Below are 57671 nucleotides of genomic sequence, written 5' to 3'. Positions count from 1 at the left end.
AGCTGGAGTTGCGGAAACATAGATCACTTGGTTTTGCATTGCTTCAAATTCGTCAAACTTTAAGGGGCGGTTGTCCATTGCTGCAGGGAGTCTAAAGCCATATTCAACTAAATTTTCTTTACGGCTACGGTCACCACCATACATTGCATGTACTTGTGATAAGGTTACGTGACTTTCATCAACAACCATTAAATAATCTTTTGGGAAATAATCCAAAAGGCAAAAGGGCCTTGTTCCAGGGAGTCTTCCGTCTAGATAACGAGAGTAATTTTCGATCCCTGAACAATATCCTAATTCCCGTATCATTTCTAAATCGAAATTTGTTCTTTCCTCTAATCTTTTTGCTTCAAGCGGTTTTCCTATTTCCTTAAAATAATCCACTTGTTTAACTAAATCTTGTTGGATATCCCAGATTGCGCCTTGTAATACATCTGGAGAAGTCACAAACATATTGGCAGGATATATAGTTAGTTTTTCGAATTTTTCAATTACTTCAGCAGTTGTAGCATCAAATGATTCAATTTCTTCAATCTCATCACCAAAAAAGTGAATTCTAAAAGCGTCGTCAGCATAACTAGGGTACACTTCAACAATATCTCCTTTTATTCTAAAATTACCCGGAGTAAAATCAACTTCCGTTCTAGAATACAAACTTTGTACTAATTGGTGCAATAATTTGGTACGTGAAATCACCTGATCCCTTTCAATTTCAATCACATTTTTCTGAAATTCAACAGGATTTCCAATACCATACAAACAAGAAACAGAGGCCACAACCAGAATATCTCGTCTGCCTGAAAGTAGGGAAGAGGTGGTGCTTAAACGCATTTTTTCTAACTCTTCGTTGATAGACAAGTCTTTTTCGATAAAAACCCCAGAGACGGGCATAAAAGCTTCGGGCTGGTAATAGTCGTAATAAGAAACAAAATATTCCACAGCATTATTTGGGAAAAATTGTTTGAATTCAGAGTACAATTGTGCCGCCAACGTCTTGTTATGTGCAAGAACTAAAGTAGGCCTTTGTACTTCCTGAATGACATTAGCAACGGTAAATGTTTTACCAGAACCGGTTACTCCTAATAAAGTTTGGAATTTTTCACCATCTTCAATTCCTTGACTTAATTTATCAATGGCTTGTGGTTGGTCTCCTTTTGGTTGATAATCTGATACTACTTGAAAATTCATTTTTTATAAAGGGCAAAGTTTTAGAAACACAAAGTTACGAAGTTTAAAATCAATCTTATCTTAAGAAATAAACAAAAAAACCACCACGCGAACATGATGGTTTAGATGAAATAAATAATTTTTTATTAGAAACTTAAACTTAATCTGGCAAAAACAAATCTTCCGTTTTGTCCAAATTGAGAAGTGTTTCTAGAGTATGTAAATTGATTTCCATTAGACAAATCGATAGTTGCTGTTGTTGGAGAATAAATAACATTACCATTAGAGTCAACTCCAGATGCTCTTGAAGTAATTGTTTGCGGGCCTAAGTTTCTAGATGGATAAACATCAAAAATGTTATTGGCACCAACTACAACTTTAGTAGAATTGGATATTTTATAACCTACTGATAAATCAGTGATTACTCTTGCAGACCAAATTGGGTGTTCGTTTTCAACTGCTTGATCATTTACTACGATAGCATTGATTATTCCGTCTCCATTTGCGTCTGCAATGTTTGGATCAGTAACTTGACCAAAATAAACGTTTCTCAAGAAGAAATCGAATTTTTTAACTGTTAACGAGTTTGTTAGGTTTGCTTTTGCTCTTGGTACAGCTTCTTCAAGATATACTCTACTAGATTCTGAGAAGTATCTGTTGGTTTGTCCATTGTCTTCCAAGATTTGTGAACCGTGAATATCGCCAACTTTTCTTGTGTTTGATATTGTTCCTGATAAATCTGTTTTTAATGTTAATCCATTTCCAACAGAAGCTTTATGACTAATTACAATATCGATACCTTTTGATTCTGTGTCAATTGCATTAGCAAAAAATGTTGCTGCTGTTGCGTTTGCTGTATCAAAAAGATTTTGCAAATCTCTTTGTGTAGTTCCAGTAGGATAAAAATAATTTGGTGCAACACCACCATTAGCAGTTGATAAACTAGGCCTAGAAAATTGATCAGTTAAGACTACTCTGTCGTTAATTTTTACGAAATAAGCATCAGCAGTTATAGTAAGTTTCGCTTCAGGAATTTTAGCAGTAAAACCAATACTTGCACTTTGAGACTCTTCTTGTTTTAATTGTGGAATTCCTAATAATTTTGCAGCTGGAGAGTCGTTACTAAATGTTCCAACTTCAAATGGCACACCTCCTACAAATTGTGTAGCAGTTGAATTAAAATAAATCTGGTGTAAAGAAGGCGCTCTAAATCCTGTAGAAACCGCTCCACGCAAATTAATATTATCTGTTAACTTATAACGAGTTGCTAGTTTATAGTTAGTCGTTCCTCCAAAATCAGAATAGTTTTCATAACGTAAAGCACCGTTTAATAACCATTTGTCTGTTACATCATATTCTAAGTCAGCATATACTGCACCACTACTACGGCTTTTGTCAACGGCATTAGCAGGTTTAAATCCTGGAAATACTTGAGCTCCTCCAGCTCTTTGTCCGTTGTAGGCAGTAGTTGCTGATCCGTAAATGGCTCCAGCGTAACCACCTAATACACCGTTGTAAAAATCTGTTACTTTTAAATTAGTAGCTGTTGTTCCGGTTACAACATCACCATTAATATCGTATTGATTGTATGAGTCAGGTTCTCCAGCTTTAATTTGAAAATTCTCATGTCTGAATTCCGCTCCAAAAGCCACATTTAATTTGTCAATTTTTCTTGAAATATCAAAATTAGTTGTGTTTTGAGAGAAAGCCAATCCACCAGCATCAAATTCTGTAGGAGAGCTTTCTCTCATTGAAGAGTTTAATGTGTTTTCGATATTATAATCAAATCCGTTTCTACCAAAAGTATTACTTAAATCAAATTTCCAATCTTTAAAAATGTTACCTCTAAGACCAGCTGCTGCAGAAATATCGTTGATTGTAGAATGAATTTCAGGTAAAAAACCATTAGCATATAAAGCCGTGTATGTTCTAGATTGATTAGGTTTTCTATAAAAACCTGCCGCTTCACCTGTTCTATGACTAGTGCCTCCAAAAGCGTATAACTCTAGGTTGTCATTGATAGGGTAAGCAGCATTAACGAAAAATTGTGCACTTTGTAATGACGATTGTCCTACTTTCATATTGAATGCACTTCTTTCTAGTTTTCTATAAGCTAACTCTCCTGTGGTAGCATCAAAGTTTAATGCCGTTTGCATGGCTCCAATTGTTGTAGCATTATTGATATCCGATAATTGTGTCGGTGTAAAATAACTGAAGTTGGCTGGTGTAGCGAATGTTTTTATTGTCGTTAGGATTTGATCTGAATTCGGGGTATTATTGATATTGCCCCATAAAGCATTGATATTGGTACCAGCTTCAGAAGCTCTTTGCTCAATGGCATTGAACGCACTAAATAAATTACCTGTTGCATCTTTTGCTCTACTGGTTTGTCCTCTTAATTGAAAACTTCCTGTTGCGTTGATAAAACTTTTTTCTTTACCAAGACCTGTACCATAATTCAAATCTATTTGAAGGTTGTTTCCGTCATTACCACCTCTGTGGTCGTTAGCGCCACTTGATAGTTGGGTTCCTCCTAATATATTTATATCAAATTTATTAGTTGCTTTTTTTGCATTTATGTTAATTACACCAGCTATAGCATCAGATCCGTATTGTGCAGAAGCACCATCTCTTAAAACTTCAATTTTATCAATTGCAAAAGCAGGAATCGCATTTAAATCTGTTCCTACAGATCCTCTTCCTGGTGACCCATTAATATTTACAAGTGATGAAGTATGTCTTCTTTTTCCGTTTACCAAAACTAATACTTGATCAGGACCTAATCCTCTTAATTGAGCTGGGTCAATATGATCTGTTCCATCAGCTACTGTAGTGGTATTTGATGTAAACGAAGGTGCAACCATATTCAAAATTTGGTTTAAATTGGCTTGCGGTCCTTGAGAGGCAATATCTTTCATATTAATTACATCAATGGGTACCGTAGACTCTGTTACTGTTCTCGCAGTACTACGAGATCCTAATACTACAACATCTTGTAATGTTTCTCCACTTCCTGTCAAAGAAACATTTACTGTTGGTCCAGTAACTTTTATGAGTTTAGTTTCTAAACCTACGTAAGAAAATTGAAGTAAATCGCCCACTTTTGCCGTGATGGTATATTTTCCATCAAAGTCGGTTGAGGTGCCTTTTGTGGTTCCTTTTACCAGAACAGAAGTGCCTGGTAACGGACCGTTAGTATCGTCACTAACTACTCCTGATATTTTAATTTCCTGAGCGGTCAGTACGCTGCTGAAAATTAAGGTTAACATTAATAATAAATTTTTCATGGTTTTTGTTTTTTGCTTTGTACTCAAAAATACAAAATTAACCTCGAAATGTTATTTATATGTTAAAAAATAGTAAATGTTGTATTTATGATGTTTTTTTAATTTATTTGATGATGTATTGTTTGTTTTTAGTGTTTTTTATTGCAGTTTATTTATTATTAACATCTCTTTAATATGTTTTAAAATTATAAATATTTTTAGATTTATTTAAGAAACGTATAAAAAACGTCAGTTTCTTTAAGTTTACAATTATTAAGACACAAAAAAAACGGTACAACCATTACTGGTGACCGTTTAATTTGTAGCTATTTTAGCTTAATTTACTTTAAATCAAAAAGATACTAGTGTACTTCTTCTTCAAATTTCCATTCCTTTTGTTGTGCTTCGCTTAAAAATGTCCATGCTATTATGCGACTCGTTTTTTGGCCTTGAGCCATATCGATTGTCTTTATAGTTGCCGCATTCACTTTATTCAAGGTTTTATAAATACTACTAAGGTGTGATTGTTTAGCTACTAATGTAGTAAACCATAAGCATTGCATAGGGTATTTAGCACTTTCATAAATCATCTGTGTTATAAATCCTAGCTCACCACCTTCACACCATAATTCGGCGTTATGACCACCAAAGTTCAAAATAGGCTTTGTTGTTTTCTTATCTTGTAAATTATTTACTTTTCTTAGCGAACCTTTTTCTGCTTCCATTTGTGATGAATGAAAAGGAGGGTTGCATATAGTAAAAGCAAATCTATCTTCGGGAGTAATAATATCTTTAAATATAAAACGCGAAGATACTTGTTGTTGCAAGCTTATGGCGTCAATTAGTTTGGGATTGTTTTCGATAATAGCGCTACAGCTTTCAAGTGCTTTTTCATCAATATCTGTTCCTACAAAGCTCCATCCATAAGTTGCATTACCTAATAAAGGATAAATGCAATTGGCTCCAAGACCTATATCCAGTCCTTCAACAGCAAGTCCTCTGGGGATTATACCATTGTTGTTTTCTGCAAGTAAATCAGCGATGTAATGAATATAATCTACTCTACCTGGAATGGGAGGGCAAAGATAATCTTTAGGGATGTCCCAGTTTTTAATATCGTAATAAGTGGCTAATAATGCTTTGTTTAGCGTTTTTACAGCATCCGGATTGCTAAAATCTATAGTTTCAATATTGTGTTCATTAATGGCAACAAACGTTTTTAATTCGGGACAATTTTTTATTAAAATATTGAAATCGTATCTTGACCGGTGTAGATTTCTGGCGTGTAAGTTCGTTTTCTCGGTAATTTGCTTTGACATTATTGGTATGTTACTGAAAGATGGGAATTGTTCTCCATCAAAATCGGGGGCAAGTTATGTAAAAATCAGCACTTTTATAACTTTTAAAGCGTAGTTTTTGTTTTTCTTAATCCATACATTCCATTAGTAGTAAATCACCATGTTCATGGACAATAGTGACAATGCCATCTTTAATAACATGATTACTGCTTCCTGTTCGGTACCCTATTGTTAATTGGTCGTTTTTCAAAGGGTAAAATAAATTTTCAGAATGTATGCCTGAAACCTGCCCAATCGGGATTAAAGATATAGGTGTGTCCGCTGTGTACCATTTTTCAAAACGTCTTGGTAGTAAAAAAACCTTGGAGTGATCATCAAGAATTACTATTTTTAACTGCTCTCTATATTGAACAATTGTAGTTAAATTTGTAATAGTATGATCAGTACGTCTTCCAGTTGCCCAAACCACATTAACAGCAGGGATTTTTCTAGCTATTAAATAGTCAAATGCTTTTTCAAGATCTGTTTTGTTTTGATCTGGAGTATGCACAATTTCAATAGGGTACTGTTTCTCTTTATAGTAATTTGCATCAAAATCTCGATCAAAGTCGCCAAGTAAAACATCTACTTTTATATCTAATTTCATGACTCTTTCCATAGCTGAGTCAAGTACGATTACTAAAGGAGACCATTCTAATAACTGACCTAGTAGTTCCGAATTACAAGCTGCGCCATTGGCAATAATTAAAGCAGGTTCTTGGTCGTCTCTAACAATATGATGTGATGACATGAAGTATAAATTAAAGCGTAAAGATAAATAAAAACATGCTAGAAAAGTAGTTTAAGGAGCTATTCCTGCTATCCGCTCTAGCCCTTAATCCAAACTCTTTTTTTGCTAGGTAGTACAGGAGCTTCCCTTGGTCGCTCTGTACTACCTGCAAAAAATAGCTTTTGTCAATCGGGGCTGCTACTGCTATCAGGGCTAAAGTCCATAGAACGATTTATTGTATTGTAATTGTTCTAGTATCTGTTTCACCTACAGAGAAAAATCCTAATGGGTAATTGTCCTTATCGATTGTATTTATAATATTTCCTCTTACCGTGGCAGGAGGTGACTGAAAAGGACCACCGCTACTACCACCAGATATTGTTATTAATATTACAAGGTAATTGTAATAGGTTTTAGATACACCATAATGGGTTACGGTTACTTTATCACCTATTTCTAAATCATCTTTTTGTGATAAGCTAAAAAAGCGATTACCTTGAAAAAAATCATCATCAGTGGCTGATAAATTTTGAAAACGTTCCTCTTCATAAGTATATTGAAATAGGTAATAGTTTGTTGCTGTAGGATCATTAAAAAATGTTTTAATCTGTATTTGATCTTTGGCTATTCCGCCCTCATCATTCTGAGTAACTTCGTCAATGGGAGCAACTGATTTTAATGTTTCTGTAGCGCTATAAATAATATCATTTAATTTTACTGTAAGCGTATAACTTTCATCAATAACAGGAATAAAATTATTACATTCGTATTCACCAGTATTGGCAATTTCTGTAAATATAAAAGGTACGTTGCTACTATTTTTCACCATTATTTCTGCACCAGAAACTGTTGGTATTTGATCACTAAAAAAAGAGGTTGTTGTAGATAGTTTTATTTTTTGTTGGCTTCCATCTGTTCCTTTTTGCCACTTTAGATTGGCTTCAATTACTAAACGTGGTGCTTCAGTATCCAGGTCAATTTGAACGACTTCTTCACAGCTATTCATGAAAAAGGAAAATAATAGAATTATAACTAAGTTTACTTTCTTCATTTCGATTAAAATTTAAAATTATAACTTACAGCAGGAACGATTCCAAAAATCGACGTTTTTACTGCCTCATTTACACCTGTATCTAGGTTTTGACTAAAATTGATAGAAGCTGCATTGTGTCTATTGTATAGATTGTAGATACTAAAAACCCATTCGCCTTTCCAATTTCTATCTTTATTTGCTTTTGGTGTCAACGTTGCCGAAACATCTAAATGATGGTAGGTAGGAAGTCGGTTTTCGTTTCGCAAGCCATAACTGGGTATCACAAGACCTAAATAAGTATATTGTCCTGTAGGGTAGGTTACAGGTTGTCCCGTTTGTAAAGCGAAATTAGCACCAAAACTCCATTTTTCATTCTTTTCATAGGCTGCTGTTACTGCGAGATTGTGGGTTTTATCATAAGCAGAGTTGTACCAGTTACCATTGTTGATTCCAGATTCCTCAGCGGTTCTACCCGGAGTTTGCTGTTCTGATTTTGATAAGGTATAAGAAATCCATCCGTTTAATCTTCCTTCATTTTTTCGAAGCATCAATTCTAATCCATACGAGCGCATTCTACCATTCAAAATCACTTGTTCAATAGCGTCGTTTGCAATTAAGTCGGCTCCGTCAATATAATCCAGGCGGTTTTTAATTTTCTTGTAATAGGTTTCTATTTCTAGAGAATACATATTATTACTAAAATTTTTAAAATAGCCTATCGCCACTTGGTCTGCAAGTTGAGGTTCTATGTATTTGTCACTAGGCATCCATATATCTAAAGGAGTGGGTGAGGAAGTATTAGATATTAGCTGTAAATATTGCGTCATACGGTTATAGCTCGCTTTTACAGAGGTATTGTCATTTAATTGGTAGGATACGGCTAAACGAGGTTCTAAATTATTAAAGCTTTTAATGACTTTATTTTTGTCATAAAATTGTGTTCCCGTAGGAGTTGCTTTTTCATAAATTTGCTGATCGTTATTAAAAATCACAGGATTGTTGTTCTCATAAAGATTTAATGTTGATGCTCCTAATCTATAGAACATACTGTAGCGTAATCCATAAGTTATTGCAATTTTTTTAGAGATTTCTTGTTCAGCACTTATATACAAAGCGGGTTCAAAAGCATATTTTTTATCTAATTGGTCGGGATTAATTCCTGAATCTGAATCGGTAGGACTTATTCTTCCTGGATTAAAAGAATAATAAATAGCGTTTAAGCCATAATTAAGTTTGAATGTATCTGAAATATAATTTTTAAAATCGTACTTTATATTGTAGTTTTTTATTCCAGATTCCCATTTGAATCCAATGAAATCCAAGTCTAATCCGTAATAGTAATCACTATAAATCATAGAAAAATTAGAAAATAATTTATCAGAGAAAAGATGGTTCCAGCGTAAATTAAGGGTGGTGTTTCCATAAATATTTGAAAAGCTATCGTTAATAGCAAAAACATCACGACCAAAATAACCTGAAAAGTACAAATTATTATCTGGGTTTAGTTTGTAACTTAATTTAGCATTTAAATCATAGAAATAGGCAGTGTTATCTTTTGTTTCTTCGTTAAGTTTTAAAAATAAATGAGCATAAGAACTGCGACCACCAATTAGAAATGAACCTTTGTCTTTAACGATAGGGCCTTCTAATAATAACCTACTTGAAATTAATCCAATACCTCCATTAGCATGAAAAGATTTGCTGTTACCGTCTTTTTGATAAATATCTAAAACAGAAGAGGCTCTACCTCCAAAATTTGCTGGAATACCTCCTTTATATAATTTTAAATCTTTGATAGCATCAGGATTGAATACTGAGAAGAAACCAAAAACATGGGAGGAGTTAAAAATTGTAGCTTCGTCTAATAAGATTAAATTTTGATCAGCTCCACCACCACGAACATTAAATCCAGATGCTCCTTCACCTGCATTAGTAACACCAGGAAGTAGTAATAATGATTTTATTACATCAACTTCACCTAGTACAACAGGCATTTTTTTTATAGAAGTAATCGATAATCGGTTTACACTCATTTCTGGCGAACGGATGTTTGTGATTTTGTTACCATCTTTAATAATTACTTCTTGGAGCATTTCACCACTTGTTGATAAACTAAAATTACTTTTTTTGTTTTCAGTTAAATTTAATTGTTCCGAAACTGTTTCATAACCAATGTAACTTACAAGAAGTGTGTAATTTCCTTTAGGTAATGTAATAGAATAAAAGCCGTATTCATTTGTGCTAACAGCTGCATTTAGTTCTGGAATATAAACATTGACACCTATAAGGGTTTCATTGCTACTACTGTCAGATATTGCACCACTTACTGTAAATTTTTCTTGCGAAAAAGAAGCAATACTAAATAATAACACAAGAATTAATCCGATGAATTTTTTTAAAAACATACTCTTTTTTTAAGTTTACTAACAGCTTGAAAAGATAAGAAAATTGTGATTAAACAATAATTAATTTTTTGTTAATAAAAAAGGCAACTGTTTCCAGTTGCCTTTTCAGTATAATAACAATGAAATGAAATTAAGCGATTTTTGCTATAATTGCATTTAATGTTGCGCTAGGGCGCATTGCTTTGCTTGTTAATTCAGGATTTGGTTGGTAATACCCACCAATATCTTGAGGTCTTCCTTGTGCACTAATCAACTCTTCATTGATTTTTGCTTCATTACTTTTTAATTCAACTGCAATAGGAGTGAAGATGGCTTTTAGTTCAGCGTCTTTATCTTGTTTTGCAAGTGCTTCTGCCCAGTACATTGCTAGATAAAAGTGAGATCCACGGTTGTCAATTTGACCTATTTTTCTACTTGGAGATTTATCATTTCTTAAAAAAGCATCATTAGCTTCGTCTAAAGTTTCTGATAAAATAATTGCTTTAGAATTGTGTAAAGATTGTCCTAAATGTTCTAATGAAGCACCAAGAGCTAAAAATTCTCCTAATGAATCCCAACGTAAATATCCTTCTTTAGTAAATTGCTCTACGTGTTTAGGTGCTGATCCACCAGCTCCAGTTTCAAACAATCCACCACCGCTCATTAATGGAACGATAGAAAGCATTTTAGCTGATGTTCCTAATTCTAAAATTGGAAACAAGTCAGTTAAGTAATCACGCAATACGTTTCCTGTTACTGAGATAGTATCTTCTCCTTTTTTAATTCTTTCTAATGTGAAATTAGTAGCTTCAATAGGGTTTAAAATACGAATATCAAGACCGGTAGTGTCGTGATCTTTTAAATATAATTTTACTTTTTCAATTAATTGTCTGTCGTGCGCTCTGTTTTCATCTAACCAGAAAACAGCAGGAGTGTTAGATAAACGTGCTCTGTTTACAGCAAGCTTAACCCAGTCTTGAATAGGAGCGTCTTTGGCTTGACACATTCTAAAAATGTCTTTAGCATCAACAGCTTGCTCCATTAATACATTACCTTTTGTGTCAATAACACGTACAACACCATTTCCTGTCATCTGGAATGTTTTGTCGTGGGAACCGTATTCTTCCGCTTTTTGGGCCATCAAACCTACGTTAGGAACACTTCCCATTGTAGTAGGGTCAAAAGCGCCATTCTTTTTACAAAAATCAATAGTTGCAGTGTAAATTCCAGCATAAGAACGGTCTGGAATAAGTGCTAAAGTATCTTGAGATTTTCCGTCTTTATTCCACATTTGACCTGAAGTACGAATCATAGCTGGCATAGAAGCATCAACAATTACGTCAGAAGGTACATGAAGGTTGGTAATTCCTTTATCAGAATTTACCATAGCAAGAGCGGGACCGTTTTCAATTGCTTTAGTAATGGCTGCTTCTACTTCTGCTTGTTCTGGGCGACCTGCAATTTTTGCATATACATCACCTAAACCATTACGAGTATCAACGTTTAATTCATCAAATAAAGAAGCGTATTTTTCAAAAACAGCAGCGAAATATACTTCAACGATTGCACCAAAAATAATTGGGTCAGAAACCTTCATCATTGTTGCTTTCAAGTGTACAGATAACAAGATGTTTTTTGCTTTTGCTTCAGCGATTGCTTTAACAACAAAAGCTTTTAGAGCTTTTAAGTGCAGTACAGAACTGTCAATGATTTCACCCACTTTTAACGGTGTGCTTTCTTTTAAAACAGTTGTTTTTCCATCTTCGGCAACAAATTCAATTTTTACATCTGTAGCTTCTGCAAGTGTAACTGATTTTTCACTTCCGTAAAAATCACCACTTTCCATTGACGCTACTTCTGTTTTTGAATCTGCAGACCAAGCCCCCATAGAATGTGGGTTTACTTTAGCGTAATTTTTTACTGCTTTAGGCGCTCTACGATCTGAATTTCCTTCACGTAATACGGGATTTACAGCAGAACCTAAAACTTTAGAATATTTTTTCTTGATTTCATTTTCAGCTTTGTCCTGTGGTTCACCAGGGAAATTAGGAACCTTGTAACCGTGTGCTTGTAATTCAGCAATAGCTTCTTTTAATTGCGGTACTGATGCAGAAATATTTGGTAATTTAATAATGTTAGCCTCTGGCGATGTAGCAAGTTTTCCTAATTCTGCTAATGCATCCGGAACTTTTTGAGCATCAGTTAAGAACTCAGGGAAAGTAGCTAATATTCTTGATGCCAGGGAAATGTCTTCTGTTTCTATTTCGATTCCAGAGGTAGCAGTGAATGCTTTAACAATAGGTAATAATGAGTAAGTAGCTAACAAAGGAGCTTCGTCAGTTAACGTGTAAACAATCTTCGGTTTCTGTGTCATTTTTATATTTTTATAATCGTATCCTTTTAAAAAGAATGTTAAATGAATCGTATGCTTAAAAATTAAGCGATGCAAATATAATGAAATCCGAGCGAAATTAGGCTCAGTTTTGACTAGAATTAATTGAATTATAGGATTGTTAACTTGTTAGTGTTGAATTTATTGTTTTGTTCATGGAACAGGTCTATTTCCAACAATGTTGTCGTTTTTGGTTAAAATTAGAACAAAAAAAAGTCCCAACATTGTTGGGACTTTTATGATAAAGGGATATTTGACTATCTTCTTTTATCTTTAATTTTTGCTTTTTTACCAGTAAGTTCTCTAAAGTAGAAAATTCTAGCTCTACGAACTGCACCTTTTTTGTTGATTTCAACTTTTTGTAAAGCTGGCAAGTTTACAGGGAAGATACGCTCAACACCTACTGCACCTGACATTTTACGAATAGTAAAAGTTTCTGTGTTACCAGAACCTCTTCTTTGGATAACAACTCCTTTGAAAAACTGTGTTCTAGTTTTTTCACCCTCTTTAATTTCGTAGTAAACTGTGATTGTGTCTCCAGCTCCGAATTCAGGAAATTCTTTTTTTGTAACTAATTCGTCTTTAACGAATTTCATTAAATCTGCCATGATAATTGTAATTATGGTTTTTTATACTAGAGCAACATTCACGGATCTCGCCAGAGGTTGGTCTAAAGTGGGTGCAAAAGTAATTAAAAAAGTTTAGATTGTTAATTTAATTTTTGATTTATTTACAACACTTTTAATTTTTAAAAGTTTTAATTTTTTAAAAACCATTTCTTTACTATTAAAACACAAAATTTCTCCATCTAGTTGATTCTCTTGTTCTAAAATTATTTTTATTACTTCAGTAGCTTGGATACTGCCTGCAATTCCGCAAGTGGTATTGACAATTCCACTTATACTGCAGTTTGTTAAAGCATCTTTAGCTAAAGATTCAAATGGGAAAATGTTGTGCAATCTTATTTTACTTCTGTGATTTAGAATTGTCACATAACCTTCCCAGTCTTTTACTCCCGCGTAAACTAATGGTTTGTTTAGTAAAGAACAAGTCTGGTCAATTAACAATCTAGTTTCTAAATTATCTGTACAATCGCAAATAACATCAAAGTTAGTAATGATTTTTGTACTGTTTTCTAATGATAAAAAGCATTCAAATTTTGTTACATCAATATGTGGATTTTGTAATTTTAATTTTTTTTCTAATACGGTGATCTTTGATTTTCCAATTTCATTTTCGTAATATAAAAATTGTCTGTTCAAATTTGTTTCCTGAATAATATCTCCATCAATTATTCCTAAAGTCCCAATTCCTATTGACGTGAGATATACAGCAACAGGAGTTCCCAAGCCACCTGCTCCGATAATTAAAACTTTAGCATTTTTAAGTTTTATTTGTCCGATGTCTCCAATTTCACTAACAATTTGCTGTTGATTATATCTCGTCATTACGTTCTGCCAATTTGAGATGTAATTGTACTGTCTTTAATTTTATCATCATCAGCTAAAAGAAATGCTTTTGATAAAATAATTGACAAACCGTTATCTCCTTCAAATGGTAGAAAAATATTTTCTGTTTGATTTTTTGAACTTCGATCTTGAACTATACATAAATATTCATCATTTGGTTCCATTAAAATATTGGTGCTTCCAATATGAATTTTATAGGTTCTAATCTTTCCTTTTATAATCAAAAATTTGTCTTTTATCTCTGCAACTTTATTTATTTTTAAACGTGGAATTAAAGCTGTAAGGATATCTTTTCTTATTTTAGCAGTTTCAGTTAAATCTCCAAAGGAGTAAGATTGCCAGTAATCACGATAGGCCGGAATTCCTCCTGTGTCTTGCCATGTTGGATCGTTTCCTACACTTGCAACGCCCACAAATAAATCGACATCTCTTAAAATTTCTGATAAAACTAAAACAGGAACATCAATTAAGTCTACGATTTCATTTGTAGTTAAATTTGAAAAGCGTACTTGATCTGTTGCGATATAATTCCAAATTCCGGTATCATTATAAGCTTCATCCGAATTAACTTCATTGACCCAAAACTCAGCTTTTAAATTATATTCTTTTAAATTGAGTTCGGCTGTTCCATTATCGCGACCATCATCAAAGCAACCAAGAAGAGAGTATTTCCATCCTCTTGTTTTTGCGAGACTATTAAATTGATGTTGTTTTAATATATGCGCCGCCATTCTATTGCTATAGCTCTTTGTTTTTACTTCGGCATCAGTTAATATATAAATTTCTCTGTACGCTTGTTTTAGTGGTTGTTGTATTTTGTTTTTGATTAAAAAGTTTCTCCAAGTTGATGTTTCATTTACACTTGATAGCGTAGGATGCCATAGAGAAATTAAGCAGTTTGTTGAAGGGGTTACAAGTGAACCTGTATTTGATTTCCATAAATTTTCATGAAATATAGCAGAAAAAGTAGAATCTTTCTCGGTGAAATTCCAAATTATATTTTTTGATAAGAAAGAAAGTAAGCCGTGGTTGAGGAAGTATGTGTTAAAATGGGACCAAGTCATTTTTCTATCAGAACGTAGCATTCTATCAATACGATCTCTTTGAGAGGAAAGATTTAATTCGATTTGTTTCTTAGTGTTTTTTAAATCTTTTAAATTTTCAGCATATTTTTCATTTACAAAAGAAGGGACGGTTTTCTGTGTTTTTCCATCTGGTTTTTTCCAGGTGGTAGTTGTTTTTCCAACTCCAATTATTGAGACTTCGGCTTTATATTCTTCAAAATGCCAGGTACGACTTTCATTTATTAATTCGAAATCGTCTGCTGCTAAATCTTCAATTTCATAAACAGAAATGCCTTGTTCTTCTGCCGCATTATTTAGATAGTTTTCAATTATTTTTTGAGTGTTATTTTGTTTGATGCGTAATTTCAATCTTGATAACTGGTTTACTCCTTCTAGTCCTTCGCTTTTGTATAAAGAATAGAGACAAGCATTTCCCATTGACGCTGACGCTGGTCCTAAATTGGGTATTTTTCTATAACAACGTTCTGTTAAAGTTGATAATTTATAGATTATTGCGGTGTCGTTTAATTGAGAACACATCCAAATTAATCCTTTTAACATATCAACATTAGGAGATGAGATTACAAATCTACCTGGATAGTATTGTTGTTCTGGGAGTTCGTCTTTTGATTTTATAATAAAGTCAAACCAATCAATTAAAGTGTTTTTGAAATTTGTAATATCAGTTTGTAGTAATAATTCTTTTGATATTGTGAGAAACTTTGCAGTTGGTTTTGAACCAGTCGATTTTTGAGAAAGAGCTAAAATTTGATACCAGTTGCTTTTTTCTTTTTCTGGAAGTAAACTAATTTGATGGTTTGCAATGTTTGCAAAGTTGTCTTTTCCAAGAAACAAAATTGGCTTTAATTCATTTTTATCAATGGTAGAAAGAAACAATATGTCATCAATTTTTCTTGTGATTTTTACAATTTGTTTTTCATCGTAATGGTTATTAGATGAACTAATATTCTCTTTTAAATTTTTTAAAGTAGCTATTACTGATTCTGATATTGTATTCCTTTTAATTTGTTTTTCAATCTGATTTAAAAAATCATTTATTGGCCAAAAAGAAAACAAATTGTAGTTTGAAGGTGTATACAGTAAGAAGCTATTTGATAATAAATTGATGTCTTCGTCATCCAGTACAATTTTTGATTTAATCAGATTTTTAATTACATCATTGATTATAAAACTGAAACGATAGTCTGCATTTTTTTTATTTTTTTCTTTGTAATTTTCAATAATGCAATGTGTCATGAAAACAACTTTTTCTTTATCTGTTAGCGTTACTATTCTTTTAAAAGATTCTAGTTTTTCATATTTAGTGGAATAAACACCATTATCAATGACTGTGATTTCTGAAAAAACAGCGTCTAATAAAACTTGGGAATCATTTTTATTTGTTCCGTTTAATATGTTTTTTATCTTGTCTAATACTCCCATGATTAGCCTCCTATTAATGGTGTTAATTTAATGAAACTAATAGCAGTAGTTTTCGAAAGTATTACTTCCTGTTCTAAGTTTTCTGACTGTATATTATCAATTAAAATAAAGTAGCCGTTTTTCATAAACGCATCTAAAGCTACATAAACTTGTTTCTCAGAATCGATAATTTTATGTGGTTTTAATTTATAACCATTAAGTGTTTTTTCAGCTAATGTAGGTTCGATTAAACCATTAAAATAACCTGTTTGTTTCTTATTATATATTTCAACTTCTTGCAATACCCTTTGTTCTATAATGTCTTTGACTGTTACTGATTCATCTTCGAAATTTAAACTAATTTCGTTTAAAATTTTGCCAGTAAATGTTTCATCTTTGATTGTAATAGTCATCTCTTTAGAATTTAAAATTAGCATTTATATTTTCTATTCTTCCAATAAATCAGGTCGTCTTGTTTTAGTATGTTCGTACGCCATGTCCTCATTCCATTTGTCTATTTTAGCAAAGTTACCGCTTGTTAGAACTTCTGGAACTTTCCATCCTTTATAATCTGCGGGTCTTGTATATATAGGTCCTGATAATAAACCATCTTGAAAACTATCTGTCAAAGCAGATGTTTCATCACTTAAAACTCCTGGAATTAAACGAATTAATGCATCTGATAATACTAAAGCGCCTAATTCTCCTCCAGATAATACATAATCTCCTATCGAAATTTCTTTAGTGATAAAGTGATCACGAACTCTTTGATCTACTCCCTTGTAATGTCCGCATAATATGATAATGTTTTCATACATAGACATGGTGTTACACATTTTTTGATTCAAAGTTTCACCATCGGGAGACATATAGATTATATCGTCGTAGCTTCTTTCGCTTTTTAAATGCGTGATGCAATCATCAATAGGTTGCACAGTCATTACCATACCCGCACGACCACCATAAGCGTAATCGTCTACACTTTTTTGCCTATTGGTAGTGTAATCACGTAAATTATGAAAATGAACTTCAACAAGTCCTTTGTCAATTGCGCGTTTCATAATCGAAGCTTCAAACGGACTTCTAAGTAAATCAGGTAAAACGGTAATAATATCTATTCGCATGTTTGTAATTTATTTGGTAAAGGTACAAAAGTAGAGTCAAGAGTCAAGTACTAAGAAACAGTATAGAGAAGTATTACACTCCAAATTGTTTTAAATGATGATCTACATGTTTCCACATCAATTTATTCCAATCTTCGGGAGACATATTTCCCCAAAAAGGGTGATCATTTGTTTTTATGGATTCAATTCCAGCAGCAAAACGACTAAAATTTTTAATTAATTCATTTTTAGAGTGCTCAAAATCGTATTGTGCGGTAAAAACAAATTCTTTGGCTGTGGGACTATTCTTTTTGAATTCCGAATTGAAGACTTTTTTCTTTAATATTTTACCAACCAACTTTATTAAGAAGTTTACTTTTAGCTCTTTTTCTCCAAAAGCAACTATCACCGCAGCATTAGTGTGTTCTAGCATTTGATCTACAGACATCTTACCCCGTTCAGCTTTACTTTCAGGAGTAAGTTTGTTGATACGATTTATTATAATAGCATTATCGGTTTTGTCAAATATTGATTTCATAGTCTAAAATTAGAACCTGTTTTTTTTGTGCTGCTCTAAAGCAAATATACCTATTAATTTAGTTAAGGATTAGGTGGTGCATGCTGATTGTCTCTATTTTTTTAATTACTTTTATAGAAAATAACAATCACCTTATGAAAATTTTATCAAACATAATTCTATCAAGCACTATGCTTGTTATGGTTACGTCTTTACAATCGATTAATGCCCAAGATAAATCAGTAAAAATGACCAATCCATTATTACAAAAAAGCACATTACAATATCAAGCTCCTGCTTTTAATTTAATAAAAGATGAACATTTTAAACCTGCTTTTGAGTATGGTTTAGCGGTTCACGACAAAGAGATATTAGCGATTACAAACAATACTGCCAAGGCTACTTTTCAAAATACAATATTAGCTTTAGAAACTTCTGGAGTAGATTTAAAAAGAGCTACTGGAATGTTTTACAACTTAACGGGCTCTAATACCAACCCAACATTGCAAGCCTTGCAAGCAGAATACGCGCCTATATTCTCAGCGCATAGCGATAAAATGTACTTGAATTCTAAGTTATACAACCGTATTAAAGCAGTTGATTTGAATACTCTTAAAGGAGAAGATAAAAAACTAACTGAAAATTATTTGCAAGATTTTGAATTGGCCGGTGCTAATTTATCTGAAGCGGATAAGGAGAAAATGAAAAAAATCAATGGAGAGTTGGCTAGTTTGGGAACTCTTTTTGGAAATAAATTATTAGCAGCTCGTAAAAACGGAGCAATTCTTTTTGATAATGTAACTGATTTAGATGGCTTAAGCGCTAATGATCTTGCTGCTGCAAAATTAAAAGCGACTGAAGCGGGTCACGATGGACAATATTTAATAGGCTTGCAAAACACTACGCAACAGCCTTTATTACAGAGTTTAACTAACCGAGCAACTAGAGAAAAAATATTCAAATCATCTTGGACTCGTGCCGAAAAGAATGATGATGGAGATACTCGTGAAGTGCTAGAGCAAATGGCTAAATTGCGTTTGCAAAAAGCCAACTTAATGGGCAAAAAGAATTTTGCTGAGTGGAAACTACAAGACCAAATGGCACAAACGCCAGAGAGAGCAATGAACTTATTAGCAAAAATTGCAGGACCTGCAGTAGCCAAAGCAAAAGGAGAAGCCAAAGAAATTCAAGATCTTATTGATGCTCAAAACGGTGGATTCAAGTTAGAACCATGGGATTGGAATTTTTATTCTGAGCAAGTTCGTAAAGCCAAATACGATTTGGACGAAAGTCAAGTAAAACCATATTTTGAGTTGACAACAGTTCTTGAAAAAGGAGTGTTTTTTGCAGCCCAAAAAATGTACGGTATAACTTTTAAAGCGCGTCCTGATTTGCCAGTCTATCACCCGGATGTTGTGGCTTACGAAGTTTTTGATAAAGACGGAAAATCAATGGCAATCTACTATTTAGATTTCTATACAAGAGACAATAAAAACGGTGGTGCTTGGATGAATAGTTTTGTGAAACAATCGCATTATTTAAAACAAAAACCAGTTATTGTAAACGTATATAACTTTGCAAAACCAATAAACGGAAACCCTTCTTTAATTAGTTTTGATAACGTAACGACCATGTTTCATGAGTTTGGACATACTTTACACGGATTATTTGCAAATCAAAATTATGCCAGTCTTTCTGGGACTTCTGTGCCTCGTGATTTTGTAGAATTTCCTTCTCAAATAAATGAGCACGCAGCTTTAGATCCTGAAGTGTTGAAAAATTATGCAATACATTATAAAACCAAAGAAGTGATTCCTCAGGAATTGATTGACAAGATTAAAAATGCAGAATCTTTCAATAGTGGGTATCATGTAACGGAACTTTTGGCAGCGTCAACTTTAGACATGAACTGGCATAGTGTAGAGAATGAAGCAGACTTTAAACCAACTTTAATTTTCGAAAAAGAAGCTCTTGAAAAATACGGTTTATTGGTAAACGAAGTGCCTACAAGATACCATTCTCCTTATTTTGCACACATCTGGTCTGGCGGTTATTCTGCTGGATATTACGCATACACATGGTCAAAAACCTTAGATTATAATGTATACGACTGGATGAATGCTAATGGTGGTTTGACTAGAGAAAACTGCGAGCGTTTCAGAAAATACATTTTATCAGTAGGAAATAGTGTAGATTTAAACGAAGCTTTCAAGGAATTGATAGGTCATGATATGGAAATCGAACCGTACTTAAGAAATGCGGGATTGATAGAGAAATAATCTAATTACAATACTATTCAAAATGACATTCGTAAAGGATGTCATTTTTTTTTGGAGCAATTTCCAGCTGTCCACTATATCTATTGCGCCGAACCCCGGCACAATAGGATGCCATTTCCATCTGGGCTAACGATTCTACTTAAAATTATGTTTCGATTTCTAAATTGTAAAGTTTTCCTAATAATTTCCCATTAGCATTCTTTCTACTTAAATTTACGATTCTAATAAAAATACTAAAGATGAAATTCAAGCTTTTAATAGGACTCTTTTTTATAACGATAGGATCTTTTGGGCAGCAGGAAAAATTACAATGGCTTGACATTGATTTAAGTAATTATGAATATCCGTATCCAGTACATTTTATCACTTTGAAGGTACAGCAACAAGAACTCAAAATGGAGTATATGGATGTAAAGCCAGATAATTATAATGGGAAGAATGTACTATTACTGCACGGTAAGAATTTCAATGGAGCCTATTGGAAAACAACCATTGATGCGTTGACAAAAAAAGGGTTTCGTGTTATCGTTCCAGACCAAATAGGTTTTGGTAAATCATCCAAACCTGATAATTTTCAATATACTTTTCAGCAATTGGCGCAAAACACCAAGCAAATTTTAGATACATTGGGAATTCAAAAAACAGCTGTTTTGGGACACTCTATGGGTGGAATGCTAGCGACACGTTTTGCATTAATGTATCCTGAGGTTACGGAGAAATTAATTCTTGAAAACCCAATAGGTTTAGAAGACTGGAAATTAAAAGTGCCTTATCAAACAGTAGATTGGTGGTATAAAAACGAACTAACACAAGGTTACGACAGAATTAAAAAATACCAGTTAGACAGTTACTACGATGGAAAATGGAAACCAGAATATGATGAATGGGTTAATTTATTAGCAGGTTGGACTCTAAATTCTGATTTTAATAAAATAGCTTGGAATTCAGCCCTAACTTATGATATGATTTTTACGCAGCCAGTCGTATATGAATTCCAAAACATAAAAACACCTACGCTTTTAATCATAGGAACAAGAGATCGAACAGCCTTGGGAAAACCTTTAGTAACTGATGAGGTTAGGAAAACAATGGGATTGTATGCTGTACTAGGAAAAGAAACACAAAAGAAAATAGCAAATGCAGAGTTAGTGGAGATTTCTAATATTGGCCACATGCCACACATTGAGAGTTTTGATAAATTCATACAGCCGCTAATAACGTTTTTAGAAAAATAAAAAATAGCAGTCTTTCTATCGCAATCGGGAAATATTGTAACATTTTCGAGAAAAAGTGATAAACAATTAGAGCAAATGTTAGAGTACATTTGTACAATCAATAAACAAATATAAAAATGAGCACAGAAAACAATACAATCGGTTTACAAGCCACTTTAGATAATGCTAAAAATGCTTGGGAAGAGAAAGCACCAGAACAAATTAAAGAAATATATGCAGCTGGAATAGCTGATGTAACACGCCAGAACGTAGTTGCTAACGCTAAGAAAAATGAGGATATCGCTCCTGATTTTAGCCTTACAAATGCCACTGGTAAAGAGGTGAAATTAAGTGATTATCTAAAAAAAGGACCTGTAGTTTTGACATGGTACCGCGGTGGGTGGTGTCCTTATTGCAACATGACTTTGCATTATTTACAAGAGCAATTACCAAATATTCAATTAAAAGGGGCTAATTTATTGGCATTAACACCTGAATTACCAGATAAATCAATGTCTACTGCTGAGAAACATCATTTACAGTTTGAAGTTTTGAGTGATGTGGGAAATAAAGTAGCTAAGCAGTACGGAATCGTCTTTAAATTGACTGATGAGGTAGCTGCGTCTTATCAAAAAGGATTTGATTTACATGGATATAACGGTGATGAGTCTGATGAATTACCATTAGCAGCGACTTATGTAATCGATCAAAGTGGTAAAATTGTGTATACATTTTTAGACGCTGAATATAGAAATAGAGCCGAAGCGCACGACATACTTAAAGCTCTTGATGGCTTAAAAAAATAATTAAAGCAAGTCTTTATTCAATACCCTCAAAAGTGAAAATCTTTTGAGGGTATTTTTAATTTAGAGATTAGTGTATTTGTATAAAATTTAGCTTTTTTTTAAAAGTTTAATTTATAAACCCAACGTATTTTTGCGCGATGAATTTATCAAAAAAAAATGTCCTGTTTATGGCTGCTGCCACGGGACTTATAGTGGCTAATTTATATTATTGCCAACCCTTAATTGTTTTAATCGCAGACGAGTTTAATATACCGCATGCCGATGCTGGTACTATAACCTATCTTACGCAAGCAGGATATGCAATTGGTTTGTTTTTTATGGTTCCGTTAGGAGATAAGTTAGAGCGCAAAACACAAATATTATACACCACTTTTGCTTCTGTAATTGCTTTGATTATTGCAGCTACTGCACAAAGTTATCTAATCTTAGAAATCGCTTCCCTTTTAATCGGAATCACCTCTATTGTTCCGCAACTTATTTTGCCTCTGGCAGCGTCATTAAGTGCGCCCGAAGAAAGGGGTAAAGTCGTAGGAACCATCATGAGTGGTTTATTAGTGGGGATATTGTTATCAAGAACCTTAAGTGGTTTTATTGGTGAAGTTCTAGGATGGCGCGCAATGTTTTGGATTGCTTCTGGATTGTGTTTGCTTTTGTTTTTTATAATCAAAAAACAATTTCCGTATAACAAACCTGTTTTCAATGGCTCGTATGGCCAACTTATCGGTTCGCTTTTTACTATAATCAAAGAACAACCTTTACTGCGTGAAGCTACTTTAATTAATGTATTCAGTTTTGCACAATTTGGTGCTTTCTGGACAACCATGGTTTTGTTACTTTCGGCAGAACCGTTTCATTTTAATAGTGCAACAATTGGATTATTTGGTATTGTAGGTGCTTCAGGAGCTTTGGCAGCGCCTTTGGTTGGAAAGCTTGGTGATAAAGGAAGTTCAAGAGTGGCGGTGGGCTATGGTTGTTTATTAATTGCGTTAAGTTTTATCGTTTTCTATTTCTCGGGAGCAAGTGTTGTTGGGATTGTTATAGGTATTGTGTTGATAGATATCGGCTTGCAAGGGGTACATATTTCAAATCAAACCCGTGTGTATTCTATATTGCCTGAAGCTAGAAATCGTATGAATACCGTATTCATGTCTTTTAGCTTTTTAGGAACAGCTGCAGGATCAGCATTTGGATTGTTTTTATGGCAGTTTGGAGGTTGGCATGCGGTGGCTTTAGGTGGTTTGCTATTATCTGCATTAGCTTTTTCGGTGTATGCTTTTACGTTTAAATCAAAACGGAAAGTGATAGAAAATAGTAATGATAAAAATTAATTTGTAAATTTGTAATTCAATAAAAAAATAAAAAGATGGAAAACGGAATATACGCTAAATTCAACACAGCAAAAGGAGCTGTTTTAGTAAAGTTAGAGCATGAATTAACGCCAGGAACAGTAGGGAATTTTGTTGCTCTTGCTGAAGGGAATATGGAAAATAAAGTAAAGCCTCAAGGAACTAAATACTATGATGGTTTGAATTTTCATAGAGTTATTCCTGATTTCATGGTTCAAGGTGGATGTCCACAAGGAACTGGAACTGGAGATGCAGGTTATAAATTTGATGATGAATTTCACCCAAGTTTAAAGCATGACAAACCAGGTATTTTAGCAATGGCTAATGCAGGTCCTGGAACTAATGGATCTCAATTTTACATTACGCACGTTCCTACTTCTTGGTTAGACGGTAAACATACTGTTTTTGGTCATGTTGTAGAAGGACAAGATGTTGTTGATGCAATTGCACAAGGGGATTCATTAGATACTTTAGAAATTGTTAGAGTAGGTGAGGAAGCTGAAAAATGGAATGCTATTGAAGCTTTTAGATCATTTGAAGGAAACCGTAAAAAACGTATTGCAGATCAAAGAGCTGGCGCAGATGCTGCGATGGAAAAATTAGCTGCTGGTTTTGAAAAAACAGATAGTGGATTGCGTTACCAATTCATCCAAAGAGGTGAAGGGAAACAAGCCGTTGCTGGAAAAACAGTTGCCGTTCATTACGAAGGATCTTTAGAAAACGGAAAAGTTTTTGATTCTTCTTACCCAAGAAAAAAGCCAATTGAATTCAAATTAGGTCAAGGTCAAGTTATCGAAGGATGGGATGAAGGTATTGCTTTATTAAAAGTAGGAGACAAAGCACGTTTTGTAATTCCTTCTGAATTAGGATACGGATCTCGTGGTGCTGGAGGAGCAATTCCACCAAACGCTACTTTGATTTTTGACGTTGAATTAATGGACGTTAAATAATTTTTAATATCAGTGATCGGATTTTTATTGATCAGTATATATAATTAACAATCCCATCTTGTTTTAAACGAGATGGGATTTTTAATTATACCTAATCTTAAGTATTATTTCCACTTTATTCCACACCCAATACTTGGTTTCTGATCCGGATTAATGGAACGATTATAGAGTACACCATCTATTGCTCCTCGTAAATCATTTCCGCTAAGCGGAATCCCATTTCCAGGACGACTATCGTCTAACTGGCCGCGATAAATGAGTTTGTCTTGATTGTTAAATAAAAAGAAATCTGGTGTACAAGTAGCGTCATATGCTTTGGCGACAGCCTGACTTTCATCATATAAATAAGGGAATTCAAAATTATTTTCGAAAGCGAATTCGGTCATCAATTCAGGAGAGTCTTGCGGGTAATTCACCACGTCATTACTTGATATTGCAATAATACCAAGGCCTTGAACTCTATAATCATTAGCAATCATTACAACTTCTTCTATTACATGATGTACAAACGGACAGTGGTTGCAGATGAATAAGACCAAAGTCCCTTTTTCTCCTTTTAAGTCTGCAAAAGAAAACCATTGAGATGCTGATTTTTGATCTTTTAAATAAAAATCGGGAGCTTTAGTGCCTAAAGGCAACATATTTGAAGCGGTTCTTGCCATTGCAAATTTTATTTATTGTTTGAACTTTAAAGTTAGTAAAAAAGGATTGCTTTTAGCTTAAAATGGTTATTTTAGTTGGTAATTTATTTAGCAAAAGGAATGATGGAAAATAACCTGAGTTGGCAAGAATTCGAGAAAACTGAAATGCGTGTAGGAACTATTCTAGAAATTAATGATTTTCCCGAAGCGAGAAAACCAGCTTACCAACTGACTATTGATTTTGGAGCAACAATCGGAATTAGAAAAACATCAGCTCAAATTACAAAAAGGTATTCAAAGGATGATTTACTAGATCGACAAATCGTGGCTGTTGTAAATTTTCCTAAAAAGCAAATAGGAAAATTCATGAGTGAATGCTTACTTTTAGGAGCTGTAAGAGCGAAAGGTGATGTGATATTATTAGCACCCGATTTTAAAATTGAAAATGGATTGCGAATTGGTTAAATTCACTTTTACTTCATCAATGTAGGCTGATTACTTTTGTGATTTTCCATTCGTTATTTTTAAATTGCCACATCATTATAAACTTACTTTCTTTTGAAGCTGTCCCAGCTGGCTCTTGATTGTTATGAAATTTATGCAAACCTATTTCAATGGCACCAAAATCTTTTATGGGATAAACTTCCACGCTTCCTTTTACTAATTCCCGACTTACTTTTCCGCAAATGTATTTTTTAGTTGCATCTAATATGTCTTTTTTTGAAGTCATTAATCCGCCTTTATCGTGATAAAATTCAATATTGTCAGCGTATATTACTGCTTGTTTGTCTAGATTACAGTTGTTATATGCGGTAAAGAAAACGCTATCCATTGCTATTATAGTACGGTATAATTCGGGGTCGTCAGGAGTATAAGAATGATTTTGCTGATGCGTACTGTCTTTATTAGTTGCGCAAGACGAAATCATAATCACCACTAGTATATACAAGTAATATTTAGTGTATTTCAAAGTTTTAGGATTGTTGATGTTATTCTTACTATTTGAATTAAATGGCAACATATAGGATGATTTTATTACTCTATTGGTAAACTTTCGATTTGTCCCCATTCAGTCCACGAACCGTCGTAAATAGCTTTAGAATTGGTGCTTCCAATTATTTCATAAGCAAGATAATCAATACAAGCTGTAACGCCAGAACCACAGCTAAATAGTATAGGTTTCTCTTGATTAGGTAGCACGGTAGCTAATTTTTCTTTCGATAAAAAAAGACCGTTTTCTAGTAAATCAGTGTACGGGATGTTTATTGCTCCTGGAATATGACCGCTGCGCAATCCGGCTCTTGGTTCTTCGGTTTCTCCGTAAAAACGATCACTAGAACGTGCATCGATTAATATTGCTTCTTTTGAGTCAATATTATTTAGTATTTGCTCTTTACTTTTCACCATTTTTGAGTTGAAATTGGATTCGAAATCACCACTTTCATAATCGTTTTTTACTGATTTTTCTACCGGAAGATTTTCTTTCGCCCAAGCGGGAAGTCCGCCATTAAGTACCCAGACGTTTTTATGACCCATAATTTGAAAAAGCCACCACGCTCTAGGACTAGAATAAATGCCAAGGCTGTCATAAATTATAATTTTGCTAGTAGAATTAATTCCCAGTTTTTGCGCTGCTTTTGCGAAAGCGTCGGGACTTGGTATTGTATTAGGAAGCGGATTTGTGGTATCGCTAAAATCATTTTTTATATCAAAAAATCGGGCGCCTTTAATTTGTATGCCTTGAAATTCAGGAACAACCTTTGTTTGATTTATTTGTTGGCTCGCATCAAGTATAATCACCTCTTTATCATGATGATTTTCTTTAAGCCATTGTATTGATACAATAGTATTTTTCATTATTTTTTTAGTTTAAAGATTTTTTTTTACTACGTTTATTCCATTTCCAGATTTCAATCCATAGTACTGCTACTGCGCTAACTCCTCCACATATTAACAATTGTGTAAAAGCCAACGGTTCTACTTCAAAAAAACGTGCAATAGGAGTGATATAAATAATCATAGCAAGCATTATTAATGTAATAGTATTTACGAAAACCATCATGTTGTTTTTATTTTTTAACGAAGTAAAAACTGAATAATAAAAGGAACGGTTAACAAGAGATAAGATAACATTAGAAAAAACTAAGGTAGTGAATACCATTGTTCGGGTAAGATTCTCTGAACCTCCATTTTGGACAGTCAACTGGTACACAAATAAAATCCCGATTGTGATGATAATTCCTTGAACGATACTAATAGCCATTTCTTTTAAAGATAAAAAAGTACTGCCCAAATGGCGGGGCATTTGCAACATGCTGTTCTTTTCAGCAGGTTCATTTTCGTATACAATAGAACACATTGGACCCATTACTATTTCTAAGAAAATAACATGTACAGGTGTAAAAATATCTGGATAAATCCAACCTAAAAATAACGGTAGGGAAACGGTTAAAATTATCGGTATATGTATGGAAACGATGTATTGAACGGCTTTTTTAAGATTGGTATAAATACGACGTCCTGCAGCAACAGCTACAATCATTTTTGATAGGTCGTCATCAACTAAAATTAAATCGGCTGCAGTTTTAGCAATCTCAGTTCCTTTTTTACCCATTGCAATTCCTATGTGTGAAGCTTTTAATGCTGGTCCATCATTTACACCATCACCAATCATGGCTACAATTTGGTTGTCGTTTTTTAATGCATTAACCACTGCTAATTTAGCATCTGGAAACATTCTAGTCATTAAGGTACTGTCGTGAATAGCTGCTAATCTTTCATTTTCATCTAGCGCCATAATTGCTTCGCCTTCCATAATGCGGTCAGTATTTTTAATTCCTGCCATTTGGGCAATTGCTTTCGTGGTAGCGCTGTTGTCGCCAGTGATTACTTTAACATCAATTCCAGCTTCGTAGAATTGTTTGATGACTTCTTTAATATTGCCTTTTGGAGGATCGTAGAAAGCTACTAAGCCTAAAAATTGAAATGGCAACTCTTGTTGATTATCCGGGAATTCCTGTTTAGAATAAGAAGATTGTGCAACACCAAGCACTCGGTAACCTTTTGCCGCTAAGGCATCAATTGTTTTATAAATAGTGTTTTTTTGATCTTTGTTGAGTTTAGAGACTTTTATAATCGTTTCAGCACCACCTTTGGCAGCAGCTATACGTTTGCCTTCTTGGTTCTGAAAAATATGTGTCATCATGGGTGGTTTTCCTTCTAACGGATATTCATGAAACATTGTAAACTCTCTACGGATATCATTACTAGTAATTTTTTGATACTCCTCGTGCAATGTAATTTCCATAGGATCAAAAGGCACAGGTTCACTCGCCCACATTGCGGTGGTAATGACGGCTTGTGCTTCTGGATTGCTCCAACTTTCTTTTTCATACAATTCTCCAGTACTAAAAGCATAAACTGATTGTAAACTCATCTTGTTCTCAGTGAGTGTTCCTGTTTTGTCAGTACAAATAACAGTGGCGCTTCCTAACGTTTCTACGGTTCTTATTTTTTTTACAATTACTCCTTCTTTCATTAATCGCCAAGAACCTAATGCCATAAATGTGGTGAAGGCAACGGGTATTTCTTCGGGAAGAATAGACATAGCCAAGGTTAATCCTTTTAGTAAACTTTGTAATAAGTCTTTAGTTTTCCAAAAATAAACACCCCAAACTAATAAGAAAATTACGATGCCAATAACGGCCATTCCTTTTACAAATTTCTCTATTTGTACTTGCAGCGGTGTGGCTTGTTCTTTTATGCTTAATATAGCAGTGCCCAGTTTTCCTATTTCAGTAGCAATCCCAATTTGTTTTACTTTATAAACAGCTAATCCAGAAGCAACTAATGTACCACTGAAGACCTCTTTTTTTTCGGACTTCTCCGATTTGAAAACAGCGTAAGCTTCGCCGGTAAGTGATGATTCATTTACTGAGAAGTCATTGCTATGGATGATTTCTCCATCAGCATTTATGGTGTTGCCTTCTTCGGCAATTACAATATCGTTTACTACAATTTCTCGTGTTGGGATTTGGATAACTACGGCATTTCTTAAAACAGTACTAAGCGGTTCATTGAGTTTTTCTAAGGCGTCTAGTGCTTTTCTGCTGCGATTGTCTTGAAAAAAGGAGATTCCAGAAACAGCAACTATTGCAGCAAGCATAAAGTAGGCTTCACTATTTTCGCCTAACACAAAATAGATTATTGCAACGGCAATCAATAATAAAAGCATGGGTTCTTTGAACATTTCTAAGAGCGCTAGCCACCATTTATATTCTGTTTTATGAGATTGTTCGTTACTTCCAAATTCCTTTCTTGATGCAAGAACTTCACTGTTAGTAAGGCCAATGATGTTTTCTGGAATATTTATTTCTTTAGACATAAGTATGAAATGAAATAATACTTAAAAGTAAGTTGCCCTAATAGCAAGAGATTTAGTTTGTAAGTATTTATTATTGGTGTGTTAGTGTTTTTGTATACTAACTTCAAACGGAATAATTAGTATATTATTCTTCTATAAATGTATAAAAAAAGCCTGAAAATCAGTAGATTTTCAGGCTCATTATATTGTGTTTTAAGCAATAATTAATTGTTTGGCGCTTCTTTTTCAGTTTCTACTGCTTTTTCTCTAACATGATGCAGTGTCATTTGTGGAAACGGAATTTCTATTCCTTCTTTATCAAAGGCTACTTTAAGGCGTTTACGCAATTCACCTGCAACTTCCCATTGTTTACTAGGTAAAGTTTCTCCCAGAATTTTTAACATTATAGCAGAGTCGGCAAAATCATTAACTCTTAAAAATTGCGGTGCTGCTATGATTGCATTTTTCCAAAGAGGATCATTTGCTAAAGCTGTTCCTACGCTATTGATTACAGTAATTACATGTTCTAAATTTGAACTGTATCCTACACCCATGTCAATATTAATACGTGAAAAATCTTTAGAAAGATTGGAAACTTTTTTAATTTCCCCATGAGGAATATGGTGCACGGTTCCGTCAAGGTCGCGTAAGGTTGTTTTTCTTAAACTAATTTCGATTACTTCACCACCGGCATTGTCAAAACTTACAATATCTCCTATGCGGTATTGGTTTTCGAGAATAATAAATAATCCGCTAATGATATCTCTGATGAGGTATTGACCACCAAAACCAAATGCTAAACCTACAATTCCTGCTGCGGCTAATATTGGGGCGATTTCGACACCAAATTCCTGCAAAACCATTAATCCTGTAATTAATAGGATCGAAATTTTAGAAGTAGTAGAAAAAATTTGAATTAAGGTATCTTCCCTTTTTGCTTCTGCTTCTGCCGATGAGTTTTTGTCAGGACGTACAGCAATTCTAACCGCTTTTTCAATAAAACTTGTAATTACTTTATTTAAGATTAATGCGGCAATAATTATAAAAATTATTTTAACTCCACTAGTTAAAAGCCATGGTATTATTAATTCTCCGTACTTTTCTATATTTTTTTCAAAAAGGTCTTTCATGTAATTTAATGTTATAATTAGGAAATAATTTATAATCAAAAAGTCCAAAAAACCATGCAGCTTTTGGACTTTTTAATTTAATAAGTAATAGGAATTGAATTTGTAATATAATTAAATATCGTCAAAGTCGATATCTGTAAAACTTGAAATGCTTGGTACTGCTTCTTCTAGGATTACTTTTTCAGTAACGTATTCTTTTTTAAAATCTTTTTGATGTCTTTCAGAAATTACTTCTTCTCCTTTGTGGTTCAAAACATAAGTTGTCATGTCATTTAAGATTTCTGCAAAAGCGGCAAAATCTTCTTTGTATAAGTAGATTTTATGTTTCTTAAAGTGAAATGATCCATCCTCTTCAGTAAATTTTTTACTTTCAGTAATTGTAATGTAATAATCATCTGCTTTTGTTGCTCTTACATCAAAGAAATAGGTTCTTCTTCCAGCTCGTAAAACCTTAGAAAAAATTTCTTCTTTTTCTAACATGTCATTTTCTCTCATAATCCGTTCTATCAATTAATGGTTGTTAAGTAGTAATCAAAAATCTTAAAAAATTATGGTTTACACAACAATTAAAGCATTTCTTTTTCTGAAAGTTGTTTTAGATATAAGGAAGCGTAATAGCCTTCTTGATTTATCAATTGATTATGAGTTCCTTGTTGAATTATTTTACCATCTTCAAGGATAATTATTTTACTAGCATTTTTAGCCGATGAGACACGATGACTTACAATTATTGTTGTTTTGTCTTTGCAAATTTCAAAAAGATTGTTCAAAATCGTCTCTTCAGTCTCTGTATCGACTGCGGATAGGCAATCGTCAAAAAGTAAAATAGGCGGACTCTTAATAATGGCACGTGCTATAGAAACGCGTTGTTTTTGTCCTCCTGAAAGTGTAATTCCTCTTTCTCCAAGTACCGTATCATATTGTTTGGTGAAGCCCATGATGTTGTCGTGAACCACAGCACTTTTGGCAGCAGCCATAACTTCGTCGTCCGTCGCATTTTCTTTACCAAACTTAATATTGTTTTTGATTGAATCAGAAAAAAGAAAAGCGTCTTGTGGTACAATACCAATGCTGTTTCTTAAATCAAATAAATTCAGTGATTCAATACTTTTATTGTCGATTTTTATCACACCACTATTAACGTCATACAAACGAGAAATTAAAGAAAGAATGGTTGATTTACCAGAGCCTGTTTTACCTAAAATAGCTAAAGTTTCGCCTTTGTTTACTGTGAACGAAATGTCTTTTAAAGCATTTATCTTCGTGTCATCATAAGTAAAGTTTACGTTTTCAAAAGCAATGGATCCTTCAATGATAGATTTGTCAGGATTGTTGTTTTGAATTTGTGGTTCGATTTTTAAGAATTCATTCAAACGTTTCTGAGAAGCTTCGGCCTCTTGAACCATTGATGATACCCATCCTAATGAGGCAACTGGCCAAGTTAACATATTAACGTAAAGAATAAATTCGGCTATTGTTCCTATGCTTTTAATTGTACCATCAATGTACATTAATCCACCAAAATAAATAACCACCAAGTTACTGATGCCAATTAGTGCTAACATTAAAGGACCAAAAAGCGACTGTACTCTTGCTAGGTTTAAACTTTTGCTTTTACTTTCATTGGCTAAGTTGACCATGTTGTTTTGATGCTGGTTCTCTAAAGAATAGGCTTTAATTACACGTAGTCCAGAGAAAATTTCTTGTGAAAAACTAGAGACTTTAGATAAATACTGCTGAAAAATGGTACTGCGCTTATTGATTTCGGTACTTAGTTTAAATATTCCGTAAGATAATAACGGTAGTGGTAGCAAAGTGTAAGCGGTTAATCGTGGAGATACATTGTACATGTAAACAATGACAATCGTAAAACGAATAATGGTATTGATTGAGTACATAACTGCGGGACCAACATACATTCTCACTTTTGAGACATCTTCACTAATACGGTTCATTAAATCTCCCGTACGGTTTTGTTTGTAAAAACTTTGACTCAGGTTTTCATATTGTCTAAAAACCTCATTTTTTAAATCAAATTCTATGTGACGTGACATTACAATTAATGTTTGTCTCATTAGGAAAGTTAAAAAACCAGCGATAATAGTGGTTGCGATAATTAATAAGACATTAGAGGTAAGCTCTTCTCTAATCACTTGCGTTGAAATTGTTTTGTCCTTAGAGAAACTCTCAATAACCTTAAATGATTGACTTATCAATTTAGGTGTAAAGAGCATGAATATTTGTGCGATTATTGTGAACAAAATACCAAGCGAAAAACTGTACTTGTATTTTATAAAATATTTGTTTAAATAACTTAATTCTTTCATTTTTTTGTGATATTCGGTATTATGATTCTTTACTTTTTAAGTAAAATGTTATTAAATTATAAATTATTAAAAGATAATATAGCCTAGTATTTTATAGAAAAGACAATTTTTCATAAAAAAAATGAAAGATATGCATATTTTGTGTAATTTTGATTTGTCTTTTTGACAAATTCACAATTATATCACTATAAAATTAAACTATATGGATGCAACTTTCACAACAGGAAAGGAACTTCAAAAAATGGATCCCGTTTTTGGACAACTATCATTTGATGATCACGAACAAATTGTATTTTGCAATGACAAAGATACGGGTTTAAAAGCAATTATTGGTATTCATAATTCGGTTATGGGACCTGCTTTAGGAGGAACACGTATGTTTGATTATGCTAATGAATGGGAAGCGTTAAATGACGTTTTACGTTTGTCTCGCGGAATGACTTATAAAGCAGCTATTACAGGTTTAGACATTGGTGGAGGTAAAGCCGTTATTATGGGTGATGCTAAGACTAAGAAAACTCCTGAGTTGATGCGTAAATTTGGAGAATTTGTTCACGGATTAAGTGGGCGTTACATTACTGCAGAAGATGTAGGAATGGAAACTAAGGACATGGACATTGTAAGAGATGTTACTCCTTATGTAACTGGAATATCTGAAGAAAGAGGTGGGGCAGGAAATCCATCACCTGTAACGGCTTTTGGAGTTTACATGGGGATGAAAGCGGCTGCAAAACATAAATTTGGAACCGACTCTCTTGCAGGTAAAAAAGTATTGGTACAAGGAATTGGTCACGTAGGAGAAACTTTAGTAGAATACTTAACTAAAGAAGGTGCTATTGTAACTATTGCTGATATTAACGAAGAAAAATTATATGAGGTAGGAAATAAATACAATGCGACTATTTATACAGGAGCTGATTTATATACTGCTGATGTTGATATTTACGCACCATGTGCTATGGGAGCAACTATTAATGATGCTACTGTAAATAAAATTAAAGCAAAAGTTATTGCTGGAGCGGCAAATAATCAATTAGCAAATGAAGATGTTCACGGAGCTATTTTACAAGAAAGAGGTATTTTATACGCACCTGATTTCTTGATTAATGCTGGTGGAATTATCAATGTTTACGCTGAGCTAGCACATTATGGTAAAGCAGAAATCATGAGTAAAACTGAGAATATCTACAATACTACTTTGGAGATTTTTGATTATGCTGTAGCAAAAGGGATCACGACACATCATGCAGCGCTTACTATTGCACAAAATCGAATTGATCAAAGAAAACTAGAAAACAGTAAAAAATAGTTATCAGATTTAAATATATTTCCGTGTTGTTTTTTTAGATAGTTCTTGATTATCTAAAAAGACAACACGGAATACTTTTTAAAATAAGCAATTATATATTTTATTATAAAAAAGGAAATACTTATTTTTGCAAACTAATTTAATTAAAGTTCTTACAAGGTGGTAAATAGAAGACACATACGCGTTAAAGTTATGCAATCGATTTATGCGATGCATCAAAACGGTTCAGATAACTTAGAGAAAGAAGAAAAATTTCTTTTTTATAGTATCGATAATATTCAAGATTTATACCTTACAATGGTTTCTTCCTTAATGGAAATCTGTAAAAAAGAGGCTGAGTTTTTACACAAATCAAGTTTAAAACATCTTGCTACGCCTCAAGAACGTAAACCCAACGAGAAATTTATCAAAAACAGCATTTTTCAAATCCTTGCTGAAAATAATTCTTTGAGCATTGCTTTAGAGAATCGTAAAATTGATGCTTGGAGACTTCATGAAGACTACATTTCATTGCTGTTAAATGCAATAAAAGCGAGTCCGTTTTACATTACTTATATGAGTAATGCCGAAACTACTTTTGAAGAAGACAGACAACTTATTGTTGATTTATTTGGAGAAGTTATTGTTCCAAATGAAAAGTTATACGAATTCTTAGAAGACGATCAATTAACTTGGATTGATGACATTCCATTGGTAAACACGCAAATTCTAAAGCAATTGAAAGCGATGAAACCTATTATGGATGATAATTTTACTGTGCCTAAAGTGTACAAGGATGCTGAAGATAAAGCATTTGTAAAAGATTTATTCAGAAAAACAGTTTTAAACGAATCTGAGTTAGCTAAGGAATTTGTAGATAAAACACCAAACTGGGATAGTGATCGTATTGCAGAGGTAGATACTATTATTTTAAAAATGGCAATTTGTGAATTTTTGAAATTCCCATCTATTCCAGTAAAAGTTACTTTAAATGAATATTTAGAGCTTGCTAAAGAGTATTCTACTCCTAAAAGTAGTATTTTTATCAACGGAATTCTAGATAATTTAGTTAAAGAATTAGAATCGAATAAAAAAATGCTTAAAACCGGTCGCGGTTTAATGTAATTAATAATTAAAAAAAGAAAATTAATATTATGGAACAATTAACTAAATTTGCACCCTTTTTACTAATGTTTGTAGTGATCTATTTCTTTATGATTAGACCACAACAAAAAAGAGCTAAAAACGAAAAAGAATTTGAAAGCGCTTTAAAAGTTGGAGATAAAGTAATTACAAAAAGCGGACTTCACGGTAAGGTTTCTGAAATTGCTGAAACAACAGTAATTTTAGACACAATGGCTGGAAAGTTAAAAATGGAGCGTTCTGCAATTTCTATGGAAATGAGTGCTGCTTTAGCAAAAAAATAATCCTTTTTAAGATATAAAAAAGACCGATACATTATGTGTATCGGTCTTTTTTTGTGACTTATCTTAAGTGGAAATAACTAACTGTGATACTAGTTTGTATAGTATAAATGCAATTAACTGCATTTTAATTTAAAAATGAACGAGCTTCCAGTATTTTCACTGCTAATTAATTCAAGCGACGAATCGTGGAGGTCCAGTATCTTTTTTGCAATAGCAAGACCTAAACCTGTACTGTTCTTTAGATCGGTATAGTTATTAGCTCTGTAATATCGAGCAAAAATACGTTCTCGGTCTTTCTCCGGAATTCCTATTCCGTTATCAGTAATAGTGATTTTTACAGTATTGTTCAAACATTTTTCTGTTGTAATACTAATGTATCCGTTCTCAGGAGTAAATTTTATTGCGTTGTCTAATAGGTTTTGAATCACTCTTTCGATCAAAGAAATATCAGCAAATACCGGCGCTAATTCTTTCGATAAAAAAGTGTCAATTGTAATTTTTTTATTGTGTGCAATAAGATGGTATTTAGAGCTGATGTCATTTACTAATTCGCTAATAATAAAGGCTTCTTTGTTAGGACGAATTTGGTTTGCTTCTAGTTTTGATAATTCAAAAAGTTCATGAACAAGTTTTTCTAATTTCACTGAACTCTGACTTACCATATCAATATAACGTTTTCTCTCTTCGTCAGTGATTGTTTTTTCTTTGATTTGTAAGGTTTCAAGATAGCCTCGTATTATTGCGATTGGTGTTCTTAAATCATGTGATACATTAGCGATAAGCTCTCGTCTTAAATTTTCTACTTCTTTAAGTTTGTCAATGTTAGTGGTCAGTATATCTGCCATTTCATTAAACATTTCGGCTAGTTGTTTTTCACTACTTAAGCTGTCCAGGTTTATTCTGGCGTGCAAATCTCCCTCTCTAAAACGTTGCATGACATTCAGGATCTTTGAATAGTTTTTTGTGATGGTTCGAATGATAAGCAAACCTATTAAAAATGTAAAAAACAGTGTAATCCCCATAGTACGATAGCTAATTTGCCATAAGTAACTAGTAAATAGGGTATCAGATTCTGCTTGTTTTTTCTCGCCATTTAGTACCACATAAATATAAGCATATAGCATATTATTCATGGTTAATGGGTGTGCCGAAAATACTTTTTGAGTACCTGGATTTAAGGGATCGTCACCTCTTATCAAAGACTTTTTCTTATCTGCAATAAATGCTTTGATGGGGAGTACATTAATAGACTCTAATATTAATTTTTTTTCTGGCGGAAACCAAGCAATAATTTTTCCTTTTGGGTCAACTAAATATACCTCGAGGTTTGGATTAATTGCCATCACGTGATGAAACATTTCGTTTAGTGCCGGTTTGATTACTTTTCCGTTATAAAAAGGAGTAGAGTTTTCAATAATATTTTTAGCAGTGTCGTGGTTGATTCTTTGGTTGACCTCTTCTAGATATTCTCGTGATGAGTTGTAGCTTATATAAACATGAGCCATACCCACAATCGCAAGAAGTAGAAAAAATACCAATGATATTTTCCAAAATAAACTGTTGTATCTTTTTTGTTCCATTCTTATTTTATTTCGTCAGTAAAACGGTATCCTATTCCCCAAGTAGTTAAAATATATTTTGGGTTGGTAAGATTGGGTTCTATTTTAGTTCGTAATCTATTTATATGAGAGTTTACAGTATGTTCGTAACCAGAAAATTCATATCCCCAAACCAAATTTAGCAAGGTTTCACGGGAATAACTTATTCCAGGATTTGACATGAATAAATACAATAAATCAAATTCTTTAGGTGTTAATTCAATTTTTTGATCCTCAAGTAAAACTTTTCTTTTTTGAGTATCTAGTTGCAAATTTCCACATTGCAAAACTTCATCAACAATGACTTGCTCTGTGCTGTTTATTTCGCTTCTTCTAATCAGTGCTTTTACGCGTGCTGTAAATTCTCTTATGCTAAAAGGTTTTGTTAGGTAATCGTCTGCACCGGTTTCAAGACCTATAATTTTGTCAATTTCTTCACTTCTTGCCGTAAGCATCATTATGGGAGTAAAGTTCTTTTCGGCCCTAATGCGTTTGCAAATTTCTATTCCGTCAATATCGGGTAACATGATATCTAGAATAATAGCATCATAAGAATTAGTATTAGCAAGATGCAAACCTTCAAAGCCGTTATAAGCTTTGGTTAATTCACAATGAATGTCTTTTAAATGAATACTAGCTAACTCAACAATAGAGGGGTCGTCTTCAATCATCAAAATTTTCTTCATAACTATTGTTTTTTGTTAGAATTGATTTATAAATATAGTTTTTTTGCTTTGGATGTAAAAGAGATTTAGTAATTCTAAGCTTTAAATCAATGCTTAGTTATCAAAATCGATAAAAGCTCAAGAAACAACAATTATTTGTCATTACTTAAGCCTTTATCAATTAAATGTACTTTTTTAAAAGTATATTAAAACTATTTAGTTGCTGTTCCAGTAGCCGCTGAAGCTTTTGCATTGTTGCTCATTGTATAAACAGTATGATCAAGTGCAGCTGCAGGTATTGAACCAACTAATGGTTTAAGTAAAAAAGGTTTTGTGCTATTATCAGGAAAAGGCTCAATACTAATTACAGCTGTCTTACCAGATAAATCAGTAGGAAATGTTACTCCTGTTGGTGCGTTTACAAGAAAGTCTTCACCAGGAAATGGAGGTGTTCCTAATGCTCCGCTAAATCCACTAAAGTCATCAACTCCTGAAACAGATGTAAATGTCCCTGTAGTTACTGGTACACCATCGATTACTGCCCAACCTTCGTATTTCCAACCTTCAGGAAGTGTAGGTAATTCTAAACCTGCTGTAGGAGGTAAAGTACCTAGGAACCAAAGTCCGCTTTTTTCGTTTGTATCATCATCGTCTGATGGAGTTGCAAGTACATAAGATCCTTTTGCAGATAAGAAATCATTTCCTAAAGCTTCTGGCGCTCCAATAGTTAAAGTAGCCGAATTTGAAGAGAAATCACCTGCTAATAGATGTGTTTTTGCAGGCGCTGGATCAGTATCAGGAAAGGGCTCAATTGTTAAGATGAATTTTGTTGCAATGTCTAGATCTGCGCTAGCAACAGTAAAAGATGTTTTAGACATTGTTCCATCACTACTTACTGTAAAAACACCTGTAGAAACAGGTTGTCCGTTTGCTATAATCCAGCCTTCATATTTATAATTAGCTCCTAAATCTTCTAGTCCTGAGATGTTTAGTTTTAAATCTTTACTTGTATTTGCTGGGTTGTCATCGTTGTTGCAGCTTGCAAAAAGCCCTAAACTTAAAACACTTACTAAGGATAATAATGTTGTTTTTTTCATGATAATTTTTTATAATTTGGTTAACTCTTTTTTAATCTTAAAAAGACTCTTTTGTTTTGTTAATGCAAATTACGTTTGAAGTTATCACGAAAAGATTGCAGAAGTATAAAATTTTTAAAACTGCTGTATTTATTCGTGTTTTATTGATAAAAAAAGCCCTCAAATAATATTTTACTTTTTGAGGGCAATTTTAATCGTGACATGTTTAGGAATATTTTTTACTTTTAGGCTTTCGCCAAAGCACTAATTTGACCTAATCACATATAATAAGGTTAATTATTTCTTCTTGTTAGTTTTAGAAACTTCCAGTCCAAAGTTAGGCAATGAAGTCAGCTCAGCAATTTTTACAATCACTTCTACTGCTTTTTGCATGCTTTCTACGGGTACGTACTCATATTTACCATGAAAATTATGTCCGCCTGCAAAAATGTTAGGACAAGGTAATCCCATGTAAGATAACTGGCAACCATCTGTTCCGCCGCGAATAGGTTTAATTAATGGTTTTATGTTTACTTCTTTCATTGCTTTTTCGGCAATGTCAACAATATGTTTTACAGGAACTACTTTTTCCTTCATATTGTAATATTGATCTTTTATCTCAGCAATCACAATGTCTTCACCAAATTGTTTCGCAAATTTCTTGTTGATTTTTGCTGCTATTTTTTCAATTTTTTCTTTTCTTTTTTCGAATTTTTTCTTGCTGTGGTCTCTAATGATTAATTCTAAAACTGTTTCTTCAATACTTCCAGTTAAATGGTGCACGTGATAAAAACCTTCATAACCTTTAGTCTCTTGAGGTGTTTCATCAGATGGTAAAGCATTGATGAAATCATTAGCAATTAACATCGAGTTGATCATTTTACCTTTGGCATATCCAGGATGTACACTTTTACCTTTGAAAGTGATTTTGGCTCCAGCCGCATTAAAATTTTCGTACTCCAATTCACCTATCTGACTTCCGTCCATAGTGTAAGCCCACTCTGCTCCAAATTTTGCTACGTCAAAATGATGTGCGCCACGACCAATTTCTTCATCGGGTGTGAAACCAACTCTAATTTTTCCGTGTTTGATATCGGGATTATTAATTAGGAATTCCATTGCAGTAACAATCTCTGTAATTCCCGCTTTGTCATCAGCACCTAGAAGGGTAGTTCCGTCAGTAGTGATTAAAGTTTGTCCTTTATATTGCAATAAATCTTTAAAATAATTAGGAGACAAAATAATGTTTTGTTCTGCATTTAAAACAATATCTTTTCCGTCGTAATCTTTTATAATTTGTGGATTAACATTAGCACCTGTAAAATCAGGTGTAGTATCAAAGTGTGCTACAAAACCAATGGTAGGAACTTCATGGTCAACATTGCTAGGTAAGGTTGCCATGATATAAGATTTATCATCGATGGTAACATCTTGCATTCCAATTTTTTTAAGTTCTTCAACCAGTTTATTGGCTAAATCCCATTGTTTTGCAGTACTTGGTGTTGTAGTTGAATTTGGATCTGACTCTGTGTCTACAGTTACATAACTGATGAAACGATCAATAATATGTTGCATAAAAGTGTTTTTTTAATGTGGGTACAAAGGTACTGTTTATTTAGAATTGAGCCTTCAAAAGATCAATTATCAGTGGTGTTTTAGCATTGTAGTTTTTTAATGCATCATTTGTGGACCTTCAGTATTAGAACTTGGAGCGCCATATTTAAAGACTTCGGTTTTAATACTTCCATCTGCTTTTATCAACATTAAAAAAGCATTATCATAATCTTGATCTCCAATTGAATCTATAGGTCTTTTTCCTCCTAGAGCTTCGATTGTCTCTAAAACTGTATTTGAATGTCCGACAATTAATACCGTTTTATTAAAATCTTTTTTTAGTACATTTTTAGCAAATTCTTGTAGTTTACTGGCGTCATAAATTTGAAGCGTAATTTTATTTGATGAAGCTGTTGGCTGTGCAGTATTTCTAGTACGCTTGTAATCTGTCGTGTAGGCAACGTCTATTTTGCCTGATTCATGTAATCTTGTAGCTAGATCTACTGCTCTTTCGTTACCTTTTGTTGTGAGTTCGGGATCTTTTTCTTTAGGGTTATCTGTCATTTTCTCAGCATGACGAACAATAATTATTCTGATTTCGTCTTTTGATTGACCAAAAACAGTAATCGAAGCTAGAAATATTAAGAAACAAATATACTTTTTCATAGATGGAAATTTAGAATCGCTAATTTATTGTATAATATTGAAAACCGGGCTATTTGTTCTGTCTTAAATAGCTTCTTTAATTTTTATCAGAAATATTTATTTATCGCTGAGATAATTCTATTTTTGCACTCACAACTAAAAAGCTATGTATAAACTACTTATTCGTCCACTATTTTTTCTATTCGATCCTGAAAAAATACATTATTTTACTTTTTCATTAGTGCGTTTCACGTCTAAAATCCCTGGTTTTTCGGCACTTTACCGTTCGTTATATCTAGTAGATGATAAACGATTAGAGACGGAAGTTTTTGGTTTAAAGTTTAAAAATCCAGTTGGATTAGCGGCTGGTTTTGATAAGGATGCCAAGTTGTATAAGGAGTTGTCTAATTTTGGTTTTGGGTTTATCGAAATAGGAACGTTGACACCAAAAGGACAAGATGGAAACCCAAAAAAGCGTTTATTTCGATTAAAAGAGGATTCGGCTATTATTAACCGAATGGGTTTTAACAATGGCGGAGTACTTGAGGCAGTAGAAAGGTTAAAAGCCAATAATGGTGTTTTAATTGGAGGAAACATAGGTAAAAATAAGTTGACACCAAATGAGGAAGCGACTTCTGATTATGAAATATGTTTCGATGCTTTGTACGATTATGTAGATTATTTTGTGGTGAATGTAAGTTCGCCAAATACGCCCAATTTACGTGCGCTACAGGACAAAGAGCCGTTGACGCAATTGTTGCAAACACTTCAAAATAAGAATTTGGCTAAGCCAAAGCAAAAACCAGTTTTATTAAAAATAGCTCCCGATTTAACAGATGAACAGTTGCTAGATATTATTGATATTGTTGCCGAAACAAAAATTGCGGGAGTAATTGCAACGAACACTACCATATCCCGTGAAGGATTACAGTCTGAAAACAAAGCCGAAATGGGCGGATTATCAGGTAAACCATTGACAAAACGTTCTACTGAGGTAATTCGTTTTTTATCTGATAAAAGTAATAAAGCATTTCCTATTATTGGAGTAGGAGGAATCCATACTGCTGATGATGCTATCGAAAAACTAGAAGCAGGAGCTAGCTTAATACAATTATATACCGGTTTTATATATGAAGGTCCCGCTTTAGTAAAAGCAATAAATAAAAAGATTGTAGCGCGAATGAAATAATTCGTTTGCAAAGTAATCAAGTCCGTTATAAATTTCATTTAACGGACTTTTTTATGCCTTAGATTGAAATAGCTTGCACTAAAAGGCCCGTTATTAAAGCGATTCCAAAGCTGAGTAAAGTGCCAATTAAAACATATTCGGTTAATTTACGGTCTTTGGCTTCTTTTAAATCCCCAAAACGAAAAATAGATTTAGCTGCCAATAAAAATCCGATGGCTTCAAAATGTCCCGTAACTATAAAACAAAATACAAATAGTCTTTCTAGAATTCCAATATAATTTCCAGCATTTGATAAAGAATTGTCCTGGTGATTTCTTTTTTCAGGTGTCCAGATCGAAATTGCATTTTTTATAATAATAGATGTTGGTTTAGTTAGGAAAATAACTCCAGTGATAAAAATCCAAATAGAATTACTGACGGGAGTTAAATCTAAACTTTGATTGGTGTATAAAAACGTAATGCTAGCAATGACAAGAATATGCAATGCTTGATCGACCATAAACCAAGTACGTTTCGTTTTCTTTTTCTGGAATTGTAGTTTAGCGTAATCAATAAGGCCATGTGTTACTGCAAGTACGATTGCGAACCCTAAGAAATCACTTTCGCCAACAAAAACAAACGCTAAAAGACCATGTAGCGCAGTATGAATATATAGGTAAATACTTTTTTCTTTTTTAAGTTCTTTATCTTTTACCCATGAGTTTGGTTGTAGTATAAAGTCACCCAGAATATGTGCCAAAAATAATTTTACAAGTAGGATCATACGGTAATATTTTTTATTTTTTTTCGAAAATAGTCATCTAATTCGAGAACCAAGTCGAATTTGGCTCGGCTTCTTCGGCGACTTACAGCAGCTTGATTGATGTTTAACAATTGACCAATTTCGTCTTGTGAAAGCGTAGGGTTTTGTAGTGTAATCAAAACCAACTCTGCCGACTGAGCTAACCAGTTATCCATAAATGTGAGTCCTAAACGCAACATTAAATTAATTTCTTCATCAAAGTCTATAACGCTAGTGTTGATTGCCAGATTGTTCTTTTGTTTTTTTAATGTGTCAAAAAGTTCACCTGAACGTATAAATGCAGAGCCATTACTCTCCGAAATTTTCTTAGCAGCATAGTTTTTTTCTCCAAAACCAATACTCATTCTTGCATCGAGTTTAATGCTTTTTAGATAAGCTTTAATCAATAAGGCATGATGTAAAGCCTCAGTAGGAGTAGCGACTTCTAGTTGAAATTCATCACCACGATAAATTTCCCATTGCTCTGGATTGTTGCCTAAAGTGTTTAGTAACTGCTTCAATCCCAGTATCCATTCAGTGGAAGTTGTTTTTCTAGAATTGATTATATCTCCTGTGATTATACTTATCATATTCAAATATAATTAAAATAAAATGCTATTTGTACTTTTAAATAAAACTATTTATTACCAAATAACGTAATAATTATACATATTACCAAATTATGTAATAATTAGATTTATTACAAATTTATAGAATACGTTAAAAAGTAAAAATTTAAAGAGCATTATTTAATAATCCTAATTGTTTTTCTATCTTTGAAATTATATGAAGCCAGTAAAAATTATAGAATGTCCACGGGATGCCATGCAAGGCATTAAGCCTTTTATTCCTACAGAGAAGAAAGTTGCTTACATACAATCATTGTTACGCGTAGGATTTGATTCGATTGATTTTGGGAGTTTTGTTTCTCCAAAAGCGATTCCGCAAATGGTAGATACTGCAGAGGTTTTGGCACAACTGGATTTATCCCAAACTAGTAGTAAACTCTTGGCGATTATTGCCAATACGAGAGGTGCTGAAATGGCTTCAAAACATAAGGAAATACAATACTTAGGTTTTCCGTTTTCGATTTCCGAGAATTTTCAGATGAGAAATACACATAAAACCATAGCAGAATCTTTAGTTACTTTAACTGAAATTTTAGAAATCGCAGATCAAACCAATAAGGAAGTAGTTGCTTATCTTTCTATGGGTTTTGGTAATCCGTACGGTGATCCTTGGAACGTAGATATAGTAGGGGAGTGGACAGAGAAAATGTCAAATATGGGCGTAAAAATCCTTTCTTTGTCGGATACTGTAGGAAGTTCAACACCTGATGTTATTAGTTATTTATTTTCTAATTTGATTCCAAAATATCCTGAAATCGAATTTGGAGCGCATTTACACACTACTCCTGATAAGTGGTTTGAGAAAATTGATGCGGCTTACAAAGCAGGTTGTACTCGTTATGATGGTGCAATTCAAGGATTTGGCGGTTGCCCAATGGCTAAAGATGACTTGACAGGAAATATGCCTACAGAGAAATTGTTGTCTTATTTTACAGCAAACAAAGTGGTTACTAATTTAAATCCGCTCAGTTTTGAAAGCGCATACAATGAAGCTTCAAAGTTATTTGGAGAATTCCATTAGAAAAAAAAAGTTTTTATTTACTTCAGAATAATTGTTAAAAATCGGATAGTTGTATTCCTGTTAAATAGAATTTTTTTATAAAAATTAAGGATAAACGAAAACGATTGAGAATATTAATTGAGTAGTTTTTAAAAATTATATTCAAAAATTGACTATATTTGCTCGCAATTCAACTACAAATTGCAACATGATAGCACATAACTCCAAGATTATCGGTGAAGGTTTAACTTACGATGATGTATTATTAGTTCCTAATTACTCAAATGTTCTTCCTCGCGAAGTGAGTATCCAATCTAAATTTTCAAGAAATATTACACTAAACGTTCCTATAGTATCTGCTGCTATGGATACTGTTACTGAAAGTTCAATGGCAATTGCTATGGCTCAAGAAGGTGGAATAGGTGTACTTCATAAAAACATGACTATCGAGCAGCAAGCAGCTAAAGTTCGTAAAGTAAAACGTGCTGAGTCAGGTATGATTATTGATCCAGTAACTTTGCCTCTTACTTCTACTGTAGCCGATGCAAAAAATGCCATGAAAGAATTTGGTATAGGCGGTATTCCTATCGTTGATGAAAACAAAATTCTTAAAGGAATTGTAACCAATAGAGATTTGCGTTTTGAAAAAAACAATGCAAGACCTATTGTTGAGGTAATGACAACTGAAAACTTAGTTACCGTTGCCGAAGGAACTTCACTAGAACAAGCTGAAGTGGTGTTACAAGGACATAAAATTGAAAAACTTCCTGTAGTGAATGCTAATTATAAATTAGTTGGTTTAATCACTTTTAGAGATATTACTAAATTAACTCAAAAACCAATTGCGAACAAAGATGTTTACGGACGTTTGCGTGTAGCAGCTGCCATTGGAGTAACTGGTGATGCATTAGAAAGAGCAGCAGCTTTAGTAAATGCAGGTGTAGATGCAATTATCATCGATACAGCTCATGGACATACTGAAGGTGTTGTAAAAACATTAAAAGAAGTAAAAACTAAATTCCCTCAAATCGATGTAATCGTTGGTAATATTGCGACTCCTGAAGCAGCAAAATTTTTAGTTGAAAATGGAGCAGATGGTGTAAAAGTTGGAATTGGACCTGGTTCAATTTGTACAACACGTATCGTTGCAGGTGTTGGTTTTCCTCAGTTTTCGGCAGTGTTAGAAGTAGCAGCTGCATTAAAAGGAACAGGAGTTCCAGTAATTGCTGACGGTGGAATTCGTTATACAGGAGATATTCCTAAAGCTTTGGCAGCAGGTGCTGACTGTGTTATGTTAGGGTCACTTCTTGCAGGAACAAAAGAATCTCCAGGAGAAACTATCATCTTCGAAGGTAGAAAATTCAAGTCGTATAGAGGAATGGGTTCTGTGGAAGCAATGGAAACAGGATCAAAAGACCGTTATTTTCAAGATGTTGAAGATGATGTAAAGAAATTAGTTCCTGAAGGAATTGTAGGACGTGTACCTTACAAAGGAGAATTAAACGAAAGTATGTTACAGTTCATTGGTGGTCTTCGTGCCGGAATGGGATACTGTGGCTCAAAAGATATTCCAACTTTGCAAGAAACAGGACGTTTTGTTCGCATCACTGCAAGCGGAATTAATGAAAGTCATCCTCATAATGTTACGATCACTAAAGAAGCACCTAATTATTCTAGATAATTAAGCTATTCTATAATTATAAAAAAAAGGCAAAAGTGTTTCACTTTTGCCTTTTTTTTGTTTTTACTCCGTAAACAAAGCATTCATTAATTTATTATTACCTACAATCCATAAAATATCGTCTTTTTGTAACACAATACTAGACTCTGGATTCAGGATTCGTTGTCCGTTACGTTCAATACCTACAAGTAAACCGTTGGTGCGTTCCCTTAGTTTAGATTGACCTACGCTTATTCCTATAAATTCAGCGTTGTTGAGTTCTATTTGTTTTAAAACAAGATTATTATCTACTTTTATGGGATCTACAATTTCATTTGATTTAAGGTAAGTCGAAAATTGCTCCACTTGTTCATCAGTTCCAATAACGCATATTTCGTCACCAGGGAACAGGCGTTCTAATTTATTTGGAATTTGAATCGTTAACTCTCCACGTTTTATAAATGCAATATTGATTCCTAAATCCTCTCTTACTTTTAATTCACGAAGTGTTTTTCCAGCAAGGTTTGACTCGGGTGCGATTTCAAAAGTAGACATATGACCATCCCAAGGCGTTAGATTTGCATGGCGGCGATCTACTTTTTTAATCTCTCTATTGTTGAGGTTTTTTAGAAAACGATTTTCAATTTTATGATAAAGGGCATGCAGTTTTTTCGGAAAAAATAAATATATAATAATCGAAGCAACTAGTGCAACAAAAGCAATTATAGGGGAGAAAAAGATATTCAATAAAAATCCAATATAAAATATAGCAAGTCCTATTCTAAAAAATATCATCATCAATATTGGACCACGATATTTACGTTCTTTATACAAAGCATCTACCTGTTCTACCGCCACACGACGCAAAGAAAGAGCCCATAAAAACGGAGAAATAGCGACTAATGTAATAAGTGCAGCAATCGCATTACCAAATTTTGAATGTTCAACTAAAGGTAAAATATAATTATCTGACAATAATATGATTGATGTGATAATGATAGTGTTCAATATAATCTGAATTAAATAGGCACGTATCACAATTTGCCAAGTACTAACTGATCGAATTGCTTGTGCATTAGTACTGTAACGAGCAATTTTTTTAACCCATCTTTTAGGTAGTTTTCGCTCTAAGAATTCTGAAAACGGAACCGCCATTTTTACCATAAAAGGAGTCGTAAAAGTAGTAATTGCAGATACAGCAACTACAATTGGGTATAAAAAGGAGCTAGTCACATTGAGTGACATTCCTAGTGTGGCAATAATAAAAGAGAATTCTCCAATTTGTGATAAACTCATTCCTGTTTGCACAGATTGTTTTAAAGGTTGCCCAGATATCAAAGCGCCAATAGTTGAACTAATTGATTGCCCAAAAATGGTCACAAATGTCAAAATTACTACTGGTATAGCATGTTCGTATAGCATCACGGGATCTATCAACATACCAACTGATACAAAGAAAATCGCACCAAATAAATCTTTTACTGGTTTTACTAAATGTTCAATGTGTTCTGCTTGCGTCGTTTCGGCAATTATAGAACCCATAATAAAGGCTCCTAATGCAGGTGAAAAACCAACATTTGATGCTAGTATCACCATCATTAAACAAAGTGCCAACGAAATTATCAGTAGCATTTCATCGGTTAATAAATGTTTGGCTTTTTTTAATAATGAAGGTATAAAAAAGATTCCTCCTACAAACCAAGCCGTTAAAAAGAAAACGAGCTTTAAAACCGACATTATTAATTCGGTTCCAGAGAATTTTTGACTTACCGCTACAGTTGACAACAATACCATCATTAAAATAGCTACAATGTCTTGTACAATAAGAGATCCTATTACAATTCCAGCAAATTTTTTGGCTTTTACACCCAATTCGTCAAATGTTTTTAAAATAATTGTAGTGGATGAAATCGAGAGAATTACCCCTAGAAATATCGAGTCCATTTGACCCCAGCCCATCCATTTCCCAACTAAAAAACCCATTAAAACCATAGATATTATCTGGGTCACTGCAGTTATCGAGGCGGTGCCTCCCACTTTCATTAATTTCTTAAAACTAAATTCGAGTCCCAAACTAAAAAGTAAAATAATCACACCAATCTCTGCCCAAACTTCAACGCTCTTAATATCAGTAACTGATGGGAAAAAATCAAAATGTGTTCCTGCTAAAAATCCAGCAATCAAATATCCTAAAACTAAAGGTTGTTTTAGTTTTTTAAATAATAAAACTGCTATTCCAGCCGTCATTAGGATCAGTCCTAAATCGGTAATAAGTGGTTCTAAATGTGTTGATGCTTCTGCTACTGTTGCTGCGGTACTCATAATTTATTGTTGTAGCTATTCCAGCTTTTCATTTCAAGCTTTTGGTTAAAATACTTTTTTATTAGGCAGCTGGCAGGAGTTTCCTCTGGTCACTCTACCAATTGCCATAAAAATAGTTTTTTCTCCCGCAAGGCTTTCCATTGCAATCTGGGCTAGTAAGTTTTAAAATAATAATGTTCAGTTTTCATCAGTTAGCATAAACAGCCAACTCATAAAAAAAGCTATCGATAAAGATAGCTTTTTTTACATATTTTATACTAAAAATCAATCGTGCTAAGTCACTTTTATCATATTCAGAGAAATAGAAACAAAGTTTTTAGTGATTTTTAATCCATTTTTTAAATTCCTAAGAAATTGCTAGGTGTTATTTGCATTAACTCCGTTTTAATCGCTTCTGAAACATCAAGTGTCGCTATAAAACCATGAATTGCTTTCTTATCAATTGCTTCATTTGTTCTTGTCAATCCTTTCAATGCTTCATAAGGATTAGGATAACCTTCACGTCGCAAAATTGTTTGGATTGCCTCAGCAACTACAGCCCAATTTTTTTCTAAATCTTCATGAAACTTAGATTCGTTTAGTAATAATTTGTTCAATCCTTTCAAAGTCGCTTCAAAGGCAATGATTGTATGCCCTATTGGTACACCTACATTTCTTAAAACGGTACTGTCTGTTAAATCACGTTGCAATCTAGACAATGGTAATTTTGCCGAAAGGTGCTCAAAAATAGCGTTTGCTATTCCTAAGTTTCCTTCTGAGTTTTCAAAATCAATTGGATTCACTTTATGTGGCATTGCCGATGATCCAATTTCTCCTGCTTTTATTTTTTGTTTGAAATATTCCATCGAAACATACGTCCAAATATCTCTATCTAAGTCAATGATGATCGTGTTGATTCTTTTTAAAGCGTCAAAAAACGCAGCAAAATGATCGTAATGCTCAATTTGAGTAGTTGGAAAAGAGTGGTGTAAGCCTAAAATATCTTCGACAAAATTGCCTCCAAATTTTTTCCAGTCAATTTGTGGATATGCCACATGATGCGCATTGTAATTTCCAGTTGCTCCACCAAATTTAGCTGCAAACGGAATGTTGAATAATAAACGCATTTGCTCTTCAAGACGTTCTACAAAAACACCTATTTCTTTACCCAAACGAGTAGGAGAGGCCGGTTGTCCATGTGTACGCGCTAGCATAGGGATGGCTGCCCATTCTACACTTAAGTCTTTTAATTTTGAGGTTAACGTAATTAATGACGGCATATAAACTTTTTCAAACGCTTCTTTTGTAGAAAGCGGAATCGCAGTATTATTGATGTCTTGAGATGTTAATCCAAAATGGATAAACTCTTTGTATTGTGATAAACCTAACTTTTCGAACTTATCCTTAATGAAGTACTCTACCGCTTTTACATCGTGGTTGGTTACTTTTTCAGTTTCTTTAATCCAAAGTGCGTCTTCGGTTGAGAATTTTTTATAAATGTTGCGTAAACTTTCAAATAAATCCGAGTTTACCCCAGCTAGTTGTGGCAAAGGAACTTCGCACAAAGCAATGAAATATTCGATTTCAACTAATACGCGGTATTTGATTAAAGCTTCTTCAGAGAAAAACGGAGCCAAAGAAAGGGTTTTACTTCTATATCTTCCATCAATTGGAGAAATAGCATTCAATTCGTTTAAAGTAGTCATTGTTGTGTTATTTATTGGAAAACGACAAATATAAACCTTTAGTAGCAATATCGAAAAGGAATAATTCTTTAAATCAAACCAGTAAGAATCTTTTGCAATTGTTTCATTCCTTCTGATGCTACTTCGGGAATTACCTGCAAAGGATTTCTCAAATTCGCAATTTTAATGGGTTTGGGATCAATATAGTAAACAGGAGTCGCTGTTTTTGTAAAATCAATTAATCCTGCTGCGGGATATACTTGTAACGAAGTTCCAATAACAGCAAAATAATCAGCCGTTTCAGTCATAGCAACGGCTTCTTCAAGAGCGGGAACTTCCTCTCCAAACCAAACTATATGTGGGCGTAACTGATTATTATGGGGATCAAAATCACCAAAATTTAAATCATCTCGCCAATCTAAAATATAATTTGGAGCAACGGTACTACGTACTTTTAAAAGCTCGCCGTGCAAATGCAAAACTTTGCTACTTCCAGCGCGTTCGTGTAAATCATCTACATTTTGCGTGATTATTTGTACATCAAAATCATTTTCTAGTTCAGCCAAAATTTGATGCGCCAAATTAGGTTTCACTTCCTTAAGTTGCTTGCGTCTTTGATTGTAAAAGTCAAGTACCAAAGCAGAGTTTTTATACCAACCTTCGGGTGTGGCTACATCCATTACATTATGACCCTCCCAGAGTCCATCGCTGTCTCTGAAAGTTTTAATACCACTCTCCGCACTGATTCCAGCTCCGGTTAAAACTACTAATTTCTTTTTCATTTTTTAATAATTTGGGCGTGACCACAAGGGTCTGGCTTTCTGCTATATCTTTCTGGGCAAAAAAGCCCATAAAGGATACCGCGGCAATCCCTCACGCAATTCTGTACACATTTTTAATGTTTGTTTCAACCAAATCAAGAATCGCATTCTCAATCTGATTTAGAAAGCATAAAGCTAGTCTTTTTTACTATTTTTGCAGCAAATAAAATAAATATGATTGATTTAAAATATCTAGAATTTCTTGAAAACATTTTGACAGATAATCGCAAAGAGCGCTTTTTGAAAGTTTTAGAAAACAGAACCAATCATTTTACTATTGCTGTAGAAGATATTTTTCAGATGCACAATACGAGTGCAGTAATGCGTAGTTGCGAGGTTTTTGGAATTCAAGAACTTAATGTAATAGAAGAACGGTACGGAAAAAGTATTGATAAAGAAATCGCCATGGGTGCCCAAAAATGGGTGGACATCAATACATTCGATTCAGTAACAAGTTGCCTAGATGCTGTAAAAAGCAAAGGCTACCAAATTATTGCTACTACACCGCATGAAAATGATTGTTTAATGGAGGATTTTGATATTACCAAACCAAGTGCTTTGTTTTTCGGAACCGAACGTGATGGGTTATCTGAAGAAATCATGCAACGTGCCGATGGTTTTTTAAAAATCCCAATGGTAGGTTTTACCGAGAGCTTGAATATTTCTGTTTCGGCAGCCATTATTATTCAAAATCTAACCAATAGATTGCGTAATTCTGATGTTAATTGGCATTTATCCGAAGAAGAGATGTTAGTCAAAAGATTGGCATGGGCAAAAAGTTCTATCAAAGATATCAAAAGAATTGAAGCTCGTTATTTTGAAGAAAACCCACGAGTTTAGCAATTACCTAAGGTTAAATAAGTATAGAAATGTTTTCGTTGAAATACGACTTTTTTTAGTACGCAAAATACTCATGGACTTTTTGACATTTTACGGTTAATTTTTTTGATAGCTCCAGTACTTCATCTGTATTATGTTTGTAAACCAAAAACAAAATAATTTCATCACTACCAAAATCGCCTAGAAACAAAATTTCATTATTGTCGATATGTAGCGCTAACCATTTAAAATATTCTTTTGCATTTAATTTTAATTCAAACGGAAAAGCTGGAAATTCATCAAAACTTTCATCAATAATTTGATGGATTTCATCAATTTAATCAGACGTAATGGCTATGTCTGCGAGTTCTCCAGGAATTAAGAAGTCTAGTAGTGTATCGAATATATCAAAAACCTACTCCAGATCGTTTGCAGCGGTGTATTCTTGAGGATCATGTAATAAGCTTTTAGTGTCTTGATAATTTCCTCTTTTTATCGATGCGATGGTGTAGCCATCCGTAAGAAAGTAAACTAATTGGTTTACTTCAATTTGTCATTTTTTTTGGGTTACTATTACTGCTTTATTCTTTGTAATAATCTTCGGTTTTATATTTTTTAACTTCCGTTTTTAATTTGTTATTTATCCATTTTCGGGTGGTTACAATCACTGAATTGCCTGCATCATTCATGGCATCTTCTTCCAGTTCATAGACTTTATATAATCCTTTCATTGGAACTATTTCATACTCAGTTGTTATATGCCAACAGCAACCACTTTTTGCAAATGTTATAATTCTTTTCCTTTTAGTATCCGTTTGAAACATTCCTAGATTTTCAAACGCAAGAGCAGTTAATTCTTTACTTAAAACAAATTTGGTTTTTGTGATGTTAAAAACATAAACGTCATAAGAAGGTCCACCATAACCGCTGTTGTTGCCGTTACGTATTGCTAAATCTTCATGACCATCAAAATTAAAATCTTCAAAAATTAAAGGACTCTGCTCATTGTACAACTGAATTATATTGACTGTTGGTTTTTGATCTTTATTTAAATCAAAATATAGATCTTCTGACGATAGTACTTGTTTGAAGCTTTTGTCTTCTTTTCGGGTTATTGTTATAGTTCCTTCGCCACTACAATTACCATCAGCACAATTAACAGTCATTGCTGCATTGTATATTTTCGAACCATTTTTAACTGTGAATTTAGTTTGACATATGATATAGCTAGGAATAAGCAGTAGTAGTAAGAAAATAGCTTTTTGCATTTGTATAGTGCTTTAGTTCGTAAAAATTTATTGTAATACTATTATTTGTAATAGTTAGTATTTATATCAAATGTATATTTTTATTAAAAGTGAATTTGTTTATTTTGATTTTTTTAATAGCCCCGACAGTAGTGTAAAGCCTATGCAGGTTGAGAATTACTTTTTCTTGTGGTGGCAGAGCGACCAGAGGAAGCTCCTGCCAGCACTTAGAAAAAGAGTTTGAAACCAAATAGCTTGAAATGTATGACGGGATTAGCTCCTAAATAAAATGCTGAAAAAAATCCCCAACTACAGGAGTAATTGGGGATTTTTGCATTGTATATTATAATGTTTTGTGAGTCAAATTAAATGACTACGAGAATTATTTTAAATCAAAACGATCAGCGTTCATTACTTTCGCCCATGTTTTAACAAAATCAGCTACAAATTTCTCTTTGTTGTCGTCTTGCGCATACAACTCAGAGTAAGAACGTAAAATAGAATTAGAACCAAATACTAAATCCATACGAGTGGCAGTCCATTTTACCACTCCCGTTTTACGGTCACAAATGTCGTAAAGTCCCTTTGTTGTTGGTTTCCAACTGTTACCCATATCGGTTAGGTTAACAAAGAAGTCGTTTGTCAATGCGCCAATAGTATTGGTGAAAACACCATGTTTTTTGTTGCCATAATTGGTGCCTAACATTCTCATCCCTCCAACAAGAACGGTCATTTCTGGTGCTGTTAAGCCCATTAATTGGGTACGGTCAAGCATTAATTCTTCTGGACTTACTACATAATCTTTTTTACTATAATTACGGTAACCATCAGCTAAAGGCTCTAAAGGTTCGAAAGACTCTGCGTCTGTCATTTCATCGGTAGCATCTCCACGACCTGCGGAAAATGGAACGCTAACTTGAATTCCAGCCGCTTTTGCAGCTTGCTCTACACCTAAATTACCTGCCAAAACAATTGTATCAGCGATACTGATACCAAACTCAGCAGCTATTGGTTCAAGAACAGATAAAACATGTGCCAAACGTTGTGGTTCGTTTCCTTCCCAATCTTTTTGAGGCGCTAAACGGATGCGTGCACCATTGGCACCACCACGCATGTCTGATCCACGGTAGGTACGCGCGCTGTCCCAAGCTGTATTTACCATTTCTGGAATAGATAATCCTGAGGCTGCTATTTTGTTTTTTACAGCTGCGATATCATAACCTGTGGTTCCAACTGGAATTGGATCTTGCCAAATTAATTCTTCCTGAGGTACATCAGTTCCAAAATAGTTTGCTTTTGGTCCCATATCTCGGTGTGTTAATTTGAACCAAGCACGAGCAAAAGTTTCTGAAAAATACGCTTGGTCGTTCATGAACTTCAACGAAATCTCTCTATAAATAGGATCAACTTTCATAGCCATATCTGCATCGGTCATCATTGGGTTGTGACGAATACTTGGGTCTTCAACATCTACTGGTCTGTCTTCATCTTTGATATTGATTGGTTCCCATTGCCATGCTCCAGCTGGGCTTTTGCGTGGTTCCCATTCGTGATTGAACAACATTTCAAAAAAGCCACCATCCCATTTGGTTGGGTGTGTTGTCCAAGCACCTTCTAGTCCGCTCGTTACCGTATAGCGTCCTTTTCCTGAATTACTTGGGTTTTTCCAACCTAATCCTTGTTCTTCAACGCCTGCTGCTTCTGGTTCAGGGCCCAAAAGGCTGGCGTCACCATTACCATGTGTTTTACCTACGGTGTGTCCACCAGCAGTAAGCGCAACTGTTTCTTCGTCATTCATGGCCATACGTGCAAAAGTTTCACGTATTTGAGCGGCAGTTTTCATTGGGTCTTGTTTTCCGTTTACTCCTTCTGGGTTCACGTATATCAATCCCATTTGAACGGCTGCCAAAGGATTTTCCATTGTTTTTGGATCTTCAACATTTCCATAACGTTCGTCACTTGGTGCCAACCATTCTTTTTCAGCTCCCCAGTAGGTATCTGTTTCTGGGCTCCAAATGTCTTCACGTCCAAAAGCGAATCCGAAAGTTTTTAATCCCATATCTTCATATGCGATGGTACCAGCTAGGGCAATTAAATCGGCCCAACTTAGTTTATTTCCGTATTTTTTCTTAATAGGCCACAATAATCTTCTTGCTTTGTCTAAGCTTACATTGTCTGGCCAAGAGTTTAAGGGTGCAAAACGTTGGTTTCCAGAACCAGCGCCACCACGACCATCGGAAGTACGGTACGAACCGGCAGAGTGCCAAGACAAACGAATCATTAAGCCTCCGTAATGTCCCCAATCTGCAGGCCACCAATCTTGACTGTCTGTCATTAGCGCGTGCATGTCTTTTTTTAGGGCTTCAATATCTAATTTTTTAAGTTCTTCTTGATAATTAAACGCTTCTCCTAAAGGATTGGTTTTTGTATCATGTTGACTCAATATTTCAAGATTGAGGGCATTTGGCCACCAAGACATCACATTATTACTTGATGCCGTGTTTCCGCCATGCATTACAGGACATTTACCAGCTCCCGCATCGTGGTTTCCTTCAACAATAGTTGGAGCTTCGTTTTGTGGAAGTTGTCCATGATTTACTGGGCATTTACCTTGATCAGCATTGTTATTATTTTCCATATTTAAAATATTTATAGATTTAGTGTTTTTTTTGTTTTTTCAAAATTAGGATAATTGTCTACAGTGTATTTCAATCAGTAATCTTCATATTTTATTACGTCATAAACAAAAACTATCAACTATTTTGTTTCGATAGAATACCTATATAGTAGGTATTTAGTTCAATTAAAGGATTAACAAGGTGTTATTTATCTAAAATATTTTTTACAGATTAGGACATAAAATCTCCTTTATACTTCTCTCAAAAATAGCGAAAATTGTTGAGAGTAAGTCAAAAAAAATGAGTTTTAATATTGAAAATAGGGAAGGGGGTTAATTATAATGTATTGCTTTTTAGTAGTTTACTGTATTCTCTAAAAAGGCAAAGTCTATTAGTTTATAAGCGATTTTAGCAATGTAATTTTAATCTCAATTAATTTTTTTTGTGTTTTATTGCTGTATTTTCTTTGTTGTTATCATCGCCGAGTTTACCTTAAAATAGGAGTTTCGAAACTCGAAGTATTTTGGATTTGCTTTCAAACAATTTATTTTCATAAAATACCACATTTTTTTCATTCAATATGGTAGGTTATTCTTGCTATTTGGTCAAATATAATTTGAAAAGAAGTAGTCTTATTTATATGCCCCAAAGTGAGTTACAGTATTTCGTTTTCTTATTTTTCAATATTTATAGGCATTTGATTCAATGTAGTTCCGCCTTTGATTCCAAAGTCTAATGTTCTAATAGGGAAAGGGATCATAATATCGTTAGCGTCATAGGCTTTCTTGATTTTAAGAATAGCTTCACTTCTTACTTTATTATATATAAATTGTTCTGGTGTATTGACCCACATTGTAACTGTTAAGTTGATAGAACTATCTCCAAATTCCATAAAAAAGACATTTACCTGATCATCTTTAGATAGTTCTTCGATACCGCTAACTGCTTTTAATGTGATTTCTCTTACTCGTTCTAAATCCTCACCATAAGAAACTCCTACGTTTAAGTCAAATCTTCTTTTTTGCAAAATTGTATAGTTTTCGATAGGGTTTTGGAAGACCTCTTTATTGGGGATTATAACTGTTTTTCCTTGAAAAGTTTCTACAATAGTATCACGAAGATTGATTTCTTTAACTTTTCCCATGTAATCTTTTATTTGAACGATATCTCCAACCTTTAATGGTTTTCTAAAGGAGATAAATATTCCCGACATGAAGTTAGCAGCAATATCCTGAAAAGCAAATGCCAATGCCAATCCTAATATTCCTGCACCTGCTAATATAGAAGTTACTGCCTTATCGAGATTTAAAATTGTCAATACAGTGAAAAGTACGATTCCGATAAATGAAAAATAAACTACTGAACTAAATAAGTTATTGAGAGTAACGTTATGCGAAATTTTTGAAATTAGTTTTGTTGTTATTTTACGTATAAATTTTGCGATGTAAAAACCAATTACCATGACAACTGCAGCCATAACTATATTGGGTAGTAGCTTAATTAAAGCTTCAGCCCAAGTGGATAATTTATCAGTAATTAAGTTGGTGATTTTATCTAAATTCATCGTAGTTTTTAATTTTATTGCTAATATTTACTTGTAAAATACTAATATAGTAAATGATTGCTTTTTTTACAAGGTGGATTCAATTAACAAATGCAACCTCATGCAGATTGTTTAAGTTTTTGCTCAAAAATTTCATTTGGACTTTTAAAACCAAATCTTTTTCTGGG

The 57671-nt window shown here is 33.6% G+C and carries 46 protein-coding genes (1 of these 46 running past the window's edge); 13 read left to right on the top strand and 33 right to left on the bottom strand.

Translation table 11 applies throughout. From position 1 onward, the window contains the following. The 13 genes from uvrB to HNP99_RS15610 form a co-directional block, all read right to left on the bottom strand. Positions 1-1185, bottom strand: the 5' portion of a protein-coding gene (gene uvrB, locus HNP99_RS15670; RefSeq protein ID WP_173854391.1) for an excinuclease ABC subunit UvrB. The gene continues 807 nt to the left of window position 1, outside the view; only the first 1185 of its 1992 coding nucleotides appear in the window; its start codon is at positions 1183-1185; its stop codon lies off the left edge, out of view. A 125-nt stretch (positions 1186-1310) separates the two neighbouring features. Beyond that, positions 1311-4451: a TonB-dependent receptor gene (locus tag HNP99_RS15665; protein WP_173854390.1), complete on the bottom strand. Its 3141-nt coding sequence runs from the start codon at positions 4449-4451 to the stop codon at positions 1311-1313. Between the two features lie 341 nt (positions 4452-4792). Beyond that, on the bottom strand, positions 4793-5749 hold the full coding sequence (gene rlmF, locus HNP99_RS15660; RefSeq protein WP_173854389.1) for a 23S rRNA (adenine(1618)-N(6))-methyltransferase RlmF: 957 nt from the start codon (positions 5747-5749) through the stop codon (positions 4793-4795). A 106-nt stretch (positions 5750-5855) separates the two neighbouring features. After that, on the bottom strand, positions 5856-6518 hold the full coding sequence (locus HNP99_RS15655) for a thiamine diphosphokinase (RefSeq protein WP_173854388.1): 663 nt from the start codon (positions 6516-6518) through the stop codon (positions 5856-5858). Between the two features lie 211 nt (positions 6519-6729). Next, positions 6730-7548: a DUF4249 domain-containing protein gene (locus HNP99_RS15650; RefSeq protein WP_173854387.1), complete on the bottom strand. Its 819-nt coding sequence runs from the start codon at positions 7546-7548 to the stop codon at positions 6730-6732. Between the two features lie 5 nt (positions 7549-7553). Further along, the gene (locus HNP99_RS15645) at positions 7554-9935 is read right to left on the bottom strand and encodes a TonB-dependent receptor (protein ID WP_173854386.1); all 2382 of its coding nucleotides are present in this window, start codon (positions 9933-9935) and stop codon (positions 7554-7556) included. Positions 9936-10065: 130 nt separating this feature from the next. Further along, positions 10066-12288 (bottom strand): NADP-dependent isocitrate dehydrogenase, encoded by a 2223-nt coding sequence (locus tag HNP99_RS15640; protein ID WP_173854385.1) that lies wholly within the window; start codon positions 12286-12288, stop codon positions 10066-10068. A gap of 275 nt (positions 12289-12563) precedes the next feature. Continuing rightward, positions 12564-12914, bottom strand: coding sequence for a 50S ribosomal protein L19 (rplS, locus tag HNP99_RS15635; protein WP_173854384.1), 351 nt, complete (start codon positions 12912-12914; stop codon positions 12564-12566). Positions 12915-13007: 93 nt separating this feature from the next. Beyond that, positions 13008-13754, bottom strand: coding sequence for a HesA/MoeB/ThiF family protein (locus HNP99_RS15630; protein ID WP_173854383.1), 747 nt, complete (start codon positions 13752-13754; stop codon positions 13008-13010). Beyond that, positions 13754-16282: a DUF4132 domain-containing protein gene (locus HNP99_RS15625; RefSeq protein ID WP_173854382.1), complete on the bottom strand. Its 2529-nt coding sequence runs from the start codon at positions 16280-16282 to the stop codon at positions 13754-13756. Before HNP99_RS15625 ends, HNP99_RS15630 begins: the two co-directional genes overlap by 1 nt. Positions 16283-16284: 2 nt before the next feature. After that, on the bottom strand, positions 16285-16674 hold the full coding sequence (locus HNP99_RS15620; protein ID WP_173854381.1) for a hypothetical protein: 390 nt from the start codon (positions 16672-16674) through the stop codon (positions 16285-16287). Between the two features lie 33 nt (positions 16675-16707). Next, on the bottom strand, positions 16708-17385 hold the full coding sequence (trmD, locus tag HNP99_RS15615) for a tRNA (guanosine(37)-N1)-methyltransferase TrmD (RefSeq protein WP_173854380.1): 678 nt from the start codon (positions 17383-17385) through the stop codon (positions 16708-16710). A gap of 73 nt (positions 17386-17458) precedes the next feature. Beyond that, complete coding sequence (locus tag HNP99_RS15610) at positions 17459-17902, bottom strand: DUF1569 domain-containing protein (protein WP_173854379.1); 444 nt, start codon at positions 17900-17902, stop codon at positions 17459-17461. 179 nt (positions 17903-18081) lie between these two features. Here HNP99_RS15610 and HNP99_RS15605 point away from each other — a divergent pair, with 179 nt between their 5' ends. The 5 genes from HNP99_RS15605 to HNP99_RS15585 all read left to right on the top strand — a co-directional run bounded on the left by HNP99_RS15605 (position 18082) and on the right by HNP99_RS15585 (position 24476). Further along, entirely contained in the window at positions 18082-20160 is a 2079-nt protein-coding gene (locus HNP99_RS15605) for a M3 family metallopeptidase (RefSeq protein WP_371810477.1), read from the top strand. Between the two features lie 239 nt (positions 20161-20399). After that, complete coding sequence (locus HNP99_RS15600) at positions 20400-21395, top strand: alpha/beta fold hydrolase (RefSeq protein ID WP_173854377.1); 996 nt, start codon at positions 20400-20402, stop codon at positions 21393-21395. Between the two features lie 116 nt (positions 21396-21511). Further along, entirely contained in the window at positions 21512-22180 is a 669-nt protein-coding gene (locus tag HNP99_RS15595) for a peroxiredoxin-like family protein (RefSeq protein WP_173854376.1), read from the top strand. 167 nt (positions 22181-22347) lie between these two features. Continuing rightward, on the top strand, positions 22348-23508 hold the full coding sequence (locus HNP99_RS15590; protein ID WP_254596877.1) for an MFS transporter: 1161 nt from the start codon (positions 22348-22350) through the stop codon (positions 23506-23508). Positions 23509-23543: 35 nt separating this feature from the next. After that, complete coding sequence (locus HNP99_RS15585) at positions 23544-24476, top strand: peptidylprolyl isomerase (RefSeq protein ID WP_173854374.1); 933 nt, start codon at positions 23544-23546, stop codon at positions 24474-24476. Positions 24477-24580: 104 nt separating this feature from the next. On the opposite strand, the gene HNP99_RS15580 is transcribed toward HNP99_RS15585, so the two are convergent. After that, complete coding sequence (locus HNP99_RS15580; RefSeq protein ID WP_173854373.1) at positions 24581-25138, bottom strand: thioredoxin family protein; 558 nt, start codon at positions 25136-25138, stop codon at positions 24581-24583. A gap of 102 nt (positions 25139-25240) precedes the next feature. Between HNP99_RS15580 and HNP99_RS15575 the strand changes: the two genes are divergently transcribed. Continuing rightward, on the top strand, positions 25241-25582 hold the full coding sequence (locus tag HNP99_RS15575; protein ID WP_173854403.1) for a tRNA-binding protein: 342 nt from the start codon (positions 25241-25243) through the stop codon (positions 25580-25582). 16 nt (positions 25583-25598) lie between these two features. Here the strand turns inward: HNP99_RS15575 and HNP99_RS15570 are convergent, their stop codons facing one another. The 6 genes from HNP99_RS15570 to HNP99_RS15545 all read right to left on the bottom strand — a co-directional run bounded on the left by HNP99_RS15570 (position 25599) and on the right by HNP99_RS15545 (position 32937). Continuing rightward, on the bottom strand, positions 25599-26138 hold the full coding sequence (locus HNP99_RS15570; protein ID WP_225738077.1) for a nuclear transport factor 2 family protein: 540 nt from the start codon (positions 26136-26138) through the stop codon (positions 25599-25601). A gap of 14 nt (positions 26139-26152) precedes the next feature. Continuing rightward, on the bottom strand, positions 26153-26974 hold the full coding sequence (locus tag HNP99_RS15565) for a sulfurtransferase (RefSeq protein WP_173854372.1): 822 nt from the start codon (positions 26972-26974) through the stop codon (positions 26153-26155). 7 nt (positions 26975-26981) lie between these two features. After that, the gene (locus HNP99_RS15560; RefSeq protein WP_173854371.1) at positions 26982-29501 is read right to left on the bottom strand and encodes a cation-translocating P-type ATPase; all 2520 of its coding nucleotides are present in this window, start codon (positions 29499-29501) and stop codon (positions 26982-26984) included. A gap of 203 nt (positions 29502-29704) precedes the next feature. Beyond that, positions 29705-30610: a mechanosensitive ion channel family protein gene (locus HNP99_RS15555; RefSeq protein WP_173854370.1), complete on the bottom strand. Its 906-nt coding sequence runs from the start codon at positions 30608-30610 to the stop codon at positions 29705-29707. A gap of 111 nt (positions 30611-30721) precedes the next feature. Continuing rightward, on the bottom strand, positions 30722-31105 hold the full coding sequence (locus tag HNP99_RS15550) for a PUR family DNA/RNA-binding protein (protein WP_173854401.1): 384 nt from the start codon (positions 31103-31105) through the stop codon (positions 30722-30724). Positions 31106-31176: 71 nt separating this feature from the next. Then, positions 31177-32937 (bottom strand): ABC transporter ATP-binding protein, encoded by a 1761-nt coding sequence (locus HNP99_RS15545; protein ID WP_173854368.1) that lies wholly within the window; start codon positions 32935-32937, stop codon positions 31177-31179. Positions 32938-33139: 202 nt separating this feature from the next. Here HNP99_RS15545 and HNP99_RS15540 point away from each other — a divergent pair, with 202 nt between their 5' ends. The 3 genes from HNP99_RS15540 to yajC all read left to right on the top strand — a co-directional run bounded on the left by HNP99_RS15540 (position 33140) and on the right by yajC (position 35652). Then, positions 33140-34246 (top strand): Glu/Leu/Phe/Val family dehydrogenase, encoded by a 1107-nt coding sequence (locus tag HNP99_RS15540; protein ID WP_173854367.1) that lies wholly within the window; start codon positions 33140-33142, stop codon positions 34244-34246. Positions 34247-34438: 192 nt separating this feature from the next. Then, positions 34439-35350, top strand: coding sequence for a transcription antitermination factor NusB (gene nusB / locus HNP99_RS15535; protein ID WP_173854365.1), 912 nt, complete (start codon positions 34439-34441; stop codon positions 35348-35350). A gap of 29 nt (positions 35351-35379) precedes the next feature. After that, positions 35380-35652: a preprotein translocase subunit YajC gene (gene yajC, locus HNP99_RS15530; protein ID WP_173854363.1), complete on the top strand. Its 273-nt coding sequence runs from the start codon at positions 35380-35382 to the stop codon at positions 35650-35652. Positions 35653-35765: 113 nt separating this feature from the next. On the opposite strand, the gene HNP99_RS15525 is transcribed toward yajC, so the two are convergent. From HNP99_RS15525 to HNP99_RS15505, 5 genes are all read right to left on the bottom strand, one after another. Further along, a complete protein-coding gene (locus HNP99_RS15525) occupies positions 35766-37232 on the bottom strand; it encodes a sensor histidine kinase (protein WP_173854361.1) in 1467 nt (488 codons plus the stop codon). A 2-nt stretch (positions 37233-37234) separates the two neighbouring features. Then, positions 37235-37936 carry a response regulator transcription factor gene (locus tag HNP99_RS15520; protein ID WP_173854359.1) on the bottom strand — a complete coding sequence of 234 codons (702 nt, stop codon included), beginning with the start codon at positions 37934-37936 and terminating at the stop codon, positions 37235-37237. A gap of 191 nt (positions 37937-38127) precedes the next feature. After that, the gene (locus tag HNP99_RS15515; RefSeq protein WP_173854358.1) at positions 38128-39012 is read right to left on the bottom strand and encodes an anti-sigma factor; all 885 of its coding nucleotides are present in this window, start codon (positions 39010-39012) and stop codon (positions 38128-38130) included. Between the two features lie 276 nt (positions 39013-39288). After that, positions 39289-40566 carry a peptidase T gene (gene pepT / locus HNP99_RS15510; protein WP_173854356.1) on the bottom strand — a complete coding sequence of 426 codons (1278 nt, stop codon included), beginning with the start codon at positions 40564-40566 and terminating at the stop codon, positions 39289-39291. A 96-nt stretch (positions 40567-40662) separates the two neighbouring features. Continuing rightward, on the bottom strand, positions 40663-41211 hold the full coding sequence (locus tag HNP99_RS15505) for a SixA phosphatase family protein (protein WP_173854354.1): 549 nt from the start codon (positions 41209-41211) through the stop codon (positions 40663-40665). A 145-nt stretch (positions 41212-41356) separates the two neighbouring features. On the opposite strand from HNP99_RS15505, the gene HNP99_RS15500 reads away from it, so the two are divergent. Further along, positions 41357-42379, top strand: a complete 1023-nt coding sequence (locus HNP99_RS15500) for a quinone-dependent dihydroorotate dehydrogenase (protein ID WP_173854351.1) — start codon at positions 41357-41359, stop codon at positions 42377-42379. Positions 42380-42437: 58 nt separating this feature from the next. Here the strand turns inward: HNP99_RS15500 and HNP99_RS15495 are convergent, their stop codons facing one another. Next, positions 42438-43142 carry a DUF3307 domain-containing protein gene (locus HNP99_RS15495; protein WP_173854349.1) on the bottom strand — a complete coding sequence of 235 codons (705 nt, stop codon included), beginning with the start codon at positions 43140-43142 and terminating at the stop codon, positions 42438-42440. Beyond that, positions 43139-43750 carry a hypothetical protein gene (locus HNP99_RS15490; protein ID WP_173854347.1) on the bottom strand — a complete coding sequence of 204 codons (612 nt, stop codon included), beginning with the start codon at positions 43748-43750 and terminating at the stop codon, positions 43139-43141. The genes HNP99_RS15495 and HNP99_RS15490 overlap by 4 nt, the downstream gene beginning before the upstream one ends. Positions 43751-43946: 196 nt before the next feature. Between HNP99_RS15490 and HNP99_RS15485 the strand changes: the two genes are divergently transcribed. Next, positions 43947-44810: a hydroxymethylglutaryl-CoA lyase gene (locus tag HNP99_RS15485; RefSeq protein ID WP_173854345.1), complete on the top strand. Its 864-nt coding sequence runs from the start codon at positions 43947-43949 to the stop codon at positions 44808-44810. 187 nt (positions 44811-44997) lie between these two features. Then, complete coding sequence (gene guaB, locus HNP99_RS15480; protein ID WP_173854343.1) at positions 44998-46470, top strand: IMP dehydrogenase; 1473 nt, start codon at positions 44998-45000, stop codon at positions 46468-46470. A gap of 63 nt (positions 46471-46533) precedes the next feature. Here guaB and HNP99_RS15475 read toward each other — a convergent pair whose 3' ends face one another. From HNP99_RS15475 to HNP99_RS15465, 3 genes are all read right to left on the bottom strand, one after another. After that, positions 46534-48771, bottom strand: coding sequence for a cation:proton antiporter domain-containing protein (locus HNP99_RS15475; protein WP_173854341.1), 2238 nt, complete (start codon positions 48769-48771; stop codon positions 46534-46536). A 338-nt stretch (positions 48772-49109) separates the two neighbouring features. After that, positions 49110-50456 (bottom strand): adenylosuccinate lyase, encoded by a 1347-nt coding sequence (gene purB / locus HNP99_RS15470; protein WP_173854339.1) that lies wholly within the window; start codon positions 50454-50456, stop codon positions 49110-49112. 68 nt (positions 50457-50524) lie between these two features. Then, positions 50525-51217, bottom strand: a complete 693-nt coding sequence (locus HNP99_RS15465; protein ID WP_173854337.1) for an SIR2 family NAD-dependent protein deacylase — start codon at positions 51215-51217, stop codon at positions 50525-50527. A 213-nt stretch (positions 51218-51430) separates the two neighbouring features. Here HNP99_RS15465 and HNP99_RS15460 point away from each other — a divergent pair, with 213 nt between their 5' ends. Next, the gene (locus HNP99_RS15460; protein ID WP_173854335.1) at positions 51431-52096 is read left to right on the top strand and encodes a TrmH family RNA methyltransferase; all 666 of its coding nucleotides are present in this window, start codon (positions 51431-51433) and stop codon (positions 52094-52096) included. Between the two features lie 560 nt (positions 52097-52656). Here the strand turns inward: HNP99_RS15460 and HNP99_RS15455 are convergent. The 3 genes from HNP99_RS15455 to HNP99_RS15445 all read right to left on the bottom strand — a co-directional run bounded on the left by HNP99_RS15455 (position 52657) and on the right by HNP99_RS15445 (position 57504). Next, positions 52657-53343, bottom strand: coding sequence for an XAC2610-related protein (locus tag HNP99_RS15455; RefSeq protein ID WP_173854333.1), 687 nt, complete (start codon positions 53341-53343; stop codon positions 52657-52659). Between the two features lie 361 nt (positions 53344-53704). Further along, on the bottom strand, positions 53705-55960 hold the full coding sequence (gene katG / locus HNP99_RS15450; protein ID WP_173854332.1) for a catalase/peroxidase HPI: 2256 nt from the start codon (positions 55958-55960) through the stop codon (positions 53705-53707). Positions 55961-56613: 653 nt separating this feature from the next. Then, positions 56614-57504, bottom strand: coding sequence for a mechanosensitive ion channel family protein (locus HNP99_RS15445; RefSeq protein ID WP_173854330.1), 891 nt, complete (start codon positions 57502-57504; stop codon positions 56614-56616). Positions 57505-57671: the final 167 nt, after the last annotated feature.

The organism is Flavobacterium gelidicaeli (assembly GCF_013294005.1).
In the GTDB taxonomy this organism is placed as follows: Bacteria; Bacteroidota; Bacteroidia; order Flavobacteriales; family Flavobacteriaceae; genus Flavobacterium.
This window is presented reverse-complemented; position numbering and strand designations above follow the sequence as displayed.

What these genes read in the sequence shown, in the direction of transcription:
- HNP99_RS15665 (WP_173854390.1), bottom strand. Translation starts at nt 4,451, where the DNA reads ATGAAAAATTTATTATTAATGTTAACCTTAATTTTCAGCAGCGTACTG.
- rlmF (WP_173854389.1), bottom strand. Translation starts at nt 5,749, where the DNA reads ATGTCAAAGCAAATTACCGAGAAAACGAACTTACACGCCAGAAATCTA.
- HNP99_RS15655 (WP_173854388.1), bottom strand. Translation starts at nt 6,518, where the DNA reads ATGTCATCACATCATATTGTTAGAGACGACCAAGAACCTGCTTTAATT.
- HNP99_RS15650 (WP_173854387.1), bottom strand. Translation starts at nt 7,548, where the DNA reads ATGAAGAAAGTAAACTTAGTTATAATTCTATTATTTTCCTTTTTCATG.
- HNP99_RS15645 (WP_173854386.1), bottom strand. Translation starts at nt 9,935, where the DNA reads ATGTTTTTAAAAAAATTCATCGGATTAATTCTTGTGTTATTATTTAGT.
- HNP99_RS15640 (WP_173854385.1), bottom strand. Translation starts at nt 12,288, where the DNA reads ATGACACAGAAACCGAAGATTGTTTACACGTTAACTGACGAAGCTCCT.
- rplS (WP_173854384.1), bottom strand. Translation starts at nt 12,914, where the DNA reads ATGGCAGATTTAATGAAATTCGTTAAAGACGAATTAGTTACAAAAAAA.
- HNP99_RS15630 (WP_173854383.1), bottom strand. Translation starts at nt 13,754, where the DNA reads ATGACGAGATATAATCAACAGCAAATTGTTAGTGAAATTGGAGACATC.
- HNP99_RS15625 (WP_173854382.1), bottom strand. Translation starts at nt 16,282, where the DNA reads ATGGGAGTATTAGACAAGATAAAAAACATATTAAACGGAACAAATAAA.
- HNP99_RS15620 (WP_173854381.1), bottom strand. Translation starts at nt 16,674, where the DNA reads ATGACTATTACAATCAAAGATGAAACATTTACTGGCAAAATTTTAAAC.
- trmD (WP_173854380.1), bottom strand. Translation starts at nt 17,385, where the DNA reads ATGCGAATAGATATTATTACCGTTTTACCTGATTTACTTAGAAGTCCG.
- HNP99_RS15610 (WP_173854379.1), bottom strand. Translation starts at nt 17,902, where the DNA reads ATGAAATCAATATTTGACAAAACCGATAATGCTATTATAATAAATCGT.
- HNP99_RS15605 (WP_371810477.1), top strand. Translation starts at nt 18,082, where the DNA reads ATGGTTACGTCTTTACAATCGATTAATGCCCAAGATAAATCAGTAAAA.
- HNP99_RS15600 (WP_173854377.1), top strand. Translation starts at nt 20,400, where the DNA reads ATGAAATTCAAGCTTTTAATAGGACTCTTTTTTATAACGATAGGATCT.
- HNP99_RS15595 (WP_173854376.1), top strand. Translation starts at nt 21,512, where the DNA reads ATGAGCACAGAAAACAATACAATCGGTTTACAAGCCACTTTAGATAAT.
- HNP99_RS15590 (WP_254596877.1), top strand. Translation starts at nt 22,348, where the DNA reads ATGGCTGCTGCCACGGGACTTATAGTGGCTAATTTATATTATTGCCAA.
- HNP99_RS15585 (WP_173854374.1), top strand. Translation starts at nt 23,544, where the DNA reads ATGGAAAACGGAATATACGCTAAATTCAACACAGCAAAAGGAGCTGTT.
- HNP99_RS15580 (WP_173854373.1), bottom strand. Translation starts at nt 25,138, where the DNA reads ATGGCAAGAACCGCTTCAAATATGTTGCCTTTAGGCACTAAAGCTCCC.
- HNP99_RS15575 (WP_173854403.1), top strand. Translation starts at nt 25,241, where the DNA reads ATGGAAAATAACCTGAGTTGGCAAGAATTCGAGAAAACTGAAATGCGT.
- HNP99_RS15570 (WP_225738077.1), bottom strand. Translation starts at nt 26,138, where the DNA reads ATGTTGCCATTTAATTCAAATAGTAAGAATAACATCAACAATCCTAAA.
- HNP99_RS15565 (WP_173854372.1), bottom strand. Translation starts at nt 26,974, where the DNA reads ATGAAAAATACTATTGTATCAATACAATGGCTTAAAGAAAATCATCAT.
- HNP99_RS15560 (WP_173854371.1), bottom strand. Translation starts at nt 29,501, where the DNA reads ATGTCTAAAGAAATAAATATTCCAGAAAACATCATTGGCCTTACTAAC.
- HNP99_RS15555 (WP_173854370.1), bottom strand. Translation starts at nt 30,610, where the DNA reads ATGAAAGACCTTTTTGAAAAAAATATAGAAAAGTACGGAGAATTAATA.
- HNP99_RS15550 (WP_173854401.1), bottom strand. Translation starts at nt 31,105, where the DNA reads ATGAGAGAAAATGACATGTTAGAAAAAGAAGAAATTTTTTCTAAGGTT.
- HNP99_RS15545 (WP_173854368.1), bottom strand. Translation starts at nt 32,937, where the DNA reads ATGAAAGAATTAAGTTATTTAAACAAATATTTTATAAAATACAAGTAC.
- HNP99_RS15540 (WP_173854367.1), top strand. Translation starts at nt 33,140, where the DNA reads ATGGATGCAACTTTCACAACAGGAAAGGAACTTCAAAAAATGGATCCC.
- nusB (WP_173854365.1), top strand. Translation starts at nt 34,439, where the DNA reads ATGCAATCGATTTATGCGATGCATCAAAACGGTTCAGATAACTTAGAG.
- yajC (WP_173854363.1), top strand. Translation starts at nt 35,380, where the DNA reads ATGGAACAATTAACTAAATTTGCACCCTTTTTACTAATGTTTGTAGTG.
- HNP99_RS15525 (WP_173854361.1), bottom strand. Translation starts at nt 37,232, where the DNA reads ATGGAACAAAAAAGATACAACAGTTTATTTTGGAAAATATCATTGGTA.
- HNP99_RS15520 (WP_173854359.1), bottom strand. Translation starts at nt 37,936, where the DNA reads ATGAAGAAAATTTTGATGATTGAAGACGACCCCTCTATTGTTGAGTTA.
- HNP99_RS15515 (WP_173854358.1), bottom strand. Translation starts at nt 39,012, where the DNA reads ATGAAAAAAACAACATTATTATCCTTAGTAAGTGTTTTAAGTTTAGGG.
- pepT (WP_173854356.1), bottom strand. Translation starts at nt 40,566, where the DNA reads ATGCAACATATTATTGATCGTTTCATCAGTTATGTAACTGTAGACACA.
- HNP99_RS15505 (WP_173854354.1), bottom strand. Translation starts at nt 41,211, where the DNA reads ATGAAAAAGTATATTTGTTTCTTAATATTTCTAGCTTCGATTACTGTT.
- HNP99_RS15500 (WP_173854351.1), top strand. Translation starts at nt 41,357, where the DNA reads ATGTATAAACTACTTATTCGTCCACTATTTTTTCTATTCGATCCTGAA.
- HNP99_RS15495 (WP_173854349.1), bottom strand. Translation starts at nt 43,142, where the DNA reads ATGATCCTACTTGTAAAATTATTTTTGGCACATATTCTGGGTGACTTT.
- HNP99_RS15490 (WP_173854347.1), bottom strand. Translation starts at nt 43,750, where the DNA reads ATGATAAGTATAATCACAGGAGATATAATCAATTCTAGAAAAACAACT.
- HNP99_RS15485 (WP_173854345.1), top strand. Translation starts at nt 43,947, where the DNA reads ATGAAGCCAGTAAAAATTATAGAATGTCCACGGGATGCCATGCAAGGC.
- guaB (WP_173854343.1), top strand. Translation starts at nt 44,998, where the DNA reads ATGATAGCACATAACTCCAAGATTATCGGTGAAGGTTTAACTTACGAT.
- HNP99_RS15475 (WP_173854341.1), bottom strand. Translation starts at nt 48,771, where the DNA reads ATGAGTACCGCAGCAACAGTAGCAGAAGCATCAACACATTTAGAACCA.
- purB (WP_173854339.1), bottom strand. Translation starts at nt 50,456, where the DNA reads ATGACTACTTTAAACGAATTGAATGCTATTTCTCCAATTGATGGAAGA.
- HNP99_RS15465 (WP_173854337.1), bottom strand. Translation starts at nt 51,217, where the DNA reads ATGAAAAAGAAATTAGTAGTTTTAACCGGAGCTGGAATCAGTGCGGAG.
- HNP99_RS15460 (WP_173854335.1), top strand. Translation starts at nt 51,431, where the DNA reads ATGATTGATTTAAAATATCTAGAATTTCTTGAAAACATTTTGACAGAT.
- HNP99_RS15455 (WP_173854333.1), bottom strand. Translation starts at nt 53,343, where the DNA reads ATGCAAAAAGCTATTTTCTTACTACTACTGCTTATTCCTAGCTATATC.
- katG (WP_173854332.1), bottom strand. Translation starts at nt 55,960, where the DNA reads ATGGAAAATAATAACAATGCTGATCAAGGTAAATGCCCAGTAAATCAT.
- HNP99_RS15445 (WP_173854330.1), bottom strand. Translation starts at nt 57,504, where the DNA reads ATGAATTTAGATAAAATCACCAACTTAATTACTGATAAATTATCCACT.